The organism is Nostoc favosum CHAB5714, assembly GCF_020829495.1.
Lineage (GTDB): Bacteria > Cyanobacteriota > Cyanobacteriia > Cyanobacteriales > Nostocaceae > Nostoc > Nostoc favosum.
In genome coordinates this window covers 1-57671 of sequence record NZ_JAIVFQ010000011.1, presented here as the reverse complement: position 1 = coordinate 57671, position 57671 = coordinate 1, and the positions used below count along the sequence as shown (strand labels likewise).

The following is a 57671-nucleotide window of genomic DNA, read 5'->3' as shown; positions in this document are numbered from 1 at the left end:
GCAACTTTTGATTTATTTGGGAGAATGATTCATGCAGCAGAAATACTTTGTTAAGTATCTATCCTTGGGGCCAGTTTTGCTCTTTGTCAATTTGTCTTTTACAGCCGTCTTATTGATTTTATTTAACTACTGGTTTCCTGACCTACTTTTCCACCCACTACCATAAGTTGAAGACAGAATTTAAAAATTTGTTAGCCGTTAGTTGGCAATTAAGTAGTAACTACTAACTAAACTACTAACAAATTAATTCTTTGAAACTCGCGATCCTCAAACCAGCTTGCGAGTTTCAAAGTTTTGACAGCAGCTAAATTAATTTTTCTAAACTTATTACGCAAAAAACATCTTTAGCGACAATTATTATTAATATAAAAATGCCACCATTTTAAATTTAGAGGCGAACATAAAATATGGCACAAGCAGTAGATGCATCAAAGAATCTTCCCAGCGATCCCAGAAATCGGGAAGTTGTTTTTCCCGCATTTCGCAATCCACAACTGGGTAATCTAGAAACCCCGATTAATGCTTCTCCCTTGAGCAAGTGGTTCATTAATAACTTGCCAGCTTATCGTCCTGGTATAACTCCTTCCAGACGCGGGCTAGAAGTTGGTATGGCTCATGGTTACTGGATATTTGGCCCCTTTGCTAAATTGGGCCCACTACGGGATACAGATAATGCAAACTTAGCTGGATTATTGGCAGCCATTGGCTTGATTGTTGTTCTGACGGCGGGCTTATCTCTGTATGCCAATAGCAATCCACCCAAAGCACTTGCCAGTGTTACTGTACCCAACCCTCCGGTAGATGCTTTTAACTCTAAAGAAAGCTGGAACAACTTTGCCAGTTCTTTCTTAATTGGTGGTATCGGTGGTGCAGTAGTTGCTTACTTTTTGACTAGTAACCTGGGAGTAATTCAAGGTTTATTTGGTTAATTTAGAAATGAATAGTTAGCAGTAGAGACGCGATTAATCGCGTCTGTACAGGAGTTAGGAGTTTAAATTCATAACTTCTAACTCTTAACTCCTAACTTATTTAAACAAAACCGTTTCAATGTCATTTAAAGCAGTTTCAAAATCGTCATTAACGATTTGAATATCAAATTCATTTGCGGCTTTAATTTCTTCTTGGGCGCGGAGTAGACGACGGGCGATCGCTTCTTCAGAGTCTTGGGCACGAGAGCGTATTCGTTTCTCCAATTCATCAAAAGAAGGCGGTAAGATAAAAATGCTGAGGGCACTAGGAAAGGAAGCACGAATTTGTCTTGCCCCTTCTAGCTCAATTTCCAGCACCACCAACTTGCCAAAGTGAATTTGGTTAAGCACAGGTTCACGGGGAGTGCCATAATAATTCCCAGCAAATTCTGCCCATTCCAAAAATTCGCCTTCAGCAAGTAATTGTTCAAACTTACTGCGGCTGATAAAGTAATAATCTTTGCCATCGATTTCTCCTGGACGGGGAGAACGAGTCGTCACGGATACGGAATAATACAGTTCTGGATGACGTTTTAGGAGCGATCGCATTAAAGTGCCTTTACCGACCCCACTGGGGCCAGTTAAGACAATCAACCTGCCTAAATGTAAGCGTTCTTCGGTAGTAGCAATACTCTGGATGGGTAAAACTGGCATCATCCCCTCAATCTGTGAATCAATCAATAGATATTATTCATTAGTCTTATGTTCCTGGCCAAGTCCACTAGTACCGCTTTGCGTAATTCGTAATGACGCTCGTTCCTCGCTACCGCTACGCTAACGTAATTCGTAATTCGTAATTCGTAATTACTGTTCCGTAAGGGTTTTAGACATTTCAAATGGGTGGCTTATTTACGCCGCGCTGTACTAGTGACTAAAGAATTTGTAGCAAGGGTGACAGAAAACATGTCTAATTCACATAGTACTGCTGATGTGGTGCAAATAGAAGTGAGATTGTTATCTACTCTTAATCAATTATCTACAGTTTGATGCTCGCGGGAAATCACAAAGCGATTCGCTACCGTTTCCGGCTGAATCGCTGACAGAATTACGTGGCTGGAATCGGTGATAATTACGGCCCTAGTCCGCCGACCGTAAGTTGCATCAATCAGTTGACCCCTGTCCCGTGCATCGGTAATAATCCGCTTAATCGGGGCAGACTCTGGACTGACAATGGCAACTACTCGATTGGCAGACACAATGTTACCAAAACCGATATTGATTAACTGAATCTCCATAAAAAAATGACGCCAAACGCGGTTTGAGAAGCTTGAAGTAAACTTATTTACATGTTATCGCCAAAAAACGGGAGTCACAACGATTAAATTCAAGCCAGCCTTCGTTTTTAAATAATGTCTGCTTTTTTTTCGCTATTTATCAGCTATTTATCCTCAAAATCTTCCCATAGATATAGGCGCAATTACACTGATACAAGCTAGTACCGCAAGGCAGAAGTTAAAAATCACGCATTCACGCATTCACGCATAATTGTATTCCGAGCTTCTTGCGCCATTTAAAATGGTATGTTTATTTCCGCGCCCGTTGTACTAGTCCACTATGCTGGAAGTTTGCCTACCTTTAATAAAGGGCTATACCGCGCAAGAGGATTTCAAAGTAATAAATAGCTCTTAAATAATTCGTAATTCGTAATTAAGTTTTGTAATGGGGATTTAACCCCAACACAAAACAAAATTTTTATTGAACCGGGGGACTTAAACCCACGGAACTAGTTAAAGCTCTTATCAATAGAGTTTTTGAGTTTATTCATCAAAAATTTTTTTACTTATTTTTCTTACTTATACACCTTATCAATAAATAAATGGTGGTAAATAATCCACATCTAAAATTTGCTCAATGCTATAAGGGCAAGTTTGTGGAAAACAATTCAATCCACTTTTCTTTTTTGCTTGTCGTAGCGCATCAATGTAGACTTCTTCAAGCACCGTGAGCAGATAGTTGTAGAGGTTTTTAGATTTGGTTAATTTCCTAAGTTCCACCCGAAAATTATCAATTTCCACTTCCCAATGATTTTTACATTCAGGAAGACTCCAATGTTGATACAAAAGCAAATGTTTGAGAAGTTGCAGTAGATAACTTTCAAGCTTGTGTTTCTGTTCATTACCCAATCTTTCAATCTCCTCAATCAAATGATCCCAATCAAGATGCTCTAAATCTCGTTCTTGCAACTGTTTCAACGTAGTTTCTAGCCACAAGTGATAATCCTGTTCATAAATAATTTGAGTAAGTATTTTAGACATTATTTAATATTCTCCTAATTTACGAAGATTTGGAATTAGGTTTTATTGACCGAATAATTCGTAATTCGTAGTTCGTAATTCGTAATTAATAAATTCACTTGTTTCAAGCCCTCCGAAGTTTGGAGCCGAGGAAACCTGCTATCCAACTTCTCTCCGACTTTAGTTATGTGGTAATTACGAATTACGTTAGCGCAGCGTTAGCGAGTCATCGAGCGTCATTATTAATTACGAATTATTGTGACGTACACTTCCAGCTTGACAATCGCGTAACCAGGTTTTAACTCCTTGGGCAACAGTGCCGTTACTACTATCGCGTGGCGGAGATACTGGCTGCTGTCCTGAATAAGAACCAATTTGAGAAAACATCATCACTAAACGCCAACCAGTTTTAGTTTTAGTCAACAATATCCAGTGGAATTCCTGCAATTCTACCGCTTTCTTTCCTATGTACTGCCGCTCCAAGGTAGTAAAGAAAACCTGCTCAACTCCTAATGCAGAACTTTTAGACGCGTCTGCACTATATTCTTCAAGGTTAAGGGGCAGAGGAATAAACTCAGGTCTTCCTGCCACTAGCATATAACTGTAAACATCACTGCTTCTTTTGAGGCGGCGGGCGCGTTGACTAGCGCGATTAGTATAACTAGGCAAATCTTGCAGTAGCTGTATAGTTAATGTTTCTAAATTTTGCTCAGAACACAAAGACTTCACCCCACCGTTGACATTTTCTTTTCCTGCTAGTGCAGAGAGGTTACGGGTGAGGTTTATCGAGAACGCTGGGTAAGCAAGGCTATTTGATACTAAAACCCAGAAGCCACAAGCTAAAAGCCAACTATAATTTTTCTTTTTGAGCGAAGAGGTAAGATTGTTCTCCCCTACACCCTGCATCCTATCCCCCGGCTTCTTACTGACTTTTAGCTTCATGCCACCGTGGTTAACTCCTCAGAAATCCTCTTCCAGGCTAACTCCGGCTCAGTAGCAGTAGTAATGGGACGCCCAATCACGAGATAATCTGCACCAGCAATAATTGCTTGTGCTGGAGTGAGCGATCGCTTTTGATCGCCTTTCTCTGCCCAAGTTGGTCTAACCCCTGGACAAACAAGCAAAAAGTCATCTCCACAAGTTTGTCGCAACTGTGCTACCTCAAGAGGTGAACAAACTACCCCATCCAAACCAGATTCTTGAGCCAGCAGGGCCATTTCTAGAGCATATTCTGGCAATTCCAGAGGTATTTTTAAATCAAATGCCAACTGCCTAGCAGAAATGCTCGTTAGCAAAGTAATAGCAATTAACTTTGGTGGTTGTACACCTGCTTTTGCAGCCCCTTCCTGTGCCGCCTCAGTTGCGGCTTTCAGGGCATCTCTACCAGCAGTAGCATGAATTGTCAGTAAATCCACCCCGTATCTAGCTGCACTCCGGCAAGCACCAGCAACGGTATTGGGGATATCATCAAACTTTAAATCCAAGAAAATGCGCTTTTGCCGGGACTTTAGTTCTTCTAGGATTTTTGGGCCAGTGCTGGTAAACAACTCTAAACCGACTTTCCAGAAATTAACTTGCGGAAGTTGATCTATAAGAGCGATCGCACTTTGTTCATCTGGCACATCCAATGCCACAATAACTCGTTGTTCTGCCTGTTCACCATTCCCCATTCCCTACTCCCCATTCCCCATTTAAGGCACTAAACGCACAAACTTATTTTTCCCAACTTGTAAAACCTTACCTTGTAATTCAGCAACAGAAGCAAAAGTAGTATCAACATCGGTAATGCGATCGCCATCTAAGCGCACTCCACCCTCTTGAATTTTCCGCTTTCCTTCCCCCGTACTTTTGCATAAGCCAGTGACATTGAGAATATACGCTAACTTACTAGGAAACTGCGATACCTCAGCTAGAGAGAATTCTGGAACTGCACCTTCCTTTCCGCCGCTTTGGGCGGCTTCTTTAGCCTCTTGAGCTGCTTGTTCGCCATAGTACTGTTTGACAACTTCCCATGCTAAAAGTGTTTGGCGATCGCGGGGATTTTCTGGCAGTTGATCTAAAGGTAAATCCGTCAGCAGTTCAAAATACTGTTCCAGCAGATTATCTGGAACCCCTTGCAACTTCTGATATTTTTGCCCCGGATGTTCCGACAACCCAATATAATTACCTAAAGACTTGGACATTTTTTGCACCCCATCTGTGCCAATCAAAATCGGCATTAGCATCCCAAATTGTGGCTCTTGACCAAAATGGCGTTGCAAATCTCTGCCCACAGCAATGTTAAATTTTTGATCAGTCCCTCCCAATTCCACATCTGCCTCAACAGCAACGGAATCGAAACCTTGCATTAACGGGTATAGGAACTCATGGATAAAAATCGGATTCTCTTTTCTATAGCGATCGGCAAATCCTTCTTTCGCTAACATCTGCCCCACCGTCATCGTGGAGAGTAACTCCAAAATTTTTTCTAAGTTTAGCCCAGAGAGCCATTCGGAGTTATAACGCACCTCTAACCTTCCTGGTGTGTCAAAATCCAAGATAGGACGTACTTGGTCAAGATAAGTCTGAGCATTTTGGGCTACATCTGCTTCTGTAAGCTGACGACGCACTTCAGATTTACCTGTCGGATCGCCAATACGTGCGGTAAAATCGCCAATAATCAGAACTGCTATATGGCCTGCATCTTGAAACGCTCGCAGTTTCCGTACTGGTATGCTATGACCAAGATGAATATCAGTACCTGTAGGGTCAATACCCAATTTGATCCTCAAAGGTTGGTTTGTAGTTAACAAGCGCTTTTCTAGACTTTCACTGTTAACATCAACTGGTTGTGGGAAAACTTCTACCACACCACGACGCAGCCAAGCAAAATCTTGCGTCACACTAGAAAATCCACTGTTAGCTATGTTTTGCACACTAGAAGTTAAGTTGGTTATAAACACTTGCAATTTATCCGCTTTCTCATCTGCCAAACTACTATAATTGCAAAAAATTAACCGCCTTGCTTCGTCCAATCAATTACAGTTAAATTTACAAGTGAGGAAGTGAAATCGCCGTGTCGTCTTCTAGGACTTTTGAAGATAAACAGCCACAACGTCGGGCTTCATCAGGTTTTGAGTTTTTGAAAGGAGTCGGTCAGGTAGCTGGCGGTACTCTCCTCTCAATCACCATGCTGGCAAGTTCCATTGTAGCCGGAGGACTGGTTGGTTTAGCCATTAGTTTCCGCAATTTGCCAGATGTGAGACAGCTACGTAACTTCTTTCCCTCAGAAACAACTTACATCTATGACCTTAAGGGTAAACTTTTAACGAGTATCCACGGGGAAGCCAACCGGGAAGTCGTACCTTTGGATAGAATTTCCCCGAATTTAAAACGGGCAGTATTAGCAAGTGAAGATAGCCACTTCTACGATCACCACGGTATTAACCCCACTGGTGTTGGCCGTGCTGTAGTAGTTAACGCTGTAGCAGGTGGAGTCAAAGAGGGTGGCTCTACTGTTACTATGCAATTGGTAAAAAACCTATTTTTGTCTCACAAGCGTGCCTTTACCCGCAAATTAGCGGAGGGCGTGCTGGCAATTCGGTTAGAACAAATTCTCACTAAAGACCAAATTTTAGAAATGTACCTCAATCAAGTTTATTGGGGTCATAATAATTATGGTGTACAAACGGCAGCCCGCAGTTACTTTAATAAGTCAGCAGAATATTTAACCTTGGGTGAGTCAGCAATGATGGCGGGTTTGATCCAAGCACCAGAAGAATTCAGCCCCTTTGCGAGTATGAAGCTGGCAAAACAGACACAAAAAGAAGTGTTGGGACGGATGCTGAAATTGAACTGGATTAACCAGTCAGAGTACGACAATGCTCTCAAACAAGAAATCAAACTTGGTAGAATTAAATCCTTTCAAGGTAGTGCCTTACCTTATGTAACCAATACCGTAGCGCAGGAGTTGGCTAAAAAGTTTGGGCGTGAAACACTGCTCAAAGGTGGAATGCGGGTGCAAACTACAGTTGATGCCAACTTCCAAATCATGGCAGAGGAAACTGTCGCTAAGTGGCATAAATCATTGCTTGGGCAGGGATTATCTAAGAATCAAATCGCCTTGGTGGCAATTGATCCGCGCACACATTTTATCAAAGCACTGGTGGGTGGTGTAGATCCTAAGATCAGTGAATTCAATCGTGCAACTCAAGCTCAACGCCAGCCAGGTTCTTCTTTTAAACCGTTTGTATATTATACTGCTTTTGCTACTGGTAAGTATGGGCCAGACTCAACGGTGGTAGATTCCCCAGTCAGCTATCGAGATGGTGACGGTTGGTACTTTCCCAGAAATTATGATGGGGGTTTTAGCGGAGCTATGCCAATCCGCACAGCTTTAGCCCAGTCACGTAACATTCCTGTGATCAAGATTGGTAAGGCTGTGGGGATGAATAGAGTCATAGAAAGTTGCCGTACCTTGGGCATTATGAGTCCGATGGAACCTGTTACCTCCCTGCCTCTGGGTGCAATTGGTGTTACTCCCCTGGAAATGGCTAGTGCCTATGCTACCTTTGCTAATTATGGCTGGCAGTCCCCACCCACTGTAATTGCCCGTGTCACCGATAGTAGTGGTAACGTGTTATTAGATAACACCCCTAAACCCCAGCGAGTTTTAGACCCTTGGGCATCGGCAGCAATTATCGATGTGATGCGATCGGTAGTTACTAATGGTACAGGTAAAGGTGCTGCCATAGCTCGTCCAAGCGCTGGGAAGACGGGTACAACTTCCTCAGAAAAGGATATTTGGTATGTTGGCACTGTGCCACAACTAACAACTGCTGTCTGGGTGGGGAGGGACGACAACAGACAATTAGCTAGCCGTGCTACGGGCGGCGGTATGGTTGCTCCCATCTGGAAAGATTTTATGGAGAAGGCACTTAAGAATGTACCAGTAGAAAACTTCAAGTCACCTTCTCAGTTTTCTCGGCCCAAGTCAAATTAAAGTTAGGAGTGATAAGTTATGAGTTATGAGTTTATTGAGAACTCCTAACTCCTAACTCCTAACTTTTGTTAGACCTGTTTTTCTAGCTCGGCTTTCATCCGTTCTAAAGTGAGGTGCATTTGGTCAAACATTTGTTGCGGGGTGACACCGAACTGACCTAATTGTGTTTTCAGTTGTTCTACTGTCATTTGTGCCATGAAATCTTCTGATAGCTCGAAGCGCTTCATAAAGATGCGATACCGATCCATCATGGCTTCCATTTTCTCAATAAATAGCTTTTTGCCATCGCGGTCAAATTTGCCGTAGTTATTACCAAGCTTGATTAGAGCTTGATAATCCTCAAACAGCTGTTTTGCTTCTTGCTGAATTATCTCAGAATCGAAGAATCCCATATTGCTTATATTAAACTGAGTGTCCAGACTCAGGAGCTTAATAGTTTTACTTCTATTATTATTTTAGTCTAGGAGAGTAATCTAGTAACGAAGCTTCGGTTTTAGTACGGTATGTTACCGAAATTTCACTACTTGACTTGAGAACCTTTCCCGTGAATAAACCGACTTAATAAAGCCGCAATACTCATAGCTTTAGCCATTGATTTAGGATTGGTATTTTCACCAGATTGAATTTTCACTTCGGGAGCGTATTTCAAAGCTAGTGAATTTTGCGGGTTCAGTTTTAATGCTTGATAGATGTAAACCCTAGCCATCCCGATAAATTTCTGTCGGAGATGTACCAAACCTAATAAGGCATAATAGTCGCTGTTATTTGGCTCTAACTTGATGGCATCGCGCAATTCTTGCACGGCTAGGGGCCACTTGGCTAGCCTGACATACTCAATAGCTCGCTGGTAGTGACGTTGAGCGTAGTTTGTCAAAACTGGTTTGACATCAATTTTTTCATCTGATGTCAATTCACCTGGCTTAACTTCTACCTCCGGGAGGATGCTAACAGTTTTTTGCGTTAATAGCAGGTCTGGTTTATGCAACCGTAAGTATACTAAATTTAGTGTACTAATTTGTTGCGTCACCTGATAAAACTGCTCTAATGATTTGTATTGATTTTCTGCATAGCAGGCGATCGCTTCTTCGTAAAACAATTCTGCTTGGGGTGTAGACATTTCCATAATTTCCTGAGCTATGGCACTTTGAGAAGACAAAGGCTTCTGCTCTAAATCTCTTGATTGCGATCGCAGCATAGCGATGGCAATCAAGCGCTTCTGTTGATGTTTCAGTTGTTCATAAGCTGGATTGATTAAATGGCTAAATATTGCCGTTGCTAATTCTGGGTTTGGATTGCAGCTTTTGGCATGGCGATCGGGATGTAGCAGCTTCGCTAAAGTGTGATAGCGTTTTAAAATCTGACGCTCGTTAGCAATTACAGAAATTCCTAGCACAGCGTAAGGATCACAAAGCTGTTGAAGCCATTTTGGCGGTAGGAAGGTCTGTGACATAGTAGTAATTAAGCTGTTAAAAACTTAAAATTAGCATCAAAGCTCAATGCACAGTCATGTGAAACTTACTCAAATTTCTTCAAATACTAAATTGTGTGTGGGACTTCCCATCTAAAAGTCCCAAGGGCAAGGCAGGGTAGTTGACTGTCTGATTGTAGAAACTATGGTATTAGTATATTTATTAGAAATATGTTGACTAAGCGCAAAAGCCGAAGTGTTGCCGCTATTTTAGCTTTTTCTGGCACGCTGACAATTTCAGGATTACATAAATTTTATCTGGGACAGCCGTTGTGGGGTGTTTTGTATGTGTTGCTTTCATGGACACCGATCCCCAAAGTAGCTAGTGCCATCGAGGGAGTTTGGTATTTAGCCCAAGACGAAGAAGCTTTTGATCAAAATTTTAATCTGGGCAAGTCAGCAACAAGGAATTCCCAAAGGGTGAGTAATCAGGTAGGAGCGATCGCTGAGTCTTTGCGTGAATTGGATGCTTTACGCCAGGATGGGCTAATTTCAGAGTATGAATTTGAGCAAAAGCGCCGCCAATTGCTAGACCAGATTTCTTGAGGTAAGCGACAACATGAATAACTGGCTACCTTTGAACCCCAGGCTGCAAAAACTCCGGGCCAAGCTCCTCAACGATCCTTACTATCGCCTACAATCTGGAGAAGAAATTCAGATAGCGGCTAAATTAGGTATTCGCATTGATGCTAATCAAGCGACTGTAGATGATTGGTTACGCTTACCAGGTTTGTCAATTCACCAAGCGCGATCGCTTGTAGAACTTTCGCATTCGGGTGTTAAATTTTACTGTATTGAAGATATCGCTGCGGCTTTGGCTATACCAGCACCGCGCCTGGAACCATTAAAGCCTCTGCTGAATTTTATTTACTATGATCACGAATCTCTAGAAAGTCCGATCCATTTAGTCAATCCAAATACAGCAACAGTTGAAAATTTAGCAGAAATTCCATTTATAAATTTGTCTCTAGCGCAAGCAGTGGTGCAAAATCGGCAATCAGCCGGGCCTTACCGTAACCTGGCTGATTTCCAACGGCGGTTGGAGTTAACTGGTGATGCGATCGCTCAACTGATGTATTATTTAAGGTTTTAAGTTAAAAGTTTTAAAATATAGGGTTTCTCGTTTGTATGCAATATATTTTCACCTCTCTCCAAACCTCTCTCCTCTTAGGAGAGAGGCTTTGAATCTTACTCCCCAACGCTAGTAGGGAAGGGGTTGGGGGTTAGGTCTATATAACTCCTAACTCCTAACTCCTAACTCCTAACTCCTAACTCCTAACTATTTAAATAAACCCAATACGATCAAGAGGCCAAAAGCGAAACGCTGCTCGACCAATGACATTTTCTCTGGGTAAAAAGCCCCAATAACGAGAGTCATTACTATCGTTGCGGTTATCTCCCATAACAAAAAACTCATCTTCTGGAACTTTCACTGGTCGATATGGCTGATTTGGGGGTTCAGCGATGTAGTCTTCTGCCAAGGGTTGACCGTTGAGGTAGACTTTGCCAGAAGCAACACTAATTACCTCACCAGGCTGGCCAATAACCCGCTTGATGAAGGCTTGGTCTTTGGGATATCCTCGACGTTGTAGTTCTGCGGGTGGCTGAAAAACAATAATATCCCCGGTTATGGGAGGGTGAAAATGGTAAGAGATTTTTTCAACTACCAAGCGATCGCCTGTATGTAAGGTAGGCAGCATCGAATCAGAGGGTATATAGCGGGGTTCGGCGATAAAAGTCCTGATCAGAAATGCCAAACACAATGCGATCGCAATTAAAATCAGATTTTCTTGCCAACCACGCCATATTTTTAACGACGCACGCTCTTCTTTTGCATCACTTTCGTGAGGAACCATAAAAGTTTCTAGCCAGTTTAAGAAGTGGGACAAATACCTTGATTATTTTGACTCAAAAGGTATACTTATAAACAATATGGGTTCTGCATAAACCCACACAGATATTAAATAATACAGTTATCGCATCTACCAGAGATAAGCAAAAGTGCTGTAAATAAACTATGACCTGTCTAAGGCAATATAAGCTAATGATTAGGATTTTTAGATAGATAATTAAAAATCTTAATTCTAATTGCTGCAATTATAAGGCAAGTTATGAGATGATTTTCACTTTTGCTTCTTACTGCTAAAAAAGCAGTTACCGATTGGTAGAGCGATACAGCCAGTCGGTTTTTTCTTTGAGCATAAAATTGGTCGTTAAGTGGCAAATATGTAAGATCCATTACGAACATTAGTCCTAACGTACCAAAACTTTCGTACAGTGCGTTATACCATTTCAGTTTAATAATTAATAATGATACAAAGATACAAATACGTTGATAGGGGGATGGGATTGCCCATTGGTGTTAACTTAAGGTGAAAGGCAGTCTAGACAAAGCTTTAAAAGATTGTCTTTCTTGTCAAGAGCCTCTGGCTGGAAACGAGTTTTTAAAGCATGAGACCCAACACCTTGGTGAATCTTGGGTTTTACGTAGCTCAACCCAAGCTACGCTTAATGCATCATTTTAGCTGTGCCACGCCACTACGTGTATTTCAAAAATTACCCATATTCTTAATTTTACGTCAACTAGTTCTACTGGACTGATACTTTTGTATACATAGATACTATATAACTGCACTTTTAACAGCTTGGCTATGAAGATGTGAATAAGTTGCGTAATTATACTGTGACAGTATATATTAGATTGTATTATTAATAATATATAAATCTCTTTTACTATCAAGAAGAAGATTAACAGACAGAAACGTACTAGCAATTTAGGCTTAAGTATCAGCATCAAAAACAGAGTTAAGCTGCTGATAAAATCATTTTTGCTGAATGATTTAAAAGTATCTAGATTAACGAATAAATGCCCCTTGGCAATGAGAAACTATATTTAATCAATTTTCGTCTGTCTATTTCATAAAAAGTTCGAGGCAAGATTCTGTCAGTTAAAAATTTAACTTTTTCTTAAAAAGGAAGCAATGGCAGCAGGCAGTAAGATATATCTTATCAACAATAGAGCTAATAGTTGATTAGACTCTTTTTTGAAAGATACCCCACCCCTTGTAAGTAGTTTTGTATGTTAATCAAATAATTTACTTAGCTACAAATTATACAGCTTTCCTGCCAGAAAGTCTTGTTATAAAAACTTCAGCCCGCAAAAAATGCAAATTGTAGGCGCGACAGTTGAGCTACATCTTAATTTACAAAGCTATAAAACTTGAAACGATAATGCTGCCTTAGCGGTGAAGTGAAAGACAGAAACTAATTCAGAACTCCGATAAAGAGGATTTTGGGGTGTCATTAATTATCCGATTGCGCTCCTTTTTAGAGCTAGCGGTAAAAATGTGGAAGTTCAGACCTTGCCTTTTATAAATGGATTGACATTAAACAGTACCAAGTATTGTATAAACGTTCGTCCAAATCTAGAGCATCTAGATTTAAGTTAAAGCTGTATAGTCTATTTTCTCGATTGTGAATTTCCGTTTTTCCCAATTCCAATTTTCAGGATTACCAGAAAGCCGCTGGTATCTAAGATATCTAAAAAAATGTGCTATAACGTACCGTCATAACGTGGTGGATGGTTCGATCTTTGAAGGAGCTATGAGGTGGAAAACAATAAGTCGTTTCTGTGGCCAGAAGGAATATTAATTGCACTGCTTGCCTTATGTGGTGTTTTTAGCCTTGCTTTCATGATGCTTCTAAGGCCAAATCCTTCGGAGGCTCAGAGTAGACAGAGTATAAATGTAAAGGATGTAGCTGCAAACGTAGGAACTCAGCAGCGGATTGAGAAATTAAAGGCGGCGATGCTTACAAGTTGGCAGCAAGAAGCACAAACAAAAGGCCTATCCTACGCCATCCCATCACGTTTTCAAGGGGCAATAGTTAAAGCGGCAAAACTGACCAAGGAGGAAAAAGTAATTGCTCTCACCTTTGATGATGGGCCTTGGCCTCAGACTACAGGACAAGTACTAGATATTCTTAAATCAAATAATATTAAAGGGACGTTTTTTGTCGTCGGGCAGAACCTAAAAAATTATCCAGAGTTAGGAAAGCAAATTGTCTATCAAGGTCACGTCATTGCCAACCATACTTGGCATCACTGGTATCACTCTTTTAATCCACAAGCAGCTGCTTTTGAAATTGACCGCACAACAGACCTAATTTATCAAATTACAGGTGCTAAAACAAATCTATTCAGGCCGCCTGGTGGTATGCTCCACAATGGATTAGCTGCTTATGCTAAAGGCCAAAAATATACTGTGGTGATGTGGTCTGCTGATTCCACAGACTACAAGTTACCAACTGTACCAAAGTTGATCAATAACGTGATTAGAGATTCAAAACCTGGTGGTATTGTCCTAATGCATGATGGTGGTGGGAACCGTTCCAGAACTGTGCAAGCTTTACCCAAAATTATTAGCAACTTTAAAAAGCAAGGCTATCGCTTTGTTACTATTCCAGAACTTTTAGAAATGGAAGATGCAGACCAAAAGCTGCTTGCTAACAAAAAGTAATTATTAATTATGGGCAATTAGTCAATAGTAATTGGCTAAAAACTAAAATTATATTTTTTGCTTAGAATGCCTTATTTCTGACTGAAGTTTAGACTAGTACAACATGGCGGAAAAAAACATACCATTTCAAATGGCGCAAGAGCTTGAAATACAATTATTTTGACTTTTGACTTTTGACTTCCGCTTTGCGGTACTAGTCAGGAGTGCAAAACTAAAGAACAAATCAACTTAGTCTAAAGTCCAGTTATGAATCATTTAGTGAGATTCCCCCTTTTTAAGGGGGAATATTTTGCTCTCTACAGTAGACCTCTTGCATAAATCAAAAATAAGAACCCCACTCCGCCAAAGCTACGCTTTGTCTCCCCTCCCGAACAGCTCTTAGGGGTTGGGGGTGGGGTGTTAGGGACTTTTGCAAAAGGTCTAGTCTTTTGAGGGGTAAATTCAGCCGACTGTTTTAGGTGTCTAAACGGGAGAATGGCTTAAGGCATAGTAGGAGAACAGTTACAGTTACTAATGACTCCTTACTAAACTGAACTCAGTTGTTTTTTCAGGATCAGCTTCGGGACTATCAGCTTCAGAAGGTGGAACCAACTGCCAGAATTTCGGCAAAAATTCTTCCCAGTTTTGCAGAATTTTATTCGCCTTTGGTGAACCAGTGCGTTCCGCATGAGTTTTGATTAACTCTTGCAGTTGTTTTGTACCTGCTTCTGTAATCACCCGCTGGATTTTGACAATTTCCGGGTTGACTAACTCACGAAATGAGTCGTTTTCATCTAAGAAGTACGCCAGTCCACCAGTCATTCCAGCTGCTACGTTACGTCCTACTTTGCCGAGGACGACAATCACACCACCAGTCATGTATTCACAGCAGTGATCCCCAGCGCCTTCAATCACTGCTATGGCTTTGGAGTTTCTTACAGCAAAGCGCTCTCCTGCTAAACCGTTTGCAAATAACATGCCACCAGTAGCACCATAGAGGCACGTATTACCAACTATCACGTTTTGTGATCCGTCATAAGTAGCATCAGTTGGAGGCTTGATGATGATTTCACCACCATGCATCCCTTTACCTACGTAGTCGTTTGCCTCTCCTTTCAGTGTCAGAATTATACCAGGGAGGTTGAACGCACCAAAGCTTTGCCCAACACTGCCTGTGAAATTGAGATTAATTTGTCCTTCAAAGTCGCTGTCACCGTATTTAGAAGCGATCGCTCCGGCTAATCTTGTGCCTACTGTTCTGTCAGTATTAACAATAGGGTAAGTCTTGGTAACAGTGGACTGATCCCTAATGGCAGTCTGAATGTCGGGATCGGCAAGCATCTTGTCATCCAAAACCACGCCGTTGCTATGGACTTCTTCATGCAGCAACCAACTACGATTGTCTCTGGTATCTGGTAGCTTAAGTAAACAGTCCAGGTTGAGCGATCGCGTTTTGGTGAGTTTTGCCTCTGGGCGCAATTTCAACAAATCTGCACGTCCAATGATTTCTGACAAAGAACGGTAGCCAAGTCGTGCTAACAAACTACGCACTTCTTCGGCGATGAAGTAGAAGAAGTTAACAACCTGTTCCGGCATTCCCGTAAACCGCTTGCGGAGTTCTTCTTTTTGGGTAGCAACACCCACAGGGCAGGTATTCATGTGGCAAACTCGCGCCATGATACAGCCTTCAGCAATCATGGCGATGGAGCCGAAACCGAATTCTTCACCGCCCATCAATGCACCTATTACCACATCCCAGCCACTCTTGAGTCCGCCATCCACGCGTAAAATCACGCGATCGCGCAGGCTATTTTCCATCAAGACGCGATGCACTTCACTTAAACCCAGTTCCCACGGTGAACCAGCGTGTTTAATTGAACTTAGTGGCGATGCACCTGTACCACCATCATGTCCAGAAATCTGGATAATATCAGCATTTGCTTTGGCTACACCAGCTGCGATCGTGCCAATGCCGACTTCTGCAACTAATTTCACCGATACCTTGGCTTTGGGATTAATTTGATGCAGGTCAAAAATCAGTTGTGCTAGGTCTTCAATGGAATAGATATCGTGGTGCGGTGGTGGTGAAATCAGCGTCACACCTGGCTTCGAGCGCCTTAACATCGCAATGTATTGGCTCACCTTGGGCCCTGGCAGTTGTCCACCTTCCCCAGGCTTGGCACCTTGGGCAATTTTGATTTCAATTTGTTTGGCGTTGACTAGGTACTCTGGCGTGACCCCAAAGCGTCCCGATGCAACTTGCTTGATGGCACTATAGGCTTTATCACCATTCCGCAATCCTTTTAAATGAGGTAGGGTTGGCGAGTGACCAGACTCGTCTACATCATCTAGAACTGTATAGCGCACTGGATCTTCGCCGCCTTCTCCAGAATTTGATTTACCGCCAATGCGGTTCATGGCGATCGCTAAAGTTTCGTGAGCTTCTCTTGACAAAGCACCTAAAGACATGCCACCGGTGCAGAAGCGCTTGACAATTTCAGTTACCGACTCTACTTCTTCTAGAGAAATTGGGGTGCGATCGCCTTGGAAGTCTAGTAAGTCCCGCAAAGCTGTTACTGGTCTACCTTGGAGGTGCTTTTTATAAACTTCGTAGTGGTCATAGTTTTTGCCATCTAGAGCCTTATGCAGCGCCTTGACCATTTCTGGGCTATTCATGTGGTATTCGCCGCCAGGACGGTACTGCACAAAGCCCAGGTTTTGTAACTTATTGGCCGTCACTTCTGGGAAAGCTTTGCTGTGGAAGGAAAGCACTTCATCAGCGAGTTCGCTAACACTCAAACCACCGATACGGGAAGTCGTACCACGGAATCCCAGTTCGATTAAATCTCCACCGATGCCAATAGCTTCAAAGATTTGGGCTGCTTGATAGCTGGAGAGCAGAGAAATTCCCATCTTGGAGAGAATTTTTAGCAAACCTGACTCTACTGCTTTGCGATAGTTTCCTAAAGCTTGTTCTAGGGTGAGGGTTGGAATTTTTTGCACACCCATTAACTTTTGAGTTTTGGGATCAGACCACCAATCACGCACCGTATCTAAAGCCATATACGGAGAAACTGCACCAGCACCGTAGCCAATGAGACAAGCAAAGTGATGAGTACTCCAGCATTGAGCAGTATTGACAATTAGGGATGTTTTCATTCGCAGCCCTTCCCGAATCAGGTGATGATGTACAGCACCCACTGCTAACAGGGGAGGAATGTATGTATCTTCTGGGCTGATACCGTCATTTGCCTTATCGCTTAAGATTAAAATCTTTGCACCTGCGCGGACTGATTCAGCTGCTTGTGCTTGTAAAGATTGGACTGCGGCCTTTAATCCTTCAGGGCCGCTGGCGATCGCAAATCGGGTTGATAACTCAGCCGTGGCAAATCCTGACAGCTTAATTGCCTCTAACTCACCATCCGTTAACACTGGCGATTCAAGTTTCAATCTCCGAGCATATTCTGGCTTGGGTTCTAATAAGTTACCTCGCTCACCCAGTTCGACTTTCAGAGACATCACTAGCTTTTCCCGTAGGGGATCAATCGCTGGGTTAGTCACCTGAGCAAAGCGCTGTTTAAAATAGTCATACAGCAGGTGGGGTTTTGTTGACAGCACCGCTAAAGGAATATCATCCCCCATGCAGAAAGTCGGCTCTGAACCTGCGATCGCCATTGGATGAATCACCATTTCTACATCTTCTGTGGTGTAGCCAAAAGCAGTTTGCAACTGAAGCAATGTTTGCTTGTCAATAGGCAATTGTCCAGGGTTATTTGTCATTTGTCCTTTGCCATTGCCATTTGCTAATGACGGATGACCAATAACTAATGACTTTAATTCTTGACGGTACTGCTGCAGCCATTCTCCATAAGGGTGCTGCTTGGCGATACGCTGCTTAATCTCCCAATTCTTCAGGACTTCATGGTTTACTAAATCCACGGCAATCATTTGCCCTGGGCCGAGTCTACCTTTCTCGACAATATCGGCTTCTGGAAAGCCCACTACACCAGCTTCGGAAGCTACAACGATGTAGTCATCTTTGGTGATCACGTAGCGAGCTGGTCTTAAGCCATTACGATCTAGTGTTGCACCAACTTTTTTGCCATCACTGAATACTAAAAGTGCTGGCCCGTCCCATGCTTCTTGCAGTCCACTGTAATATTCGTAGAAATCAACAATTTCTGGATAGTTACCTAAAGAGGGCTGATTTTGGTAGGCCTCTGGAACCATAATCATTAAAGCTTCCAAGGGGCTGCGTCCAGAACACACGAGCAATTCCAGCACATTGTCTAGGGTAGCTGAGTCGCTGTTATCAATATGAACTAATGGCTTGAGTTCCTTGATGCGATCATCCCATACAGGATGATTCAGGCTAGCTTCTCGTGCCATCATCCAGTTGATGTTACCTAACAAAGTATTGATTTCGCCGTTATGACCCAAAAGCCGCATCGGTTGGGCTAGGGGCCACTTGGGCATTGTGTTGGTACTAAAGCGGCGGTGATAGACAGCAAAGGCGCTTTTGTAAGCTGGATTTTTTAAATCGTCATAAAAGCTGCCCAATACGGCAGAACGCACCATGCCTTTATAGACAATTGTGCGGCTTGACAACGAGCAGATATAAAATTCTTCTGAGATGTTGGTTGCAACTTTACTAATTCGGCGGCGAGTAATATACAACTGTCGTTCTAATTCATCGCCACTCTTGTCAACAGAACCTAACAAAACTTGTTCAATCTGGGGTTGATTTTCTCTTGCTTGTACCCCAAGTAAATCAGGTTGCACTGGCACAACTCGCCATCCCAGTACAGTGAATTTTTCTTCAGCAGCCACTTGCTCAACTGCCGCCCTAGCTTTTTGTGCTGCTTGTTGGTCTTGTGGTAGAAATATCATCCCAACAGCTATATTATTGATGGATGGTAATTCCTTCCCCCTTTGGGCAAAGTCTTGTTGGAACAACTCCCAAGGGATAGCTGTCAATACTCCTGCACCATCACCAGAGTCTTGATCAGCGCTACATCCTCCCCGATGTTCTAAGCAAGTTAAGGCAGCTAAGGCTTTTTCTACAATTTCGTGGCTGGTATGATTTTGGCGATGAGCAATAAAACCTACACCACAGGCATCTCGTTCCTCTACTAACCACTTTTGCCCCTGATAGGTATCTCTTGAGTTTATGTCCTCTATGATTTTCTGGTCTTGATTCATCGGTTTATTATTCATACCCTGTTCCTGAAGTATTGAGTTACCAATTTTGCCACTACGTTATGGGAAAAAACTTCTAAATTCAGCGATGGAAAAATATACAAACACCGAAATTTAGGGAAAAAAAATTTTAACTTCGGTTTTACTTTTTTAGTTTACCCGTGTTAAAATGCTTACGTATTTTTTATGTATTTATGCGGTGTTAGACAAGTTACCTCCGCCAAGACATCATTTTTGCCCTGACAGTTTCTTTTTTATATTGTGAAGCTAAGTATTTTCTCAATTCCCTTTTTCCAGATGCACGCTAGCTACTCATAGAGCCTATTTCGGCTCACCTGAAACAAAACTAAAACTGAACGCTCTACTCTTTTTTAAAGCCAAAGTCAAAATAATGCGTAATTGATCATGACGATCAAGGACTCCCTCTAAGGGAAGCTATGCCGTTGGCATTGGCGTTGGCGATGCCTCTCGTAGAGAAGGCTTTATGCTACGCTACCTTAATTCGTAGTTGCAATCAGTGGGGGGTTGTACCCTCCATTGTCTTGTTAACCACTAAATCTTTGATTTAGTCTGGGCTGCTGTACCCTTTTAATTACGAATTACGAATTACGAATTAGTAATTATTTAGTTATCCTGACCCAGCAATAAAATCAGCGTATTACAATATATACCCATTTGACAATTCCCAAATATCGTTGTTGTCTAGAGTTTTGCCGCTTACCAGTTGGCACATGTATTACTATTAACTAGATTTTACTGAAGTAACAACAGTAGCAACGTTCAGTCAGGATTAAATATCTTAATCCAGTTTTGATAATCAAAACTACCGTGTATAGTGTGGTTAGAATTAGTGCCAGTTAAAACACTTGATTGCAGTGGCTTTAGCGTCTAAATAAATTGATTGGCTTTTAAAAGAGATGACTAGCCAATATATAGAATAGCATATTTTTTCAAAAATAAACTCATGTTTTTTTTATATTTCCAAATAATTAGTTAGTTTATACCTTGGCTGATAGTTTTCAAAAAACCTAGTAAATTATGGTAAAAATGCCGAATTATTGCCAATCAGGGAATGGCGATCGCAAAGCCAACGCCAAGGGCGAACGCAGATTTTTCCGGGCTACTGTGTCACCAGTACTTTTAATAACACTATGCTTAACTACTACCTATGCTATCAACGCCCAGGAGTCTCCAAAAAACGCCCAATCAATACCAAGGCTTATCTCCCAGTCACCTGCACCTGCTTTAACAGGCGTAGTATCCTCTGGTAATCAAATTTCCCTCAATGGTCGCACTTTACCAGGAACTTGGTTGCAGCGCTCTGGAAAATCTGGTCAGGTGACAACCAGTATCAGTGATGGGGCATTTAGGCAATTAATTGGAGTCAATTTCTTAAACAGTAGTAACTCAGCAAGGCAACCAATACAGTGGTTTTCATCGGTGACAAAGCCATTGGTTTTAACCACCAGACTACTCGGAGCATATCGCTATCTGGATATTAGCAATTTTGCTCAAACATCTGGATGGGAAATCCGAACCAATGGCAACATTTTGGTGATTGCTACCCCAAAAGCACAAATTACAAATATTATTCAGAGCCAGGAACCTCCAGAGGCAAGTGCCCCTTTGCAACAAACTCGGATTCTTATTGATTTAGATCGTCCAACTCCCTGGCAAGTTGCACAAGGGTCAATTATTAAAAAAATTGAAACTCCATCCTCTGATCTAGACACACCAACTGCCAAACCCACTACACCGCCAAATCGAGAGTGGACAATTACCCTGGATGGAATAGCCAATCCGCTTTTGATAGAACGCTATACCCCCCAGCCACCAGCAGCAGCACCAACATTGCTGCCAAACTTGCTCAAACAATTATTACCAGTTACACCAACACAACCAATACCACCAGCCCCAGCCCCTGAACCACTGATTCAACAAGTGGAGGTGGTGAAAAACCAAACCATAATTAGTCTGAGCGTTCCCTTCGGTCTATCGCCTCAAGTTAGTACTGTAGATAACCCCAATCGCCTGATTATCGATATTCGACCCGATCCTCTAGAAGAAAAAGATATTACTTGGGCCCCAGGATTGCGCTGGCGACAGCATTATGTCAACTTAGGCACAGAACGCTTCCCGGTGGTCTGGTTAGAAGTTAATCCCCGTAAATTTGGGCTAACGCTGAAACCTATGTGGGCTAGTCCTGATGGGCTTGCGGGTACTGCTCCCTTAATTCAAACAGCACAACGTTACCTAGCAGTAGCTGGAATTAACGGTGGTTATTTTAACCGCAATAACAGATTGCCATTGGGTGCAATTCGTCGGGATGGTCAGTGGTTATCAGGCCCCATTCTCAACCGAGGTGCGATCGCTTGGAATGATTCTGGCCAATTTTACTTCGGTCGTCTCACCTTAGAAGAAACTTTAATCACGGCAAATGACCAGCGTCTACCAATTCTGTTCCTCAATAGCGGCTACGTCCAGAGTGGTATTGCTCGTTACACCCCAGCTTGGGGATCAACTTATACGCCCTTGACGGATAACGAAATTATTCTAGTGGTACAGAAAGACCAAATTACTCAACAGTTACCAGGCGGCAAAGTTGGTGAGACGGCCTTTCCCATTCCCCAGGATGGCTACCTACTAACCTTACGCGCCAACGCTGCTAGTGCTGCCTCACAGCTACCTATTGGAACCGCAGTAAGTATTTCTAGCGCCACTGCTCCGGCTGATTTTAGCCGTTATCCCCACATTATCGGAGCTGGGCCACTATTAGTCCAAAATCGTCAAATTGTCCTTGATGCCAAAAGCGAAAAATTCAGCAATGCCTTTATTGCCGAAAAGGCTATTCGTAGCGGTATTTGCACAACAGCAACAGGCACATTGATGATTACTGCTGTCCATAATCGTCCAGGCGGCTATGGGCCTAATTTGGCAGAACATGCCCAACTGATGCAACAGATGGGCTGTGTGGATGCCTTAAATTTGGATGGTGGTAGTTCTACCAGCCTTTACTTAGGAGGACAACTACTCGACCGTTCACCTAGTACCGCTGCTCGTGTTCATAATGGAATTGGTATTTTCCTGAAACCACGATAATGAGTGAGTAGGAAGTAGGGAGTAGGGAATGGGGAATAGGGAATGGGGAATAGGAAAAAAAGGCGTTGCATAAATGCGGGATGAATTGGCGTTTGAAACCATTGAAAACTCGTTCCAAATTGAGCGAAATCATCCCATGATTCAGCAACGCCGAAAAAAACTCAATTACCAACGAACGCCCTACTCCCCACTCCTTTTTTTAAAGTTTAGAGCAACCTGTAATTTTGCTTGATGAAGACTTGGTGTAGATGCAAGAGTTTTAGTAGTAATGATTTACACCGTCACGTTTGATTTTGCTATGTTTATCAAGGTGCGACAAAATTGCTGATTTCCAACGTTGCAAGATAGCGCCAGATTTTTTATCAATAGTTAAGAGTACCAACGGTTTGTTATGTCTTCAAATGAGGTAACTATGGCTCGATATCAAGAAACTACACAGACTGACACTCTACACCTACCTTCAACTATCACTTCCAGAGGCGTTGCTGCAACTGAGTTACGTCCTTGGGGTGCTTTTACAGTTTTGGAAGAAGGGCGCGGATACAAAATCAAGCGCATTGAAGTTAAGCCCGGACACCGCCTCAGTCTACAAATGCACCACCACCGCAGTGAACATTGGATTGTCGTATCTGGTACAGCTAGGGTAACTTGTGGCGAGAAAGAAGTACTACTGAGCAATAATGAGTCAACCTATGTACCCCAATGTACATCTCATCGTTTAGAGAATCCTGGCGTGATCCCCTTGGTGTTGATTGAAGTGCAAAATGGCGAATACTTGGGAGAAGATGATATTATTCGCTACCAAGATGACTATGCCCGTACCAAGGATTAAAACCAAAATAACGCTATTAAAGCTCTAATCCCAAAACTCAATACGTTTTTGTGCAAACCGTCTTTGGGAACCACTGCACCCCAGAAGTCCCTACCTAGTTAAGGTGGGGGCTGAAGCATATTAGTGTTATAAATGTAGTAATAGCGATCGCGCTCCTGCCTTTGGGAATTTGGAATTTTCAAGAAGCGAGAGTCAACCCATCTGTCTGTAAAATGAAGATGGGGTATTCAATTGCAAAAAACGAGTTCCATGATTCATCTGAGTCAAGCAGCCGCGAGTGAGATTGGGCGAATAAAGTCCAAACAGCAGCCAAATGTCTTGTTTCGATTGGCAGTAAAACCAGGTGGTTGTTCCGGGTTCTTTTATGAGATGTCCTTCGATGAAGCAATAAAAATTGGCGACCAGGTTTTCAACTTGGATGAGATTCAAGTAATCATAGATGCCGCCAGCTTAAATTACCTCAACGGTTTGAGGGTGGATTATTCAGAAGACTTAATGGGTGGTGGTTTTCGCTTCCACAACCCCCAGGCGATCGCAACCTGTGGCTGTGGTAATTCATTCTCCACAACTAGTCAATAGTCCTTAATTAGCGATCATTTGCCAATAACAAAGCAAAAATGACCAAGTAATTAAGGAAAAATTACAATTGACATAAACCCCTAAAAAACGATATAATTAGGATTTGTTAAAACTTAGACATATAAGCAGCTTTACGCGCTGTAACTCATGCCAACAATACAGCAGCTAATACGTAACGAGCGCGAACAAGCGCGTCAGAAAACCAAGTCCCCGGCTCTGAAACAATGCCCCCAACGTCGGGGAGTTTGTACCAGAGTATACACGACCACACCAAAAAAGCCTAACTCAGCTCTACGTAAAGTAGCAAGAGTCAGACTTACCTCTGGATTTGAAGTCACAGCTTATATTCCAGGTATTGGTCACAACTTACAAGAACACTCAGTTGTGATGATTCGTGGCGGTCGGGTTAAGGATCTACCAGGCGTGAGATACCACATTATCCGTGGCACCCTAGATACAGCCGGAGTCAAAGACCGCAAACAAGGCCGTTCCAAGTATGGAACCAAGCGTCCGAAAGAAGCGAAAAAATAGGATTAGGCGATTAATCGCATCCAACACGATTAATCGTCTACCTTAGAAGCGCTCAAGGACAAAAAAAGATCGGGGTTTGTGTTCTAAGAGTAGTTATGAAAGCTGCTCAAGTCTGTTAAAAAAATCAAGCAAGCTACATCTACACTAAGCGAGCAAGTGTAGAAGTTCAGAGGAGAACGCTGTAACCCACAGCAGAATTCTAATCTGGACATTAAGGTTTAGAATGTTGTCGCCTTGAGTATTTAGTTGCAGCTAGCAAGTCAATGAATTTTAGATTTTAGACTTCGACCAAGCTCAGTCGAGCGATTTGCGATTTTGGATTGGTCGAACCCACAAGGGGATGAGGCTTACAGACTTTTGATTTTTTCCAATCCTTGTGGTCGGAACATCTACCAAAAACTCTAATCCAAAATTGGCAGTCAATAAGTCAGCATTGCTGTAACAGTCGAAAACAAAATTGAGAAAGTCTGAGGGTTGAGTTCCACAACTTTTAGTTTCCGGTGTCTGATAGCATATAATTTCGTTGCCAATTCCGAATTAAAGGTGAAGTATGTCTCGTCGTGGTGTTATTCAAAGGCGCCCAGTTCCGTCTGACTCCGTATATAACAGTCGCCTTGTGAGCATGATTATCAGGCGGATCATGCGTCATGGCAAGAAATCACTTGCCGCACGAATTGTTTATGATGCATTAAAAACTATTGAAGAACGCACTGGTGCTGGTGCCTTGGAAACCTTTGAAAGAGCAGTGCGAAATGCCACGCCTTTAGTAGAAGTAAAGGCTCGGCGAGTTGGTGGAGCAACCTACCAAGTACCAATGGAAGTGCGTACAGAACGCGGTACAACCCTAGCACTGCGTTGGTTAGTGCAATATTCCCGCTCCAGACCAGGCCGGACAATGGCAAGCAAACTGGCAAATGAATTAATGGATGCAGCCAACGAAACTGGCAATGCGATTCGGAAACGTGAAGAAACGCACCGGATGGCGGAAGCTAACAAAGCATTCGCCCACTATCGTTACTAAGTAGAAAAACGATATATCGCCCTCCAGAAGCGGTATATCGTAGATTTACAAAAAGAAGACGGTTTTCCGTAAAAGTATAGAATCTTAACAAAGAGTAATATACAAGATATCATGAGGCAAAAACTATAGGAGGTAGCTGTGGCACGCACGATCCCGCTAGAGAAAGTACGCAACATTGGTATTGCGGCGCATATAGATGCGGGCAAAACAACAACAACAGAGAGAATATTATTTTACTCTGGGATAATTCATAAAATTGGCGAAGTTCATGAAGGAACTGCCGTCACAGACTGGATGGAGCAGGAGCGGGAACGGGGAATTACCATTACTGCTGCTGCTATCAGTACCAGTTGGAAAGATCATCAAATTAACATTATCGATACTCCGGGTCACGTAGACTTCACAATTGAAGTTGAGCGTTCCATGCGCGTGTTGGATGGTGTAATCGCAGTATTTTGTTCTGTGGGCGGCGTGCAACCGCAGTCTGAGACAGTGTGGCGGCAAGCAGAACGCTACAAAGTTCCTCGGATAGCTTTTATCAACAAGATGGATCGCACCGGAGCGAACTTTTATAAAGTTCACGAGCAAATCCGCGATCGCCTGCGGGCAAATGCGATCGCCATTCAACTACCAATTGGTAGCGAAAACGACTTCCAAGGAATCGTTGACCTAGTACGGCAACGTGCGTATATTTACGCCAATGACCAAGGAACCGATATCCAGGAAACCGATATCCCGGAAGAATTGCAAGCGCAGGTAGACGAATTCCGCACCAAGCTCATAGAAGCCGCAGCAGAAACCGATGATGCTCTGATGACTAAGTACTTCGAGGGCGAAGAACTTACAGAGCAGGAAATTCGGACTGCCCTGCGTAAAGGCACAATTGCGGGGACGATTGTACCAGTACTTTGCGGTTCAGCATTCAAAAACAAAGGCGTGCAGTTGATGCTGGATGCCGTTGTAGATTACCTGCCAGCGCCAAGTGAAGTACCGCCAATTCAAGGCTTACTGCCCAATGGCGATACTGTTGAGCGGCAAGCTGATGACAACGAACCCCTAGCGGCTCTGGCATTCAAGATTATGGCTGACCCTTACGGTCGCCTGACATTTGTTCGCGTTTATTCTGGTGTCCTGAAAAAGGGCAGCTACGTTCTCAACGCTAGTAAGAATAAAAAAGAACGGATTTCCCGCTTAGTTCTAATGAAGGCAGACGATCGGCAAGATGTCGATGAACTGCGAGCGGGTGATTTAGGAGCAGCTCTGGGATTGAAAGACACCTTGACAGGTGACACGCTCTGTGATGATGGATCGCCAGTAATTCTGGAATCCCTATTCATTCCTGAGCCTGTGATCTCGGTGGCGGTTGAACCCAAAACCAAGAACGATATGGACAAGCTGTCCAAGGCTCTGCAATCTCTCTCAGAAGAAGACCCCACCTTCCGTGTCCGCGTCGATCCGGAAACAAACCAGACCGTGATCGCGGGAATGGGAGAGCTACACCTAGAAATTCTAGTAGACCGGATGTTACGAGAATTCAAGGTGGAAGCGAATGTAGGTGCGCCACAAGTAGCTTACCGAGAAACAATTCGGAAAGCTGTGAACAAAGTTGAGGGCAAATTCATCCGCCAAAGTGGTGGTAAAGGTCAATACGGTCACGTTGTGATCAATTTGGAGCCTGGAGAACCCGGTAGTGGCTTTGAATTCGTTTCCAAAATTGCTGGCGGTACAGTACCTAAAGAGTACGTTGGCCCCGCAGAACAAGGGATGAAAGAAAGCTGCGAATCTGGTGTTCTAGCTGGATATCCGTTGATTGACGTTAAAGCGACGCTAATTGATGGGTCATACCACGATGTAGACTCTTCAGAAATGGCTTTCAAAATCGCTGGCTCAATGGCGATGAAAGAGGCTGTGCTGAAAGCTTCACCTGTCATCTTAGAGCCTATGATGAAAGTTGAAGTTGAAGTTCCTGAAGACTATATGGGGAACGTCATTGGCGACCTCAACACCCGCCGAGGGCAGATTGAAAGCCAAAGCACCGAAAAGGGACTCGCTAAGGTAACATCCAAAGTTCCACTGGCGAGCATGTTTGGCTACGCCACTGATATCCGGTCAAAAACGCAAGGTCGGGGTACCTTCACGATGGAGTTCAGCCACTACGAAGAGGTGCCTCGCAGCGTAGCTGAAACTATCATTGCAAAAAGCAAAGGGAACGCTTAGTTAAAATAAGGAAATGAGCATTCATGGCACGCGCAAAGTTTGAAAGGAATAAACCCCACATTAATATCGGTACAGTTGGCCACGTTGACCACGGTAAAACTACCTTGACAGCAGCCATCACGATGACCTTGGCAGCTATGGGTCAGGCTGTAGCTAAGGGCTACGACCAAATTGATAATGCCCCAGAAGAAAAGGCACGGGGTATTACTATCAATACCGCTCACGTAGAGTATGAGACTGCAAGTCGGCACTATGCTCACGTAGACTGTCCAGGACACGCTGACTATGTGAAGAACATGATCACCGGTGCTGCCCAGATGGACGGAGGTATCCTGGTAGTTGCTGCTACCGATGGGCCTATGCCCCAAACCCGCGAACACATCCTGTTGGCAAAACAGGTAGGCGTTCCCAGTCTGGTTGTCTTCTTGAACAAAGAAGATTTGATGGATGACCCAGAACTCTTGGAACTAGTAGAACTAGAACTGAGAGAACTGTTAAGCAGCTACGATTTCCCTGGCGATGATATCCCCATTATCAAAGGCTCTGGTCTGCAAGCTCTAGAAGCAATGACCAAGAATCCTAAGACCCAACGCGGTGAAAATCCGTGGGTAGACAAAATCTATGAACTGATGGATGCTGTAGATTCTTACATCCCCACTCCTGAGCGGGATGTTGATAAACCCTTCCTGATGGCTGTAGAAGACGTGTTCTCAATTACAGGTCGTGGTACTGTCGCCACCGGTCGGATTGAGCGGGGTGTAGTCAAAGTTGGCGATAACGTTGAACTAGTGGGTATCAGAGATACTCGCGCCACTACCGTAACTGGTATTGAGATGTTCAAGAAGAGTCTCGACCAAGGTATGGCTGGGGATAACGCTGGCGTACTACTCCGGGGTATCCAGAAGGCTGATATTGAACGGGGTATGGTCATCGCCAAACCTGGTTCGATTAAACCTCACAATGAATTTGAAGGTGAGGTTTATGTCTTAACAGAAAAAGAAGGTGGTCGTAAGACTCCATTTTTCGCTGGCTACCGTCCCCAGTTCTACGTGCGGACAACTGATGTAACTGGTACCATCAAAGCCTACACTTCTGATGAAGGCAAAGAAGTAGAAATGGTAATGCCAGGCGATCGCATCAAGATGACAGTAGAATTGATCAACGCGATCGCTATTGAACAAGGAATGCGCTTCGCTATCCGCGAAGGTGGCCGCACCATCGGTGCTGGTGTCGTCTCCAAAATTATCAAGTAGCACCTTTTCGCTCATAACAAAGGAGCAGAGATGGTATAGTGCCTCTCTGCTCCTTTCTCTTCCTTTTTAATTAAAGGGAGTAGGGAGTTGCGAGTAGGAAGAAGCCAAGCAATTTTGTCTCCCTTAACCCCCACTCCCCACTTTTGTACAGACGCGATTAATCGCGTCTCTCCTTCATTCCCCATTCCCCTAATTACGCAGAACCTGGAAAATTAAAGATGGCAACTCTACAGCAGCAGAAAATTAGAATTCGCTTACAAGCTTTTGACCGACGCTTATTAGACACATCTTGCGAGAAGATTGTAGACACAGCTAACCGCACCAATGCTACAGCTGTAGGCCCAATTCCTTTACCAACAAAACGCCGGATCTATTGTGTGCTGCGATCGCCTCACGTAGATAAAGATTCACGGGAACACTTTGAAACCCGTACTCATCGCCGGATTATTGATATTTACCAGCCCTCTTCTAAGACTATTGATGCCCTGATGAAATTGGATCTACCATCGGGTGTAGATATCGAAGTCAAACTTTAATTTAGTCATTAGTCATTGGTCATTAGTCATTAGCAAAGGACAAATGACAAAGGACAAAGGAAATTAGTATAAATTTTTACATAGCCCTGAAGAAATATGTCTCAGGGCTTTTATTTAGCTAGGAAACAAATGATAGAATGTAGATAAAATACGGGAAAAGCAGAGAAAAAGAAATTTTAAAGATTAAGTTTATACCAAGATAACAATGACATCATCTTCTAAAATTGCAGTTCGTGAACTACCTCTGTTCCCGTTACCCGAAGTAGTGCTGTTTCCTACCAGACCATTGTCTCTGCACATCTTTGAATTTCGCTACCGAATCATGATGAACACGATTTTGGAGAGCGATCGCAGGTTCGGTGTTTTGATGGTCGATCCTGTTAAAGGTACAATTGCAAACACTGGTTGCTGTGCGGAAATCGTTCATCACCAACGGCTGCCAGATGATCGCATTGAGATGTTGACTTTAGGGCAGCAAAGATTTCGGGTATTAGAGTATGTTCGTGAAAAGCCATACCGCGTTGGCTTAGTTGAGTGGATTGAAGACCAACCACCGGCTAAAGATTTGCGACCTTTGTCTTCTGAAGTAGAACAACTACTGCGAGATGTTGTGCGTCTATCAGCTAAATTAACCGAACAAAATATCGAACTGCCAGAAGATTTGCCTGACCTACCAACAGAGTTATCTTATTGGGTAGCCAGTAACCTTTATGGTGTCGCCGCAGAGCAGCAGTTATTGCTAGAAATGCAAGATACTGCAACTCGTCTAGAGCGGGAAGCGGAAATTTTAACCTCTACTCGGAATCACTTGGCAGCTCGCGCTGTTCTCAAAGATACATTTAATGAAAAGTGAGGAGTACAGACGCGATTAATCGCGTCTGTACTCCTCACTTTTGACTCCTAACTTCTCAAGTAACAGCGCTGATTGGCAAAACATTGTAAGCGCCAAGAATTTTTAAAATTTCTGTGTGGATAGTTAATTCTGCTAAAGCAGATTGCATTTGTGCTTCTTTGGCATCCGCTTCTAAATCCATGAAAAACAAGTATTCGCCTAGCGATCGCTTCGTCGGACGAGATTCAATCCGGCTGAGGTTAATTCCTAGTTGAGCAAATATTTGCAAGGGTTTGAGTAATGCTCCGGGTGTGTTAGCAGGCATACTGAAAGCCAGTGATGTGTGACTGGTAGGCACTTTTGATGTTTGGTATCCAGCGTTCGCTTCACCCTGACTTACTACCCAAAAACGAGTAAAGTTTTCTGGATAGTCGTTGATACCACTAGCAAGTATGGGCAGGTTGTAGAGTTGAGCTGCTCTACTAGATGCGATCGCTGCCGTTGTTGTCTCTTGCTCTAATCGCTGTAATGCTTCGGTTGTAGAATTGCTGGGAATAATCTGTACAGTCGGCAGAAACCGCTCTAACCATCCCTGACATTGTGCCAAAGCTTGTGGGTGAGAGTAAACAGTTTTAATTTTATCTAAGCTAGACGCGCAAGAAATTAACGTATGGACAATGGGTAATACCAAAGCCAACTGAATTCGCAAACTGTCTAACTGCCATAGTGTATCCAGTGTTGTAGTGACACTCCCTTCAATAGAATTTTCCACTGGCACAACAGCCAAGTGGGCTTTACCATCAGCAACGGCGTGCAGTGACTGGGAAATGGTGGGATAGGGAGATAAGGTAGCTTCAAATCCCGTACTTTTAGTTAGCCAGTTGACATAAAAAACAGCTGCTTGTTCTGCATAAGTGCCGGGAGGCCCTAAATGTGCGATCAATAAAGTCATACCTTTAGCCTTGAGTTGCGAGTTTAATACGTAAACAGAGATTATGATATTTTGGTTTTGGCAAATGTATCCAACATCTACTCTTACAAAACACTCTTATCTCTCAAATTTAGGGACTAAACAAATAGACCGAAATATGTATCCAGGAAAAGTTTTGTTGCTAAATTCCTCTGAAAATTTAAGGACAATTATATTCGTTTCTCACCTAATTACAATGCATATTATAGATTTTATGTCAAGAATGAAATTTTAATTTATATTTATTGAACTAAAGATAGTAATAAGCGTACCAACTTTCTGCTAATGATGTATAGCTGATAAGCAACAATCATTTTTATGGTTAATAAATTTTCAACTTTTCAATAATCAGATTTAATTTATTAAAAAATATTAAAATTAAGAAACAGATATTTTTATCCGCTCATGGCTACCCGGTTTACTGCCTCCCAATCGGTTGAAATCGCTGTTCCAGAGCAGCCTATTCCCATTCAGCACTACTTGCGCCAGCCTCAACGTCTAGTTAAGGCTTTGGCTGACAACAGTAGAATTGAGCAGCTTTCTGAGGAAGTATTTCGCTTGAAAATGCGTCCGTTAACTTTTATGTCATTGAGTATTCAACCTACTGTAGACATGAGAGTTTGGGCAGAATCAAATGGAATAATTAATTTGCGATCGCTAGGCTGTGAAATCCTGGGCTTCGAGTATATTAACCAGCGCTTTGCTCTTAATTTAAAAGGGCATCTATCTCCCAAAGAGTTAAGCACTGGCACTCGCCTGCAAGGAAAAGCTGATTTAGAAGTGCTGGTGGATTTGCCACCGCCATTTTCCTTCACTCCTAAGCCGATTTTAGAAGCTACTGGCAATGCTTTGCTCAAAAGCGTGCTGTTATCGGTCAAGCAACGGTTATTAAATCAACTTCTGGCGGATTATCGCTACTGGGTGATATCACAAACCAAAGATAGAGGACTTAACGGTGACAGTACTGAATTGCCAATCCTGAATGCTGAGTAATTATTTAACTAATTCGTAATTCGTAGTTCGTAATTCGTAATTTGCAGCTAGAATTCCCCTTTCCTGCGGATACGGAATCTACGTCTATAGTTGGCTAAGTTTTCATCGGGTGTCTAAATCCGCTTATGTAACTGTTTCTAATTACGAATTACGTTAGCGTAGCGGGGCGTAGCCCATTACGAATTACGAATTATTTTGATTTGGCAAGGACGAAAAGACTGACGATGTAGGGGCGAGGGCCCGTATTGTTGCAAAGCCAGCAAATGCCGCTGGCTACCATAACCCTTGTTACACTCCAGGCTGTACATAGGGTATTTTAATGCTAGACGCAGTACCAGTTCGTCACGCCAAACCTTGGCAACAATACTAGCAGAGGCAATAGCGAGCGATCGCTCGTCCCCCTTAATTAGGGTTTGTTGCGGCAATAGCAAGTCTTTGATTGACTGATTACCATCAACCAGGCAGAGTGCAGGCTGTACCTTTAACTTCAGCACAGCCCGCTTCATTGCTAACAGCGTCGCTTGCAAAATATTTATCTTGTCAATTTCGGCAGTAGAAGCAAACCCAATTTTCCAGTCTATAGCCAGCCCACAAATCTGCTGTGCTAGCTGAGTTCTACGAGAACTAGATAACTTTTTACTATCTTTGATTTTAGCTGCCATCAGTATTGGCAAAGCATGATCTGGTAGGATCACTGCTGCCGCTACCACAGGGCCAAATAGAGCGCCTCGCCCGACTTCATCCACACCTGCAACCAACCCTGGAATCCCTGACAAGGTAGAAAACTCCAGCCAATTGGATTGTTCCAAGGGCGTTGGCGACGTTTCTACCATAAAGTAAACTAATTATCCTCAATCGCTGAGGAACGACGACGGCGGCGACGGCTGGCAGTGGCGGCGCTGTTCGCATCACTTTCATCTTCGTTGGCGGAAGCTTTCGCAGACAAGCTACCCGTTAGGCTAGCAGTCAACTCAGATGGTTCAGTTGTCTCTTCTATCAAAGGTTTTGGTTCTGGCTCAATAACTTTTGGTATTGGTATCTTGCTTGGGATTATTTCAGGTGTTGCTTTTTGGACAATAGTTGATTCTGAGGTTGATTCAGTTGGAGTCGTTGGCTGTTGACCAGGCTGAATCACGTTAATAATCACAGACTTGGGATTTTTAACCTCTTGCTCTAACTTTACCAAGGGAGATATTCCCATCAAGGCAAAGATATCCTGTTCCTGGAGGCTCATTTCTACAGTTCTAATCTCCGGTGGTTCTACCACTGGTTTGACTGGCTCTGCCTTGATAATTTTAGTCCGATCTACAGTCCGGTCTACAGTGCGATCTACTACAGTGCGCTCTACTCTTTCACTCCAACCTGGTTTACCAAGGGTGGGTGAGGGGATCTCTGGTGCAACTCCTAGTTCTGATTCAACATCAAGGTCTAAGTCTGGCTCGTTGACAAAAGCCAGTGGATTGGCTACAACCCGAGCTTCATCTTTCCCGTTTAACCCATTGATGGCAATTCGACTGCGGCGAGTGCGGGTACGACGCTTATTATCATTAAGGTCTTGATAACTAGGATGATTGATCAGATTTAGGTTACTCGATTCTAGGTCGCCGTCAAATGCTTCCCCAAATCCATCATAGGTTTCTCGTGGTTCTGGGATGCGGGCAGATGGCTGACGTGGTTCTCGGTGAGGTAGGGATACAAAACGCTCACGCTCACGCTCTGGGGTTTCTGCTGGTATTGGTAATCGGTTTTCGATTTCTCCAGGCAGACGCACAATATGTCCTAAACCGCCACAGGTGGGACAAGTTTCACCAAACAATTCGTAAATGTTTTGACCTTGGCGTTTGCGGGTCAGTTCTACTAAACCCAGTTCGGTAAGTTGGGCAATCTGCGGACGAGCTTTGTCTGCTTTGAGTGCTTTGTTAAAGTGTTCGAGAACTTGCAGTTGATCGCGTCGTGATTCCATATCAATAAAATCAACAACGATCACCCCGGCGATATTCCGCAGACGCAACTGGCGAGCAATTTCTGTTGCAGCTTCGCAGTTTGTCCACAAAACTGTTTCTCTAGCTGTTGCCGATCGCGTGAAGGAACCTGAGTTAACATCAATTACGGTTAATGCCTCTGTCGGCTCAATGATGATGTAGCCTCCAGAAGGTAAATCTACTCTCGGTTTTAGGGCTTCTCGAATGGCGGCAGTGATGCGGAAGTACTCTAAAATGGGGGAGCGATCGCGGTGATGATCAATTAACAATCCCTGCGGTGTTTGACCTCCGCTCCAGTTCTGCAAGTACTGCTTCACGCGTTTCAAACCAGTACTCGAATCCACGACAATCCGATTTACATCCGCGCCGTACATATCCCGCAATACGCGCTGAATGAAGTCATCGTCCCGATTGAGTAGTGCTGGGGCACGGGTGGAATGTGCTTCCTGCTGAATGGCTTCCCATTGCTTTTGCAGCAATTCCAAATCTTCCATAATCGCTTCTTCGGGTTTGCCTTCTGCTTCTGTACGCACAAGCAAACCCATTCCCGCCGGTTTGACCAAAATTGCTAGTGCCCGCAAGCGGTTGCGCTCACTTTCACTTTTAATCCGTCGGGATAAATTTACACCTCTACCATAAGGCATCAGTACTACGTAGCGTCCGGGTAAAGTAATATTACCCGTAAGCCGGGGGCCTTTTGTCCCCGTTGGCTCTTTCATTACTTGCACCAAAACTTTCTGCTGTGGTGCTAGTAGTTCTGTAATTGCTGCTGCGGTACGCTTTAGCTTCAGTGGCCCTAAGTCGGTGACGTGAATAAAACCGTTGCGCTCCGGGTCGCCAATATTGACAAAAGCCGCATCTATCCCAGGCAATACGTTTTCTACTACTCCTAAGTAGATATCACCTATTTGGTGATGACCCGTAGCAACAACTAGTTCCTGTATTTGATCTTCAGAAAAGACAGCAGCAATTTGGTGCTGCTCCGCGATGATAATTTGTTTTGGCATTCAATTTCCTCAAAATTGGCAGCACCAATAGGTCTGGAGGTTTGTTATACCTTTGTTGCCCCTGCAACCCTCAAAAGGTGCTACTGATAATAAAAATCGCAAACCTGAGCTTCTAAATTAAATAGCTATTGGCGCTCTTAAGAGCATTTTTACGGTGGATTATTCCAGAACGGCTGCATCTTTAAGCAATTAAATCAACCGTCCGTGGTTGATTTGTGATGCAATACCCTCAATAAAGAGAGTTGTGAGTTAAAAGTTCTGAATCCTGAGTGAGTTTTTAACTCAGGAAGCTTTATTTGAGAGTAACCTACTAATGTCGTTAAGAAAAAGAAACTATTTCTATTTTCCATTCCCCGGATTTATCCTTAGGGTTATACTCAGCAACGCCACCTGCTACCCTACTTTAAGCCGCGCTTTGCGCGTCTCGTGAACGTCTGCAAATTCGGCCTAACCGACGGCAGTTGTTTAACCTACGAGAACGCCAAAGGCGAACAACTCTAGAAAAGTAGCTCACTAGCTCTTTGGCACTACTGGGGATTAAACATTCAGCAGCTGTTTAAAAAGCATGGATTTAGAGAATCTAAGCGAGCCTGCTGTTAGTTACTGATTCACAAGGTAGCTATAGAGAGAGTGTGTGTTCTTTAATCTGCCTCAGTTTGTCTGGGATAAAATCCTAGAATTTGCACTCTAATATCTTTGCTTTCGTCCCCTGAACACCAGGGTAGTGAACCAGTTAATTCAATGCAGCGCCAGAAAATTTCTCTTCAACCCATTCTAACGCAACCTTGCCAAAAATCAATTCCGACGATATGCCACGTTAGGACAACTACTAGCAAGCTGCCCTACAGGGATTATACTCCTAAAATTAGCCGATTGCGGTGGATGTGCAGGAGTTGAAATTCTCCACTAGCCACTATTCCTAGCATAAACAGGATTTGTTCAGGACGCAATAGAAAACCATCTTGGCGATAGCTACCTACATAACGGATAACAGATATAGATTCTGCAATGCTTTTGCGGGTTTCTACTAATTCCAGTTCAAACAAGCGATCGCGCAGATTTATTAACTGGCTCTTGCCTGACTTTGTTGTATGCTCGTACCACAGTTCGTCTTTTGCTTTGATGGTATCAATCCATTCTTGCCATTGTATAGGTGTTACTTCTTCGAGTGCTGCTACGGTAATTAAATATTCTGCGGTTTCTAGCAGTTGGGTAGCTGCCGGAGTTTTTAAATCTATCTGCTCCACATCATATATAGGTATGTCTGTGGGCATTTCCCGAACCAACTGTTCTCGAAAAGCATTGACTGCCACTGGTACAGTTAACTCAAAATCCGCAATTTCACCACTACTAGTAGCTCCTAGAGCCAAAGCAGTTGCTACAGAAATTCGCGGCATTGGATGAAATCCACCAGTGAAAGCGATTGGTAAGCCTGCTCGCCGCACAACTCGGTCAAACAGACGGATTAAATCCAGGTGGCTTACCAAAGCCATATTACCCTGTTTCCCAAACCAAACTCGCAGTCTTTGTACTTTAGTTGTGTTGGGGACAAACTCGCCAGCGAACTTTGGAATAGCTGGTGATTCAATCACAACGTTATGGCCAAAGTCGGTTCCACATACGCCACAGTGGGAACAACCTTCAAAAGAGCAATCGGGTACTATTGCAGCTTCTAAGGCGCGTTGCAAGTCTTCTTTGAGCCACTTTTTGTCAATTCCGGTATCAATATGATCCCAAGGGAGGGGAGTATCGAGGGAGTTGGGAGAGACGCGATTAATCGCGTCTGTACTTGGGTGAGACGCGATTAATCGCGTCTGTACAGGAGTTGGGAGTGGGGTATTTACCGCATCTTTAGATATCGTCTGATCTTGTGCGTGAAACAAATTCCATTCGCCATTTTCTACTTGGCGGTATTTCCAGTCTAGATCGGCTTGAGCGATCGCAGACCCCCAAGCGCTAAAAGCCTGATCTAAATTTTCATACCAGGAATCCATACCTGCACCCAATTCCCAGGCACGCCGGACTACTTTGCCCAAATTGCGATCGCCTCGTCCTACAAAATCTTCCATTGCCGAAATGCGAACATCGGTAAAATTTACCTTCACTCCCTTTATCCGGCGGAATTCTTGCCGCAACAGGTTTTGTTTGCGTTTAAATTCAGTGGTAGAAACTGAGTGCCATTGGAATGGCGTATGGGGCTTCGGCGTAAAGTTAGAAATCGTCAGATTAAAGTTTAGGGGTTTTCTGCCCTTGCCCCGACATTCTCGCTGTAGCCAGCTTACCGTTTCGGCAATCCCCAAAACATCAGCATCTGTCTCACCCGGCAAGCCAATCATAAAATACAACTTGATTTTATCCCAGCCTTGCTCCCAAGCGGTTTTCACCCCCCGCAACAATTCTTCATTTGTCAAACCCTTATTCACAATGTCTCGCATCCGCTGAGTTCCAGCTTCTGGAGCAAAAGTCAGTCCACCTTGCCGCGTACCTCCAAGGATATTGGCAATATTTTCATCAAATCTGTCTACCCGTTGGCTTGGTAGAGTCAGAGAAATATTTTCATTTTTTAAACGATTTTTGATTTCCATCCCCACTGCTGGTAGGGACAAATAATCAGAACAACTCAGAGATAATAGGGAAAACTCATTGTAACCAGTTGCCCGCATCCCCTGTTCGATTGCTTCTACAACCTGATTGGGTTCCACATCCCGTGCTGGTCGAGTTAGCATTCCTGGTTGACAGAAGCGACAGCCACGAGTGCAACCACGCCTAATCTCAATGGTCAAGCGGTCATGTACCGTTTCCACGTATGGAACTAACCCAATGGAATACGCGGGTATGGGAGTTGCAACCCGTCGCAAAATTCGTTTTGGTACGTCTCGGCGACGAGGATGAACCGAGCCATCCTTTGCCATGTCGTAAAACTGAGGGACATATACACCTGGTATCTGTGCTAAGTCCACTAACAAATGTTCCCGACTCAATCCTGCTTGTTTGCCTTCTTCCAATACCAAACCAATTTCTGGCAACAGTTCTTCTCCATCTCCAAGAGCGATAAAGTCGAAGAAATCGGCATAAGGCTCAGGATTAGATGTTGCTGTTTGCCCACCAGCAAAAATCAATGGAAACTGGGACTGGAGATTCGTAAATTCTCCCCCTGCAACGCCAGCTTTTTGCCGTTCTCGCCACGTCTTGGGAATTCCAGCCAAATCCAACATTTCTAGGATATTAGTTGCACCCAGTTCGTAACTGAGGCTAAAACCTAAAATGTCGAATTCTGTGAGCGATCGCTTTGACTCTACAGCAAACAATGGCGTATTAGTTTCGCGTAGTTTGGCTGCCAGGTCTTTTCCTGGGAGGTAGGCGCGATCGCACAATTGACGCGGTTGGGCATTCAGGATGTTATAGAGAATGATGTGCCCTAAATTGGATGCACCGACTTCATATACTTCTGGATAAGTTAATACCCAGCGTATTGCTGCCGTATCCCAAGCTTTGTGTACTGCTAAACGCTCATTACCCAGGTAACGTCCTGGTTTTAAAATATCCGATGTTATTAATTTTTCAACTGCAACAGCCACTGTGCTATCTTCTAGCTACCTTAATTACAGCTACTCAAACCCAACCTTAGCATTGAATTAGGTCTTCTAACATAGTTTCTCGTTGCAACTTATAACTCCTTTACATAAAGTCCACTTCCTACCCGAACCTTTGTGCTTTTACATAAAGTTATGTTGCAGCCAACTCAACTTCACCATCCAATATTTCAAACACCGTATCGAGTTGCGTTAGTTCAAAAATAATTCTAATTGACGGAGCAATAGCGCAAAGTTGGAAACCCCTTCCTAAACTAAGAGCCAGCTTGTGTATAGATAACAATGCCATCAACCCAGCGCTGTCTAACGATTCTACTGCTGCGAGGTCTACTACCAAGATAGAAATACCATTTTGTGCTAACGCTGTGGTCATATCTCGTTCAAATTCCAAGGCGTTTGTAGCATTCAAAAAGCCTTGGGGGCGAATAACTGCAATCTTGGGATAGTTAAGCACTGCTTGCATAGTTACATCCTATTGAGAATTATTGAAGCGTCAAGCTAACAATTATTTGAACATAAACTCTATTTTGTTGCATCGACCATATGTCTTAGTTCTCTTTGCTGAATCTTTATTGCTTTAGTATCTCTGTTTAAAGATTGTCATAATTCCAGGTTAAAATGTGCTTATATATACTTTTTTTTTATGCTAGTTCAAAAACAATCAACTATAGACAGCCGTAGAAACGACAAATCATCAGTAACTATGCTGAGAAAACTTGCTTAGTCTATAACTAAAGCTAATTTAGCCAAGTCTTAACGCTAAGTTAAATTTCTCACTTTAGCGTTGCTGATGGCATACGACATCCTCATAGCGAATTATTTATTTAACTAATTAAAGTGTGATCTATATGACTATCGGATCACTATTTATGCTTAGGTAAATCTAGAATAATTAATATCATATAAACTTGGGTTATTACTTATGAGAACTAAGTACGCTATTCGTAAATTAGTAGAAAAAGCTCTTGACATTAAAAAATTAACTCCTGAGATAGAAAATGAAATCAACTCAGAATTGACGGAACTGGGTTACATTTCTGACGTTGACTACGAAGCTCTGGAATTATTAATGGCAGAGATGGATGCTGGTAGAATTCAGTTGGTTCCTAACTTGGGATATTAGAATAATTCGTAATTCGTAATTCGTAATTTAGTTTTGTAACGAAATTTTATAAAAAGCTACAAAACTTGCTGATAATCTTAGCTTTCTTGACTTAGAACCGCCAGAATTAGTTAATGTTAATTGCTTTTGGGCATAAGGGAGCAGGAAAAGCAGGGGGAGAATAATAATTTCTAACTCCTGACTAATGACTAATGACTAATGACTAATGACTATTGGTATGCTTGCCAAAGTTGGTGAATAAACTGATTGAGTTGCTGCTTGGCGGCTGAGTCAGGTTCAGTTTTTGGTTCTTTTGCTAAAACTTGGCTCAAGAAGGTAATTACTTCTGTGTCTAATGCTGGGCGAAATAAATTGGCAGGCCAAAGCAAGTCAGACGCATCTCGCAAATCGGTAATTAGCGGCGATTCTTGAATGAAAGTAACCATTAATAAAGGACGCACCCAGCACAACTGGCGGGAAACTACAAATTGAATGACTTCTGCATACAGATTCCTGTCGCCATGCTCTAAAGACACAATTTGTCCTGGTTGAAGAAAATCTAGGCTAATGTCCATCATTATGCAGTTTGGGCGGGGGCAAGGATTATTTTGTAACTTCCTTAATTTTAAAAGTGAGAATGCGCTACTTTTAATGTTGCTTCTGTAACATTAGGGTAGCACTCTCACGGCAACGATGTCTTAAGACATGTGCCTCACAAGTGCCTACGCAAAACTAATACGACCAATCCTTGGCAGCAAAGGGTTTTCCTAGCATAGTATCTGAACAGAAATACTATAGAATAGGTAAATAACTGTTAAGCGATCGCTACACAGATACTTTGTAGTAGTGAATCAACAAGAAAAGAGCAAAGAGCCGTGTCAGTTGAAACCATTGAAAAGCCTTCCACAACCCGTAAGCTCGCGCCTCGGTATCGCGTTTTGCTCCATAACGACGACTACAACTCGATGGAGCATGTTGTACAGTCATTAATAGCCACTGTGCCAAGCCTTACCCAACCCCAGGCTGTGAGCATCATGATGGAAGCCCATACTAATGGGCTAGCTTTAGTTATTACTTGCGCTCTGGAACATGCTGAGTTCTATTGCGAAACATTGAAAAGTCACGGTTTAAGTAGCACGATTGAACCTGATGAATAGTCATTAGTTATTGGTCATTGGTCATTGGTCATTGGTCAAAAATTAGAGTATTGACTGGTGATTGGTGACTTATTTAGTATGAAAAAAAACCTTGTCCGTTTAGCTGAACGCCCTGCCCCTATTAGGCTGGGTTCTTTTATTTTGAGTTTATTGCTGCTATGGTTGCCATTGGCTGCACCAATATACTTTCTAGTGCATGATTCAAACTTAGAAAGTATATTGACATTGGTATTGTTATATTTAATATTTATTTTTCTCCTGAGACTATGGGGCAAATATGTCTACCAACAGCCCCAAATTCTGCGGCATTATGGCTTAGAAGTCACGCGGCAAAACGGTATGGATTTACTGCGTGGTTTGGCTATGGGGATAATTAATATTCTGATACTTTTTGGGGTAGAAAGTTTGTTGGGTTGGTTGGTGTGGCAACAACCGAAAGTTTTTTTGCTGAAAGTAATTTTAGAGGGTTTACTTGTTGGCTTGGGCATCGGTTTTGCTGAGGAATTGTTATTCCGAGGCTGGTTGCTAGATGAATTACAACGAGATTACAGTCCGCGTGTGGCATTGTGGACAGATGCAACTGCCTTTGCTACATTGCACTTTATTAAACCCTTGGAGGCAATTATTCATACACTGCCGCAATTTCCAGCTTTAGTGCTGCTGGGGTTAACGCAAGTATGGGGAAAGCGTTGGCGGAGGGGACGCTTGGGTTTACCAATTGGTTTGCATGGTGGTTTTGTATGGGGCTACTACATTATTAATGTTGGGAAATTAGTGAAATATTCTGGTCAAGTTCCTGATTGGGTAACTGGGGTGAATAATAATCCCTTGCAAGGAGTCATGGGGGTGTTGTTAATGAGTGTACTAGCTTTGTGGATACGAGGGCGAACTGAGCGATCGCCTCTCTGATAAGATAAGCACTGGCTTACATACGCACTCACCATTTGTGGAACCCACAGAAGAGCAATACTTGGTAATAAATGCCCTAGAAGCTCTAAATTTACTTGTTTGGAGATTATATGATGAAGACACAGGGTATTGGCATATTCAAACTCATAGTACTGTTTTACCCTTGGCAACGATATTACGAAACGGCGAAGTAGTGACCTTTGGATGGGAATGAAACGATGAAGCAATCTAATACCATTAAACAGCAGCAAGCGCAAAGAATATTAGAATTATTTGCGATCGCACGTCAGCGATATTTAGATGCAGGAGGAAATCCTCGACGTACCCCAAGAGGACTCAAGGGAGATGATTATATGACAGATGAGGAAAGGCAAGAAGCGTTGGTATTAGGAAGGCAAATTTTCCCACAAGAATATATTGATAATACAGCACGCAGCATCAAATATCCTCCCGTGGAAAGCTAGTTCAACTTACAGCTTATTAAGTGTATCATCAACCAAGAGTTGAGGTAGTGTTTTCTAGCGGAGAGCATTCTTGAAGTTTTACCTATTTTGTCGCTATCGCCTCCAGTGGATCAGCACTATGCGGTAATCCGTACACACCTGGAGCAAACAGGAAAACCCATCGGCCCTAATGACTTATTGATTGCTGCCCATGCCCTAGTCCTTAACCTGACGCTTGTTACAGCAAATGTCCGCGAATTTAAGCGCGTACCTGGTCTAAGCGTAGAAAATTGCCTACTTTGAGGGCATACATTGGAGTGGTCTAATATATTATTCATCGCAGTTTGTATAAATTAACCCCGATTCAAAACGCAGCCTCCACAACAGTACCCACCAAACAGGCTTTATTCAAATTAACGCCGCTCAAATTTGTACCTTCTAACTCTGCACAGAGTAAATTCGCTCCCGTCAATTTCGCCCCTGCCAAATTCGCCCCCCGCAAGTCAGCTTCTTCAAGGTTTGCTTCACTCAACAAAGCCCCTTGCAAATCGGCGCGACTCAAATCTGCACCTTTGAGATTTGCCCCAGTCAGGTTTGCACCGCGCAAGTCAGCACCTCGTAAGTCCACACCTTGCAAGTTCACATTCATTAAATTGGCACCACTCAAGAAAGCACCCACCAATGACACATCACTGAGTCTTGCTCCCATCAAGTTAGCGCCACGCAAATTGCTACCCCGCAAGTCAGCGCCTGTTAAATCTGCTTGCATCAGGTTTGCTCCCATCAAACTCGCCCGTAAGTCAGTTTCTTGGAGGTTCGCCCCCATCAAATTTGCCCCCTCCAAATGCCCACCTTCGAGTTTAGAAGCAGCGAAATTAGTGCCGACAAGGGTAGCACCAGCAAGATTAATTCGGCTTAAATCCAGTCGGGAGAGTTCCTCGTCTTCTAAATTTGCCCCTGGAAGTTGTTTGAGTTTTCCTAATCTAATGGCTTCAATATTCATGTAAAGTAACTACCAATCTCCTCACTTATCTTGCTGTGGCTATCCCATTGGGAATCAAGTATCCAGATGCCGGCGCTGACTTTGGGTGTCATCAAGGGTAAGTCAAGTCCCTGTTGTAAACCCATAACTAATAAAGCTAGGGTATCTACAAGTTTAGGGTCAAAGCGGATAGATTGTTGCTGTTTGCACTCATCTAAAGCTTGAGTAAATATCTGTTCTCGGCTTTGATTTGACGATTTTTGCTGATTGACTCGCCACTGAAAGTCTGCCAATAATGCCAAAATCCTTGACTCTAGGGGAATTTCATCTCCAGCTAAACCTGCTGGTTCCCCTGCGCCATTCCACCACTCGGTTTGGTGAGTGATAATTTGGGCAACTGCTCGCAGTCGTGGCATTGTTCGCAATACTTGCGCCCCTGGTATTAAAGGACAACTGGGTGCATCTTCTTGGTAGCGTGTCGGTATACTACCAGAATTCAGGACACTTTCTGCATTTTGTAATGGATCTATGCGATGCAACAAAGCCGCTAGCCGCAACCTTTTAATTTGCCATGCGGGAAGATCCAAAAGCTGTCCGATCGCTTCAGCAAGTACAACCACTTCCGCAGCTGCCATTGGATTGTTGACATCTGCCATATCCATCAGCTGCGCCATTCGCAAAAAGGCTTGGATTTCGTTAGAAACCAAGTTGCGATCTAGGGTTTGTTGCTGAAGGGCTGTAGGGATGGATAAATTATCTTGCCCAGTCTGGAGGTAATCTACTACACGGGAGACAACTGCACCTAAATTTTGGGATCTGTCCATTGACGGTACAATTTGTTGTTTATCGGCTGTAAGTTTTTCCGCCAGTTCTGGGTTGTACTTTCTGATGTGAGCGATCGCTATTTCAGCTGTATCTTGAACTAACTCTGGCTCAAATGTCCACAAGCCATAGAATTTGCGCTCTAAGTCTGATGTCGGTACTCCAGTGCTGCCATAATCAGCCTCCGATAACTCTTGACAAATTACCATTGCTGTGTATTTAGGCGATAAAATAATTAAGTGCCACTCCTGAGCTACTGGATCGACTGAATCTAATGCCACTAAGTCTACATTGGGTAGAAGGCTTGTAGGATGTTCAGCAAAGCCGGATTCAGAGGCAGCCATGATGGCAATTTCGCGGCTGCGCTGGGCGATGTCTGCATATCGTTCAGCTTCTTGTAGATACCATTTCCCCTGTTGAAAGGCTGTGATGACTAGGGGTGTACCGTCGTCGGTTAAGATATGGTCTTCTAGAGCATGGCACAGGGCAACTAGGGTATTTTTGTAGTAAACACCGAATCGAATTGGCCTGGTGGTGTGGCGATGGGCTGTTTCTAGCTTTTGTAGAATTGAACCTTCTAACATGGGATTGGGTAGAAAATAACCGCAGAGGGGGAGAGATTAGGGTAGGGGGCAGGCGAGAGACAAAAAGATGAAATTTGCTCTTGTCTGATTCTGCAAATTTTATCAAACAGCTGCTAACTGTTTGTCTTTTCTTTCTATTGGTGCAGAAAGTGCTGCTTCTAAGTCGGCACAACCTAGTTTTTCTTCTAAAATTTTCATGACTTCGCGTCCGAAATCGTTAGGGTTTTGTTGCCAAGCTTGCAAGCAGACTTCTCCAAAGAATGAACCAAGAGGTTCGGGATTCCAGAGGAGTTTTTTGGCTGTCCACGGCATCAAGCTCATTGGATCATACCCTGGTTTGAGGATGCCTTCTTTGAATGCGTATTCTTCTAAATGGGTATGGGGTTGCAATCCAATAAAGAAAATGGCAGGTTCAACTTTATCAGCACCAAAAATCCGTTCTAGTTCCCGGTGGTAGGCGATGGTTTGGCGGATAGTTTCGGGACGTTCGTCAATGACGTTAAAGGAGTAGTTGACGGAAACTAAATCGTTGAAACCAGCTGCTTTTAAATCGCGGCAGTTTTGCAAGACGGTTCGCAGGTTGTACCCCATCCGCATTTTCCGTACAAGTTCTTGAGAACCACTGGTAATCCCGATTTCAAAATAGTTCATCCCGGTTTTCGCCATCAACTCGCACAACTCTGGTGTCAAATTGTCGGCTCTGATATATGCTGCCCAGTGGATGTCTGTCATACCAGAATCGACGATTTTTTGCAAGAGTTCTATGGCATCGTCGATAAATTTTCTGGCTGGGATGAATTGGGCATCGGTAAACCAGAAGTTGCGAATGCCGCGATTATATAATTGGCGCATCTCAGCAACTACTTCATCTGCTGGGTTAATGCGTACTTGTTTACCTTCGACGACAGTGTAGACGCAATAACAACAGTTATGAGGACAACCACGCTTAGTTTGTACACCTATATAAAAGTCTTCTTCTTGCAGGTAAAAGTTAAATTCCGGCCAGATGCTTTCGATATAATCGTAGTTACAAGCTGTTTTTTCTAGTGGAGTGGGTTGTTCATGAATTAGCCGTTCCCGTGGTTGAGTTTCTCCCGCAATGTAACAGCGTTCATCTCGAAAATCTCTGCCACTTAAAAGTTTTTCCAGCAGGGTTTCCCCTTCACCCACAGAAATAATTGTCCCTTGAGGTAAGCTTTTACCTAACTGTTCGTAAAAGACACTAACTGCACCACCACCTACAACTACACGGGCATTAGAATTATATTTTTGGGCACGCTTTAAACCGCGTTTGATTAAGCCCTGATTGCGCCATAATTCTACATAGTAAGCGATGAAGATTCGCAAACCGCCCAATCCCCCACGTAGTTTCAATAGAGGATTCTTAGCGTAGTAAAATTCAAAAGCGTTTTGCAGTGGGTTACCACCACGCCCGCCAACTGGGGCATAGATTTGAATATCCCGCCAAGAAAATACTAGCAGTGTCGGTTTAAATTCATCGATACAGCGATCCAGAGCAGAACTGTAGTCTAAAGGTGGTACTGTTCCCAAATCAAAAATGCGCTGTTCTATATTAGGGAACTGTTTGTGGACGTGATCGCTCAGGTAGACAACCCCAATGGGAAAGATAGGGTTACAAGGAAGGCGAACGTAAAGAATTCGATTTTCCATCATGGGTGTTTTGACTTCCATCTTGCCAATCTTTGGGGAAAGCGAGATAAATTCCAGTTTTAAAGCGTGTTTTTGTTTTGGCTGCTCTTAATTTTTGACAATATTGCTTGACATGGAAGCAAATTATTGATATAATTGAATTTTTTTGTTGTTCACAGATGTAGGAATCAATAAAATTGCTTTCCATAGCAAACGCATGGCATCAAGAGAGGCTTTATGAAGACATTTTTCATATAGCTTTACGATAACATCGAGTTCATTGATTAAGCGATGATCCCAGGCTTTTAATCCTGGGATAGATGAAACACAAAAATACATTCTTGAACTAGGCTCAATCTAAGGGGATCTTCGCTATACCTACCTTAGAGTTATCTGCCCTAAAGAAGTTAAAGCTTTTTTGCCAGAGATTAAAAACTCAAAGATGTTCTTATAGTGTAAAATTGCAGACAACGCATAAATATTTACAAATTTTTTATAACCTGCGATATATCTTAAGGAAAAAATAATCTACAAAAGTTCAGTTGGTAGTCGGAGCTACAGCAACTGGGGATCAGGCAATGCTAGGCTTGGGTAGTGTAATGTAAAATTGTGGCGTAAAGCTCCTCAGCAGTTATGGCTCAAATATTAGATCCTCTACCACCTGAGCAATCGGGGAAAATTCTCTGCTGCTACATTAATGCCACGAGCAAAATACAGGTAGCTCGCATCTCCAATATTCCCAACTGGTACTTTGAAAGGGTTGTTTTCCCTGGACAACGTTTAGTCTTTGAAGCTCCGCGAAAAGGTCAAGTGGAGATTCATACGGGGATGATGGCAAGTGCAATTTTATCCGATAAAATTCCGTGCGATCGCCTAATGCTCGACGAACCCAGCGTTTATGAGTTTGATACAGACTCATCAGATGAAAAAGACCTTATTAATACCAGGTCTATAGTGCAGCAAATTAATACAAAAATCGGAGATAGTACAAAACCCTTACAAATCGTTGGTTTAGCATCGGTTGATTAAAAAAAAATTTACTAAATTTAAGGGTTGCTAATTCAGCAGCCTTTTTTGTTTATTATTTATTGGGCATTGGGAATTGGGCATTGGGCATTGGGCATTGGGAATTGGGCATCGGGCTTGGTTATTCTCCTTTTCTTCTTTGTCCTCCCCTGCTCCCCCTGCCTCCCCTGCTCCCTCATCTTCCCCATCTCCCCCATCTCATTTACAATCAATCTTATGAATCTGCCTTCATTTCTTTGGTTGTGGAAAATAGCCGCCTGGTCAATGGGGTTGTCCCTGCTGGCATATCTGATGTTAGCAGTCACCGGCGTTTGGATGTTTCGGGCGAGAACTTCGCAGCAATTCCCTTTTATTACCCCATTTCTGGGCGGAAATAGAGAGGTGCGATCGCTCCACTATACAATGGGCATCAGCATGGTAAGTTTAGTGCTACTACTGCTAGCGATCGGCATTGTTGGAACTCTCGGTCACTTTGGTTCTTTGGGTCACTCATCACATTTAGTTGCTGGATTGATAGTAGTAGCATTAGTTTTACTGTCTGCTTTCAGTGCGACGCAAATTAGCGCCAGACGACCTTGGGCTAGACCCTTACACGTCGGTGTAAATATTATTCTATTTATAGGATTTGCCTGGGTATCCCTTACTGGTTGGATTGTAGTGCAAAAATATTTACCCTAAAGAATTACGAATTACGTTAGCGTTCGCGTAGCGTCTCGTAGAGAAGCGGTAGCGAGTCATCGAGCGTCATTACGAATTACGAATTACGAATTATTAAAGTGGCATAGCTTATGTGCAAGAGGCGAGGTAAAACATAGACCTACTCTACAATGAAGAAAAGCATTGTAATTGAGCCGTGACAGCAAACTCAGCCAATATTTCAGCTTCTGTTTTTCGTCTGTCTCCTTTGATTCGGATGACGCTGCTGAGTCTATACATAGCACTCACAGTCCCATTACCCTTCTTATCGCAGGTAACAGCTGCACCAGTACCCCCAGGATTATTATGGATAGGGATTAGCATCGGCTTCGTTGCCTTGTATGCTGTATTGACTGAACGAGTAACGGTAGATGACCAGGGAATTCAGGTTACTTACCGCGCCTGGGTGCCTCGCTTTTTTCGTAAAGGCTGGTTTTTACCTTGGTCAGAGGTGAAAGAGTTAAAACCCCGCACCACAGGTCAAGGAGGAATAGTTTATTACTTTCTCAGCCAGGATGGGAAAGCTTATTTACTACCGATGCGTGTAGCTGGATTTGCCCGTTTCGTGCAAATTGTCCAAGCAAAGACGGGCATTGATACTACAGATGTTCGCCCTTTAGCGCAGCCGTGGATGTACTTGATTTTACTAGTATTCACACTGCTGTTACTATTGGTCGATGGCTGGGCGATCGCTACAGCTTTAACTACCAGACAATTAACTTAAAATTGGCATGGGGCACTGGTTATTTCTTCCCCATCTCCCCACTCCCCACTCCCTACTCCCCACTCCCCTTGAATACAGCAAAAGCCACACTCAGGCTAGAGCAAATTAACCTGTTTACGAAGCTGAAAACCCAACTTCCAGGCAATCAGCAAGGATACCCCATATTGCAAGATATTTCCTTGGAAGTATTCCAGGGCGATCGTATTGCCATTGTAGGGCCAGTAGGTGCTGGAAAAACTTCGTTATTACACCTCCTCAACCGCCTCATTGAACCCAGTAGTGGCAAAATCTATCTAGAAAACCAAGAATCTCGCCAAATTCCCGTCATCCAGCTACGCCAGATGCTTGTACTTGTATTGCAAGAATCAAAGCTGTTGGGGATGACAGTTGGGCAAGCCTTGGCTTATCCTTTAGTTTTGCGTGGTTTGTCCAAACAGACAATTGAGCAACGAGTCAGTCACTGGATAGAACAACTGCATATTCCCAGTGAATGGTTGGGGCGCACAGAGGTACAACTTTCTGCGGGACAACGACAGCTAGTAGCGATCGCTCGTGGCTTAGTCATCCAGCCTAAAATATTATTATTAGACGAGCCAACCTCTGCCCTTGATGCTGGTACCGCTTCTCATCTAATGCAAGTCTTAACCCAGTTGAGTCAAACTCATCAAACCACGATTTTGATGGTTAACCACCAACTGGAACTAGCCCAGATATTTTGCACTCGGTTATTACACTTACACCAAGGTCATTTATTGGCAAATCAAAGAGTCTCTGAAATAAACTGGGTTGAATTACGAGAAAGTTTAATTCAAGCAGAAGCTCAAGACGATTTTGGATTTTAAATTTGGATTAGTCAATCGTCATTGGGCATTGGGCATTAAGAGTGCTGAGTGCTGAGTGCTGAGTTAGGAGTTAAGAGTTAAGAGTTAAGAGTTAAGAATTGTCCCCTTGTCCCCTCATCTCCCTCATCTCCCTCATCCCCCACTCCCTACTCCCTATTCCCCACTCCCCATTCCCATTACACACTACTACTAAGCGTTGAACGTTGATTATTAAATCTCTCTCTAGCTAACTTTGTTGTTTGTGATTGTGAAATATTGGTATTCAAAATTTCCATGTTAAAACGGTATCCTACATTGCGGATAGTTTGAATCAAATTGGGTTGGCGAGGATCAAGTTCAACCTTTTTCCGCAACGATAAAACATGAGTATCAATGGTACGAGGGTTATCGATAGCGTCAGGCCAAGCACGGCGCAGCAATTCTGACCTACTCAGAGGCACTCCCCCAGCTTGTGCCAAAACGTACAGCAAACTGAATTCTTGGGGCGTTAAGTCAATGAACTCCCCCTGAAAACGGACACGGCGCTGAACTAAATCGATTTGCAAAGTGCCATAATCCAAGTAAGCTGGTGCAGTAGGTGTGCGCTTCCGGCGAATTAGTGCCTCTACCCGTGCCAAAAACTCTTGCATTCCAAAAGGTTTGCTCAAATAATCATCTGCACCCGCCTTTAAACCTGCGACGATATCACTTTCACTATTACGGGCAGATAGCATTAAGATTAGAGGCTGCTGCTGACGATGCAACCAACGACAAAACTCAATGCCATCACCATCAGGCAGGTCTGCATCTAAAACTACCAGTGTTGGTTGATGGCTTAAAAATACTTCCCTTGCTTGATAAATGCTGGCAGCTTGATGCACACGGTATTCCAGTTGTTGCAAGTGCCAACCCAGCAACGACCTCAGATGGGGATTCCCCTCAATGATTTCTATACAAACCGAACCCACAGTGGCAAGACCCCTTAGCGTCGATGACTTTCAAAGTAACAAGCCCATCTCTAAGGTTTTGTAGCCTTTGTTACTTCAATAGCTATTAACTTTACATTTCCTCATAAAAATAGTGGCAATATCTTTGAATTTATGCCTTGCCGAAGGCAATTAGAAATATTATTAAATTTTTATTAAATTTATCGAAAGTGTTGTTAGACTTATGAAAAGTTCTTCTAGCTTAACATTCTGCTTTTAGATGGATATCATCTTGCCAAAAACTATAGCCTAAGCAGCTAGCTTTTACCACAACAGTTTTTTAGTCTGATAATAAAAGTGGATTCTATCTTGCAGAAATTAGCTTCTAGACCCACGAATATAAGTAGTCAGACAGAATTAATTACACAATGTCATTACGAATGGAGCGAAGCGGAATGAAGCAATCCCAGCCCTTGCGATTGCTTCGCTTCGCTCGCAATGACTGTAAATATTTTTGTCCTACTACTTATCACCAATACAATTGGGCTGTTGAGTATGAAAATCATAAAAATAACTTAGCAGATAACTAGAATCGATGTTTTCTGGAATAGGATTAAAGTAGCTTGTAGCTGCTAGGAGGGTACTGCCCAAAGTAGATGTGTTGACTTTGAGTTAATGCCAAAGTGAAATTACAGTTCACATTTGAGCGTAAATCATTTACAATTCTCATTCCAAAGAGTTTAATACAGCAGTTATGCTCCAAGACACACAAAGTATCCGCTATTACCAAAGACTCACCGACGCCTTCGTCGAGTTATGGAATCGCGGTTATCGCACGGATGATATGCGGATGTATTTGGATGGATATCTAGCCGCATTACGACATGGCAACATTCTTGAACCTATCCTGATTCATCGCTTAGAAGAGGAAGCCAGCCGCTACTTGTACGATGGATCAAATTTTGCAGTGCCGCAACCACAGCCACTACGCGATTACTACTAAGTACTATTTACCTAGTCGTTGATAGTAACCGTTAATTACCGCAGATGAGCATAGCATATTATCTGTATTGGTCAACTGATACTGTGGTGTGAGATTTTGGAGATATTGTATTGATAAAACGCATCCCCTCAGCCTTATATTGGTCTTGCCAATGCGACTGAGGGGATTGTTGACTATCTATGAAATCAAACCGCAACGCGCAACGCGAGAGTCATTAGTCATTAGTCATTAGTCATTAGTCATTTGTCATTAGTCATTAGTCATTTGTCATTTGTCATTTGTCATTAGTCCAAGAGATACTACGCCCACTCTTTGACGTGGTTTGAATTAGTCCTAATCTATTAGTTTTTTTCGCCCACAAGGGGCGAGGTATGTACCAAAAACTCTTTACTTATATCTTGCACTAGTCCCAGAAACCGCCATAGGTTAGAAACCTATGGCTAACAGCTAAAGTCCTCTCAAGAGGACTAAACCCTATTAGTGGCATGGATATTAGTCCACTTGAGTGGACTTGGACAAAAAGCCTGTGAAATTTATTTCTTGACAGGAGATTGGGCAGGTGCAAGATATAAATTTATCAATCCCAACACAGGTATTTTTTCACAAACCCATTAAAAAAAACCCTTGAAAGGGGAGATACTATTTCTCTGACCTTTCAAGGATGTTAAAAATGGCAAATTGCCTTGATTGCGAAGCGCAAATTTAGCAGCATACCTTCTGGTTGGCGTAAAGAAATATTACGACGAGGCTAGTGCTACTTCTACCTTTTCCTGCAATTCACCTTTTTGGTACAGTTCAATCAAAATGTCAGAACCGCCAACGAATTCACCATCGATATACACTTGGGGAATTGTCGGCCAGTTAGAGTATTCTTTAATTCCCTGGCGGATTTCAGAGTCTGATAGAACGTCAATTGTCTCGAAGGGAACTCCCAAAGTATTGAGAATCTGCACAACGTTGTTGGAGAAACCACATTGGGGCATTAACTTATTTCCCTTCATGAAAACCAAAATCTTGTTCTGTTGTAGCAAGTTATCAATTTTCTCTTTGAGTTCTGGTGTCATGGTATTTGTGTTTCCTATGTTACATTCAACGATGACGAGTGAGAAGTTAAAAATTTATAACTCCTAACCCCTAATTCCTAACTCTATGTTTATGAAGCTGGTGTTGCTTGCCAAGATTCAGGAGTATATGTTTTTACTGCCAAAGCATGAATTGCTTCAGTTGACATAGCTTGCCCCAAAGCACCATAAACTAACTGGTGCTGTTGCACTAGTCCCTTACCTGCAAAGTGCGATGAAACTACTGTTACCTGATAATGGTCACCGCCACCAGTCAAGTCTTGCACCTGAACCTGGGCGTCTGGCAGTTCCGCCTTGATCATTGCCTCAACCTGCTGCGGACTAATCATCGCTATTCCTGAAAAAACTTACTTTTCTATTATTAACAGATATGGAGCTATGCCTGTGCCAAGTTCAGGTTTTGGCAAGGCTAGAAATAAACGCACCTCTGAGGTGGATTTTTGAGGACGATCGCTCAAAGGTACGGCAGATAATCCTATCGTAGCACTGGGACGTTCTAAAGCTGCTGCTCAGAGAGATTGAGAGCAGGGGAAAAACAGACAAGAAAAATTTAATTTATTTTTTTGGAGATGAGGAAGATGAACTACCACCTTCTCTAGGATAGGCAGAATCAACAAAACCCAATTCAAACAACTGTTTATAGGCTTTCTTGCCTAAATCCCGCGTCGGATTTTGACTCTTAATTATTTGAATCAACAACGGTACAGCTAATTCTGGCTGATTTTGTGCCCGATGTACCAATGCTAGCTGAAAGGTGGCTTCATCTCGCTTTTGGGCTGTTAATAGAGCTTTTTGACGCTGAGAATCAGAAACTCTGTTGTCAATTCCCGAAAAGCTAGAGTTTAACTCTTGATAAAAATTAGATAGCTGATTATAAACTTGACGTGCTTCTTGCAGTTTCTTGGCAGCTAAGGGGTAGTTTTGAGCAGAAACGGCTTGTTCTGCCTCTTTGACGAGGCGATCGCCACCTTCAATGCTCAAAAGGCTGTTACTTTGGGTTATGGGGCGCAGGTTATTAGGATCGTTAGGGTCAATGGGTTTTGGACTAGTAGTGCCTGGTGACTGTGATACCTGAGCATTCACAGGTGATAGCAGGCTGAGGACTGCTATGACTGATAAAAAAGTACGGTGCATCAAGGTAACAGCGGCAGCAGTGTTCATGGGGTCAAGTAGTGCAACGACTATACAGAAAAGTTATGGAAACTTCGGGTATCTTAACTCTGTTTTGGTCTTCGACAAAGCAAAGCCGCATCCTAAGTTTCTTTGATTTAGACTGAAAATCGGTTTAATAGAGTTCCCAACTGTCCGTCCTTACGGCTATCGACTTTTTTCCCTAATAATTATCTCAGGTTAGGTTTGATATTTGACAGTGCAGTTTTCTCAAAGCAAGATTAAATAATTCGTAATTCGTAATTCGTAATTCGTAATTAAGTTTTGTAATGGGGATTTAACCCCAACACAAAACAAAATTTTTATTGAACCGGGGGACTTAAACCCACGGAACTAGTTAAAACTTTAGTAAGCCAGATGACAAATAGCACGCTTCCCAGTCTCAACTAGCATAGACGCAAAGAGAATTCAGAAGCTTCAGCCTTCCTTAAATCAGAACTTCTGCTTCCCTGCCATCAATTTTTATTTTTGACATGTGAGTATACCGCAGTTATTTTTTTAGTTTTTGGAGTTTAATATAGCTTGATTTTGTGTGAAAAATCTGAATATCTCTCAATAAATATTCTGATTAAGGCAGTATATATTAATGTTAAATTACTGATGCTTGCAAAAATGGAACTAGTGCAGGAGCTTAGAAGTAAAAAATGTCTAATAGTCTTTCTCGTCGTCAAATTGCCGGAGTGACTGGCGGTTTCGTTGTCGCAAATATAATTACTAGCTTAATTGTAAATGGTCGGGCACAAGCACAGACCGGGAATTTGGATAATCTTTTTGTATCTGGAAATGTTGGTATTGGAACAACAAATCCTTTTCGGAAACTAGACGTAAGAGGCACTGAAATTCATAGTGGTGGTGCTGGTGGTGGTTTTTCTTTTGGTAATCGGGAAACTCCTGAGTTTGTAGAAACTCCAAATGCTGGGCAACGATGGGTTTGGTATGCATTGGGTGGCATAGCTCGCCTCTGGTCTGGAGGAGATAAAGTCACTGTTGATACAACTGGGATTATTCGTGCGACTCAGTTTTTCACCTCTTCATCAAGGGAAGTGAAAGAAAATATTGCTGAACTTTCCAGTCGGGAGGCGATTGAGACATTAGAAGACCTCCAACCCGTTAAGTTTAGTTACAAAGCGGATAGTGAAAAAAATCTACATACTGGATTTATTGCGGAAGATGTTCCGAACATGGTGGCAACTTTTGACAAAAAGGCAGTAAGTTCAATGGATATTGTAGCTGTACTAACTAAAGTAGTGAAAGAGCAGCAGAAGACCATAGCAACATTAGTTGAGAAAGTAAAGATGCTAGAAGCTCGAAGCACTTAAAAGGGTAAAACTAGAGGGTACGTTTGACAAGATCAAGAATTAGTAATTTCTGCAAATGCGCGATTAGAAATTTTTGTTTCTTGATAGGTTAATTGTTGCAGTGCCTTTGCTAAATCAGTTGTGATGCTTTTAGCATCTTGTTTTATACAACCACTCATGTAATCGGTTACTCTAATTGGGGAGCCAATGTCAATACTCACATCTGTACCCCAATTTGGATAAGGTTGGCTGTAATTAATGCCTATGGGTATAATTTTCACTCCCAGCCCCGAATGACTAGATTCAGCACTCAAAGCAAGACGAGCAATTCCTGGCTTCAACTGGTGAACTTGGCCATCACGAAAAATGTTACCTTCTGGAAAAATGACCAGGGTTTTTTTCTGCTGAAGTAGCTCAACTCCATGTCGCAGCGTGCGGATTGACGGATGCTTAGAATTTACAGCAAACCCCCCCAAACGTCGGACAAACCAGCCTTGTAAACCTTGGCATTCGTCAATAGTCACCATAAACCGCAAGTCTTGTTCTCTCCGACAATCAGCCGTAGCGTAGGGTACGAGCAATGCATCCCAACGCGCCCGATGAGTAGGCGCGAAGATCACAGGCCCAGTTCTAGGGATATTTTTTTGTCCGGTTATGCTAATTTGCCCAAAGAATAATGGTAATAGGCAGTGACGCCCTAATAAATATGCCAGAGGACTTAACCAAGGAGAAACCCTTGAGGTAGTATCAGCCACCTGATGATTTGCTGGTGTCTGCTGGCAGGTATCGGATGAAGAGTAAAATTCCATGATGACGGATGCAGCTGATTGACGGGTAAAATTTAACGAAAAGTCTGATTAGTTACACCGTAGATTCTCTTGCGTAACTTGTATGGTACTAGATGGACAGTTTTACCTCTGTCCGTTAGTTTACCTTACGCCGCCTAGTAGCAAACCAAGCCTGTAATTGTTCACGACAAGCTGACTCTAGAACGCCTCCAATTACCTGTAAGCGGTGATTAGAAGCAGCGCTATCGGGTATGTTAATAACTGTACGAATTGCGCCAGTTTTTGTATCGTCTACTCCATATACAAGTAGTCCTAGACGCGCTTGGACGATAGCACCTGCACACATCGGGCAAGGTTCGAGATTTACGTAGAGGGTGCATTCATTAAGATGCCAGTTTTGTAAAGTTGTTCCAGCTCTTTTGAGAGCGAGAATTTCTGCATGAGCGGTGGGGTCTTTGTCGCGCTCTTTTCTGTTTTCTCCTTGTGCTAGCAATTTGCCTGTTGAATCAATGATAACAGCACCTACAGGGACTTCACCTGCATCACCTGCTGCTTTTGCTAATTCTAGGGCATAACTCATCCATTGTTGATGTATAACATAATCTGTGTATTTAGTTAGCATATACTTATTATTAATATAAAAATTTTAAAATTATCCTTGCCTTTGGACGAGCAAGACACCGATCCTACGAGAAAGAAAAAGTATATAGCGGTTCTCGGTTGAGTAAGTACAAAACTCCACCCCCAAGCCCTTCCCCGCTCTTCGAGAGAGGGCTAAGATATACCTTGTATGATTAGAAAACGCTATATAGCCCACAGCCTAGAAGTCTTGTCATTACTTACATTTGACAATATCCGCTTCGTTGTTATCCCGCCTTGGAATAAATTCCAAGGCTAATAGCTAAAGTCCTCTTAAGAGGACTAAACAAGAATTTCAGTCCACTTGAGTGGACTTTAGCTATTAGCCTAGAACTTAAGTTCTAGGCGGGATGTGCGTCACTGCGATACTTTAACTGTTACAAAAATGGGGGTAATCACAAGGACTAGAAATCTGAAGCTAAATAGCAGCTTGGGCTAAAAGGCGATCAAGTTGACTTTGTGTGTCTAGTTGATAAAGATCATCGCAGCCGCCAATGTGCTGGTTATTGATAAAAATTTGCGGTACAGTACGACGGCCGTTAGCGCGTTCTGCCATTTTAGCTCTGGCTGCTTCGTCGCCGTCGATTTTATATTCGGTAAAATTTACACCTTTCCACCACAGGAGTATTTTGGCACGAATGCAGTAAGGACAAGTTGCCCATGTGTAAAGTTCGACGTTGGCTTTGACTCGCTCTGGATGGCGATTTAAAAAGGGATTAAGAAAGTCTAGCATGTTTTATTAAGCAAAGTTTTAACTACGTCTTTAGCCTAGATCATTAAACCTCTTGCATAAATCAAAAATAAAGAACCCCACCCCGCATTTGCTCACGCAAACGCTCCCCTCCCAAAGAGCGGGGCTACCGTGTACACACAAGTCGAATTTCTTCTTAAATCCCAAAGATTACCTACTTAATCGCAGTGATGGTTAGGGTGGGGTAAAACTAAAGCTAAAACCTTAGTAAATCAGGTTTCAAGTGAGGTTTTGAGAATTTATGCAATAAATATATTGAATTCGGGTGGTCGTTTATTGAATTCGGGTGGTCATTTATTGAATTCGG

The 57671-nt window shown here is 43.0% G+C and carries 55 protein-coding genes; 28 read left to right on the top strand and 27 right to left on the bottom strand.

Translation table 11 applies throughout. The features are described 5' to 3' along the window. The first annotated feature begins 31 nt into the window (after nucleotides 1-31). Together LC586_RS10545 and LC586_RS10540 are read left to right on the top strand one after the other, a co-directional pair. A complete protein-coding gene (locus tag LC586_RS10545; protein WP_229484489.1) occupies nucleotides 32-166 on the top strand; it encodes a Photosystem I reaction center subunit IX in 135 nt (44 codons plus the stop codon). Nucleotides 167-407: 241 nt separating this feature from the next. After that, complete coding sequence (locus tag LC586_RS10540) at nucleotides 408-929, top strand: photosystem I reaction center protein subunit XI (protein WP_229484488.1); 522 nt, start codon at nucleotides 408-410, stop codon at nucleotides 927-929. Nucleotides 930-1025: 96 nt separating this feature from the next. Here LC586_RS10540 and gmk read toward each other — a convergent pair whose 3' ends face one another. The 6 genes from gmk to tyrS all read right to left on the bottom strand — a co-directional run bounded on the left by gmk (nucleotide 1026) and on the right by tyrS (nucleotide 6117). Next, a complete protein-coding gene (gene gmk / locus LC586_RS10535) occupies nucleotides 1026-1625 on the bottom strand; it encodes a guanylate kinase (protein ID WP_229484557.1) in 600 nt (199 codons plus the stop codon). 311 nt (nucleotides 1626-1936) lie between these two features. Then, entirely contained in the window at nucleotides 1937-2203 is a 267-nt protein-coding gene (remA, locus tag LC586_RS10530) for an extracellular matrix/biofilm regulator RemA (RefSeq protein WP_100899850.1), read from the bottom strand. A 570-nt stretch (nucleotides 2204-2773) separates the two neighbouring features. Next, nucleotides 2774-3223 (bottom strand): DUF29 domain-containing protein, encoded by a 450-nt coding sequence (locus LC586_RS10525; protein ID WP_225892422.1) that lies wholly within the window; start codon nucleotides 3221-3223, stop codon nucleotides 2774-2776. Nucleotides 3224-3448: 225 nt separating this feature from the next. Next, on the bottom strand, nucleotides 3449-4144 hold the full coding sequence (locus tag LC586_RS10520) for a hypothetical protein (protein WP_306423240.1): 696 nt from the start codon (nucleotides 4142-4144) through the stop codon (nucleotides 3449-3451). After that, nucleotides 4141-4872, bottom strand: coding sequence for an orotidine-5'-phosphate decarboxylase (gene pyrF, locus LC586_RS10515; protein ID WP_229484487.1), 732 nt, complete (start codon nucleotides 4870-4872; stop codon nucleotides 4141-4143). The genes LC586_RS10520 and pyrF overlap by 4 nt, the downstream gene beginning before the upstream one ends. A 21-nt stretch (nucleotides 4873-4893) precedes the next feature. Next, nucleotides 4894-6117, bottom strand: coding sequence for a tyrosine--tRNA ligase (gene tyrS, locus LC586_RS10510; RefSeq protein ID WP_438822886.1), 1224 nt, complete (start codon nucleotides 6115-6117; stop codon nucleotides 4894-4896). A gap of 140 nt (nucleotides 6118-6257) precedes the next feature. On the opposite strand from tyrS, the gene LC586_RS10505 reads away from it, so the two are divergent. Further along, complete coding sequence (locus LC586_RS10505; protein ID WP_229484486.1) at nucleotides 6258-8183, top strand: transglycosylase domain-containing protein; 1926 nt, start codon at nucleotides 6258-6260, stop codon at nucleotides 8181-8183. Nucleotides 8184-8251: 68 nt separating this feature from the next. On the opposite strand, the gene LC586_RS10500 is transcribed toward LC586_RS10505, so the two are convergent. Together LC586_RS10500 and LC586_RS10495 are read right to left on the bottom strand one after the other, a co-directional pair. Then, nucleotides 8252-8575, bottom strand: coding sequence for a DUF1825 family protein (locus tag LC586_RS10500; RefSeq protein ID WP_229484485.1), 324 nt, complete (start codon nucleotides 8573-8575; stop codon nucleotides 8252-8254). A 128-nt stretch (nucleotides 8576-8703) separates the two neighbouring features. Beyond that, entirely contained in the window at nucleotides 8704-9633 is a 930-nt protein-coding gene (locus tag LC586_RS10495) for a J domain-containing protein (protein ID WP_229484484.1), read from the bottom strand. 189 nt (nucleotides 9634-9822) lie between these two features. On the opposite strand from LC586_RS10495, the gene LC586_RS10490 reads away from it, so the two are divergent. Then, nucleotides 9823-10197 carry an NINE protein gene (locus LC586_RS10490; protein ID WP_229484483.1) on the top strand — a complete coding sequence of 125 codons (375 nt, stop codon included), beginning with the start codon at nucleotides 9823-9825 and terminating at the stop codon, nucleotides 10195-10197. Between the two features lie 13 nt (nucleotides 10198-10210). Continuing rightward, the gene (locus LC586_RS10485) at nucleotides 10211-10744 is read left to right on the top strand and encodes a ComEA family DNA-binding protein (protein WP_229484482.1); all 534 of its coding nucleotides are present in this window, start codon (nucleotides 10211-10213) and stop codon (nucleotides 10742-10744) included. Nucleotides 10745-10934: 190 nt separating this feature from the next. On the opposite strand, the gene lepB is transcribed toward LC586_RS10485, so the two are convergent. After that, nucleotides 10935-11507: a signal peptidase I gene (gene lepB / locus LC586_RS10480; protein ID WP_229484481.1), complete on the bottom strand. Its 573-nt coding sequence runs from the start codon at nucleotides 11505-11507 to the stop codon at nucleotides 10935-10937. 1752 nt (nucleotides 11508-13259) lie between these two features. Between lepB and LC586_RS10475 the strand changes: the two genes are divergently transcribed. Then, the gene (locus LC586_RS10475; protein ID WP_229484480.1) at nucleotides 13260-14168 is read left to right on the top strand and encodes a polysaccharide deacetylase family protein; all 909 of its coding nucleotides are present in this window, start codon (nucleotides 13260-13262) and stop codon (nucleotides 14166-14168) included. A 510-nt stretch (nucleotides 14169-14678) separates the two neighbouring features. On the opposite strand, the gene LC586_RS10470 is transcribed toward LC586_RS10475, so the two are convergent. Beyond that, a complete protein-coding gene (locus LC586_RS10470) occupies nucleotides 14679-19364 on the bottom strand; it encodes a glutamate synthase-related protein (protein WP_229484479.1) in 4686 nt (1561 codons plus the stop codon). A 1020-nt stretch (nucleotides 19365-20384) separates the two neighbouring features. Here LC586_RS10470 and LC586_RS10465 point away from each other — a divergent pair. The 9 genes from LC586_RS10465 to LC586_RS10425 all read left to right on the top strand — a co-directional run bounded on the left by LC586_RS10465 (nucleotide 20385) and on the right by LC586_RS10425 (nucleotide 30267). Continuing rightward, on the top strand, nucleotides 20385-22445 hold the full coding sequence (locus LC586_RS10465; protein ID WP_438822885.1) for a phosphodiester glycosidase family protein: 2061 nt from the start codon (nucleotides 20385-20387) through the stop codon (nucleotides 22443-22445). 412 nt (nucleotides 22446-22857) lie between these two features. Beyond that, nucleotides 22858-23277: a cupin domain-containing protein gene (locus LC586_RS10460; protein ID WP_012410234.1), complete on the top strand. Its 420-nt coding sequence runs from the start codon at nucleotides 22858-22860 to the stop codon at nucleotides 23275-23277. A gap of 249 nt (nucleotides 23278-23526) precedes the next feature. Beyond that, on the top strand, nucleotides 23527-23856 hold the full coding sequence (locus LC586_RS10455; protein WP_229484554.1) for a HesB/IscA family protein: 330 nt from the start codon (nucleotides 23527-23529) through the stop codon (nucleotides 23854-23856). Between the two features lie 147 nt (nucleotides 23857-24003). Continuing rightward, nucleotides 24004-24387 (top strand): 30S ribosomal protein S12, encoded by a 384-nt coding sequence (rpsL, locus tag LC586_RS10450; RefSeq protein ID WP_012410236.1) that lies wholly within the window; start codon nucleotides 24004-24006, stop codon nucleotides 24385-24387. Nucleotides 24388-24937: 550 nt separating this feature from the next. Further along, nucleotides 24938-25408, top strand: a complete 471-nt coding sequence (rpsG, locus tag LC586_RS10445; RefSeq protein WP_069070112.1) for a 30S ribosomal protein S7 — start codon at nucleotides 24938-24940, stop codon at nucleotides 25406-25408. Between the two features lie 138 nt (nucleotides 25409-25546). Next, nucleotides 25547-27625 (top strand): elongation factor G, encoded by a 2079-nt coding sequence (gene fusA, locus LC586_RS10440; RefSeq protein WP_229484477.1) that lies wholly within the window; start codon nucleotides 25547-25549, stop codon nucleotides 27623-27625. Between the two features lie 23 nt (nucleotides 27626-27648). Continuing rightward, nucleotides 27649-28878: an elongation factor Tu gene (gene tuf / locus LC586_RS10435; RefSeq protein WP_100899834.1), complete on the top strand. Its 1230-nt coding sequence runs from the start codon at nucleotides 27649-27651 to the stop codon at nucleotides 28876-28878. 218 nt (nucleotides 28879-29096) lie between these two features. Then, on the top strand, nucleotides 29097-29414 hold the full coding sequence (gene rpsJ, locus LC586_RS10430; protein WP_017320518.1) for a 30S ribosomal protein S10: 318 nt from the start codon (nucleotides 29097-29099) through the stop codon (nucleotides 29412-29414). Nucleotides 29415-29619: 205 nt separating this feature from the next. Continuing rightward, nucleotides 29620-30267 carry an LON peptidase substrate-binding domain-containing protein gene (locus LC586_RS10425; protein WP_229484476.1) on the top strand — a complete coding sequence of 216 codons (648 nt, stop codon included), beginning with the start codon at nucleotides 29620-29622 and terminating at the stop codon, nucleotides 30265-30267. A gap of 55 nt (nucleotides 30268-30322) precedes the next feature. Here the strand turns inward: LC586_RS10425 and pheA are convergent, their stop codons facing one another. Further along, the gene (gene pheA, locus LC586_RS10420) at nucleotides 30323-31198 is read right to left on the bottom strand and encodes a prephenate dehydratase (RefSeq protein WP_229484475.1); all 876 of its coding nucleotides are present in this window, start codon (nucleotides 31196-31198) and stop codon (nucleotides 30323-30325) included. A gap of 423 nt (nucleotides 31199-31621) precedes the next feature. Between pheA and LC586_RS10415 the strand changes: the two genes are divergently transcribed. After that, on the top strand, nucleotides 31622-32209 hold the full coding sequence (locus LC586_RS10415; protein ID WP_229484474.1) for a DUF1997 domain-containing protein: 588 nt from the start codon (nucleotides 31622-31624) through the stop codon (nucleotides 32207-32209). 176 nt (nucleotides 32210-32385) lie between these two features. On the opposite strand, the gene LC586_RS10410 is transcribed toward LC586_RS10415, so the two are convergent. From LC586_RS10410 to LC586_RS10395, 4 genes are all read right to left on the bottom strand, one after another. Continuing rightward, the gene (locus LC586_RS10410; protein WP_229484473.1) at nucleotides 32386-33042 is read right to left on the bottom strand and encodes a ribonuclease HII; all 657 of its coding nucleotides are present in this window, start codon (nucleotides 33040-33042) and stop codon (nucleotides 32386-32388) included. Nucleotides 33043-33050: 8 nt separating this feature from the next. Next, nucleotides 33051-35198, bottom strand: a complete 2148-nt coding sequence (gene rne, locus LC586_RS10405; RefSeq protein ID WP_229484472.1) for a ribonuclease E — start codon at nucleotides 35196-35198, stop codon at nucleotides 33051-33053. Between the two features lie 851 nt (nucleotides 35199-36049). Continuing rightward, a complete protein-coding gene (locus tag LC586_RS10400) occupies nucleotides 36050-38776 on the bottom strand; it encodes a TIGR03960 family B12-binding radical SAM protein (protein ID WP_229484471.1) in 2727 nt (908 codons plus the stop codon). 148 nt (nucleotides 38777-38924) lie between these two features. Beyond that, nucleotides 38925-39254 carry an STAS domain-containing protein gene (locus tag LC586_RS10395; RefSeq protein WP_229484470.1) on the bottom strand — a complete coding sequence of 110 codons (330 nt, stop codon included), beginning with the start codon at nucleotides 39252-39254 and terminating at the stop codon, nucleotides 38925-38927. A 459-nt stretch (nucleotides 39255-39713) separates the two neighbouring features. On the opposite strand from LC586_RS10395, the gene LC586_RS10390 reads away from it, so the two are divergent. Next, the gene (locus tag LC586_RS10390) at nucleotides 39714-39914 is read left to right on the top strand and encodes a hypothetical protein (protein ID WP_229468126.1); all 201 of its coding nucleotides are present in this window, start codon (nucleotides 39714-39716) and stop codon (nucleotides 39912-39914) included. Nucleotides 39915-40123: 209 nt separating this feature from the next. On the opposite strand, the gene LC586_RS10385 is transcribed toward LC586_RS10390, so the two are convergent. Further along, the gene (locus LC586_RS10385) at nucleotides 40124-40468 is read right to left on the bottom strand and encodes a hypothetical protein (protein ID WP_229484553.1); all 345 of its coding nucleotides are present in this window, start codon (nucleotides 40466-40468) and stop codon (nucleotides 40124-40126) included. A gap of 300 nt (nucleotides 40469-40768) precedes the next feature. On the opposite strand from LC586_RS10385, the gene clpS reads away from it, so the two are divergent. From clpS to LC586_RS10360, 5 genes are all read left to right on the top strand, one after another. After that, entirely contained in the window at nucleotides 40769-41050 is a 282-nt protein-coding gene (gene clpS, locus LC586_RS10380; protein WP_100899825.1) for an ATP-dependent Clp protease adapter ClpS, read from the top strand. Nucleotides 41051-41128: 78 nt separating this feature from the next. Further along, nucleotides 41129-41959: a CPBP family intramembrane glutamic endopeptidase gene (locus tag LC586_RS10375; protein ID WP_229484469.1), complete on the top strand. Its 831-nt coding sequence runs from the start codon at nucleotides 41129-41131 to the stop codon at nucleotides 41957-41959. A 37-nt stretch (nucleotides 41960-41996) separates the two neighbouring features. Continuing rightward, complete coding sequence (locus tag LC586_RS10370; RefSeq protein ID WP_229484468.1) at nucleotides 41997-42173, top strand: hypothetical protein; 177 nt, start codon at nucleotides 41997-41999, stop codon at nucleotides 42171-42173. Between the two features lie 4 nt (nucleotides 42174-42177). After that, the gene (locus LC586_RS10365; protein WP_229451114.1) at nucleotides 42178-42423 is read left to right on the top strand and encodes a hypothetical protein; all 246 of its coding nucleotides are present in this window, start codon (nucleotides 42178-42180) and stop codon (nucleotides 42421-42423) included. Between the two features lie 66 nt (nucleotides 42424-42489). After that, a complete protein-coding gene (locus tag LC586_RS10360; RefSeq protein WP_309143370.1) occupies nucleotides 42490-42705 on the top strand; it encodes a PIN domain-containing protein in 216 nt (71 codons plus the stop codon). A gap of 61 nt (nucleotides 42706-42766) precedes the next feature. On the opposite strand, the gene LC586_RS10355 is transcribed toward LC586_RS10360, so the two are convergent. From LC586_RS10355 to LC586_RS10345, 3 genes are all read right to left on the bottom strand, one after another. Further along, a complete protein-coding gene (locus LC586_RS10355) occupies nucleotides 42767-43405 on the bottom strand; it encodes a pentapeptide repeat-containing protein (RefSeq protein ID WP_229484466.1) in 639 nt (212 codons plus the stop codon). Then, nucleotides 43402-44790, bottom strand: coding sequence for a DICT sensory domain-containing protein (locus LC586_RS10350; RefSeq protein WP_229484465.1), 1389 nt, complete (start codon nucleotides 44788-44790; stop codon nucleotides 43402-43404). The genes LC586_RS10355 and LC586_RS10350 overlap by 4 nt, the downstream gene beginning before the upstream one ends. A gap of 102 nt (nucleotides 44791-44892) precedes the next feature. Further along, a complete protein-coding gene (locus LC586_RS10345; RefSeq protein WP_229484464.1) occupies nucleotides 44893-46482 on the bottom strand; it encodes a photosystem II high light acclimation radical SAM protein in 1590 nt (529 codons plus the stop codon). A gap of 591 nt (nucleotides 46483-47073) precedes the next feature. Between LC586_RS10345 and LC586_RS10340 the strand changes: the two genes are divergently transcribed. Next, entirely contained in the window at nucleotides 47074-47469 is a 396-nt protein-coding gene (locus tag LC586_RS10340; protein ID WP_229484463.1) for a DUF1830 domain-containing protein, read from the top strand. A 56-nt stretch (nucleotides 47470-47525) separates the two neighbouring features. Here LC586_RS10340 and LC586_RS10335 read toward each other — a convergent pair whose 3' ends face one another. Further along, complete coding sequence (locus LC586_RS10335) at nucleotides 47526-47654, bottom strand: histidine kinase (protein WP_229484462.1); 129 nt, start codon at nucleotides 47652-47654, stop codon at nucleotides 47526-47528. 28 nt (nucleotides 47655-47682) lie between these two features. Between LC586_RS10335 and LC586_RS10330 the strand changes: the two genes are divergently transcribed. From LC586_RS10330 to LC586_RS10320, 3 genes are all read left to right on the top strand, one after another. Further along, the gene (locus LC586_RS10330; RefSeq protein ID WP_229484461.1) at nucleotides 47683-48144 is read left to right on the top strand and encodes a DUF4079 domain-containing protein; all 462 of its coding nucleotides are present in this window, start codon (nucleotides 47683-47685) and stop codon (nucleotides 48142-48144) included. Nucleotides 48145-48319: 175 nt separating this feature from the next. Next, nucleotides 48320-48886, top strand: a complete 567-nt coding sequence (locus LC586_RS10325) for a hypothetical protein (protein WP_229484460.1) — start codon at nucleotides 48320-48322, stop codon at nucleotides 48884-48886. A gap of 68 nt (nucleotides 48887-48954) precedes the next feature. Continuing rightward, nucleotides 48955-49728: an ABC transporter ATP-binding protein gene (locus LC586_RS10320; protein WP_229484552.1), complete on the top strand. Its 774-nt coding sequence runs from the start codon at nucleotides 48955-48957 to the stop codon at nucleotides 49726-49728. A 176-nt stretch (nucleotides 49729-49904) separates the two neighbouring features. Here LC586_RS10320 and LC586_RS10315 read toward each other — a convergent pair whose 3' ends face one another. Continuing rightward, the gene (locus LC586_RS10315) at nucleotides 49905-50675 is read right to left on the bottom strand and encodes a response regulator transcription factor (RefSeq protein ID WP_229484459.1); all 771 of its coding nucleotides are present in this window, start codon (nucleotides 50673-50675) and stop codon (nucleotides 49905-49907) included. Between the two features lie 712 nt (nucleotides 50676-51387). Between LC586_RS10315 and LC586_RS10310 the strand changes: the two genes are divergently transcribed. Next, the gene (locus LC586_RS10310) at nucleotides 51388-51636 is read left to right on the top strand and encodes a DUF6761 family protein (protein ID WP_229484458.1); all 249 of its coding nucleotides are present in this window, start codon (nucleotides 51388-51390) and stop codon (nucleotides 51634-51636) included. A gap of 737 nt (nucleotides 51637-52373) precedes the next feature. Here the strand turns inward: LC586_RS10310 and grxD are convergent. From grxD to LC586_RS10295, 3 genes are all read right to left on the bottom strand, one after another. Then, nucleotides 52374-52700 carry a Grx4 family monothiol glutaredoxin gene (gene grxD / locus LC586_RS10305; RefSeq protein ID WP_229484457.1) on the bottom strand — a complete coding sequence of 109 codons (327 nt, stop codon included), beginning with the start codon at nucleotides 52698-52700 and terminating at the stop codon, nucleotides 52374-52376. Nucleotides 52701-52789: 89 nt separating this feature from the next. Next, entirely contained in the window at nucleotides 52790-53047 is a 258-nt protein-coding gene (locus LC586_RS10300) for a BolA family protein (RefSeq protein WP_100899811.1), read from the bottom strand. Between the two features lie 226 nt (nucleotides 53048-53273). Next, the gene (locus LC586_RS10295; protein ID WP_229484456.1) at nucleotides 53274-53879 is read right to left on the bottom strand and encodes a hypothetical protein; all 606 of its coding nucleotides are present in this window, start codon (nucleotides 53877-53879) and stop codon (nucleotides 53274-53276) included. Nucleotides 53880-54532: 653 nt separating this feature from the next. On the opposite strand from LC586_RS10295, the gene LC586_RS10290 reads away from it, so the two are divergent. Further along, the gene (locus LC586_RS10290) at nucleotides 54533-55207 is read left to right on the top strand and encodes a tail fiber domain-containing protein (RefSeq protein ID WP_229484455.1); all 675 of its coding nucleotides are present in this window, start codon (nucleotides 54533-54535) and stop codon (nucleotides 55205-55207) included. Between the two features lie 32 nt (nucleotides 55208-55239). Here LC586_RS10290 and LC586_RS10285 read toward each other — a convergent pair whose 3' ends face one another. The 3 genes from LC586_RS10285 to grxC form a co-directional block, all read right to left on the bottom strand. Continuing rightward, nucleotides 55240-55995: a lysophospholipid acyltransferase family protein gene (locus tag LC586_RS10285; RefSeq protein ID WP_229484454.1), complete on the bottom strand. Its 756-nt coding sequence runs from the start codon at nucleotides 55993-55995 to the stop codon at nucleotides 55240-55242. A 115-nt stretch (nucleotides 55996-56110) separates the two neighbouring features. After that, nucleotides 56111-56596: a tRNA adenosine(34) deaminase TadA gene (gene tadA, locus LC586_RS10280; RefSeq protein WP_229484453.1), complete on the bottom strand. Its 486-nt coding sequence runs from the start codon at nucleotides 56594-56596 to the stop codon at nucleotides 56111-56113. Between the two features lie 435 nt (nucleotides 56597-57031). Then, the gene (grxC, locus tag LC586_RS10275; protein WP_229484452.1) at nucleotides 57032-57346 is read right to left on the bottom strand and encodes a glutaredoxin 3; all 315 of its coding nucleotides are present in this window, start codon (nucleotides 57344-57346) and stop codon (nucleotides 57032-57034) included. Between the last annotated feature and the right edge of the window lie 325 nt (nucleotides 57347-57671).

Bases quoted from the DNA above. Each gene is read 5' to 3' on its own strand.
- LC586_RS10545 (WP_229484489.1), top strand. From the start codon at position 32: ATGCAGCAGAAATACTTTGTTAAGTATCTATCCTTGGGGCCAGTTTTG.
- LC586_RS10540 (WP_229484488.1), top strand. From the start codon at position 408: ATGGCACAAGCAGTAGATGCATCAAAGAATCTTCCCAGCGATCCCAGA.
- gmk (WP_229484557.1), bottom strand. From the start codon at position 1,625: ATGATGCCAGTTTTACCCATCCAGAGTATTGCTACTACCGAAGAACGC.
- remA (WP_100899850.1), bottom strand. From the start codon at position 2,203: ATGGAGATTCAGTTAATCAATATCGGTTTTGGTAACATTGTGTCTGCC.
- LC586_RS10525 (WP_225892422.1), bottom strand. From the start codon at position 3,223: ATGTCTAAAATACTTACTCAAATTATTTATGAACAGGATTATCACTTG.
- LC586_RS10520 (WP_306423240.1), bottom strand. From the start codon at position 4,144: ATGAAGCTAAAAGTCAGTAAGAAGCCGGGGGATAGGATGCAGGGTGTA.
- pyrF (WP_229484487.1), bottom strand. From the start codon at position 4,872: ATGGGGAATGGTGAACAGGCAGAACAACGAGTTATTGTGGCATTGGAT.
- LC586_RS10500 (WP_229484485.1), bottom strand. From the start codon at position 8,575: ATGGGATTCTTCGATTCTGAGATAATTCAGCAAGAAGCAAAACAGCTG.
- LC586_RS10495 (WP_229484484.1), bottom strand. From the start codon at position 9,633: ATGTCACAGACCTTCCTACCGCCAAAATGGCTTCAACAGCTTTGTGAT.
- LC586_RS10490 (WP_229484483.1), top strand. From the start codon at position 9,823: ATGTTGACTAAGCGCAAAAGCCGAAGTGTTGCCGCTATTTTAGCTTTT.
- LC586_RS10485 (WP_229484482.1), top strand. From the start codon at position 10,211: ATGAATAACTGGCTACCTTTGAACCCCAGGCTGCAAAAACTCCGGGCC.
- lepB (WP_229484481.1), bottom strand. From the start codon at position 11,507: ATGGTTCCTCACGAAAGTGATGCAAAAGAAGAGCGTGCGTCGTTAAAA.
- LC586_RS10470 (WP_229484479.1), bottom strand. From the start codon at position 19,364: ATGAATAATAAACCGATGAATCAAGACCAGAAAATCATAGAGGACATA.
- LC586_RS10465 (WP_438822885.1), top strand. From the start codon at position 20,385: ATGGTAAAAATGCCGAATTATTGCCAATCAGGGAATGGCGATCGCAAA.
- LC586_RS10460 (WP_012410234.1), top strand. From the start codon at position 22,858: ATGGCTCGATATCAAGAAACTACACAGACTGACACTCTACACCTACCT.
- LC586_RS10455 (WP_229484554.1), top strand. From the start codon at position 23,527: ATGATTCATCTGAGTCAAGCAGCCGCGAGTGAGATTGGGCGAATAAAG.
- rpsL (WP_012410236.1), top strand. From the start codon at position 24,004: ATGCCAACAATACAGCAGCTAATACGTAACGAGCGCGAACAAGCGCGT.
- rpsG (WP_069070112.1), top strand. From the start codon at position 24,938: ATGTCTCGTCGTGGTGTTATTCAAAGGCGCCCAGTTCCGTCTGACTCC.
- tuf (WP_100899834.1), top strand. From the start codon at position 27,649: ATGGCACGCGCAAAGTTTGAAAGGAATAAACCCCACATTAATATCGGT.
- rpsJ (WP_017320518.1), top strand. From the start codon at position 29,097: ATGGCAACTCTACAGCAGCAGAAAATTAGAATTCGCTTACAAGCTTTT.
- LC586_RS10425 (WP_229484476.1), top strand. From the start codon at position 29,620: ATGACATCATCTTCTAAAATTGCAGTTCGTGAACTACCTCTGTTCCCG.
- pheA (WP_229484475.1), bottom strand. From the start codon at position 31,198: ATGACTTTATTGATCGCACATTTAGGGCCTCCCGGCACTTATGCAGAA.
- LC586_RS10415 (WP_229484474.1), top strand. From the start codon at position 31,622: ATGGCTACCCGGTTTACTGCCTCCCAATCGGTTGAAATCGCTGTTCCA.
- LC586_RS10410 (WP_229484473.1), bottom strand. From the start codon at position 33,042: ATGGTAGAAACGTCGCCAACGCCCTTGGAACAATCCAATTGGCTGGAG.
- rne (WP_229484472.1), bottom strand. From the start codon at position 35,198: ATGCCAAAACAAATTATCATCGCGGAGCAGCACCAAATTGCTGCTGTC.
- LC586_RS10395 (WP_229484470.1), bottom strand. From the start codon at position 39,254: ATGCAAGCAGTGCTTAACTATCCCAAGATTGCAGTTATTCGCCCCCAA.
- LC586_RS10390 (WP_229468126.1), top strand. From the start codon at position 39,714: ATGAGAACTAAGTACGCTATTCGTAAATTAGTAGAAAAAGCTCTTGAC.
- LC586_RS10385 (WP_229484553.1), bottom strand. From the start codon at position 40,468: ATGGACATTAGCCTAGATTTTCTTCAACCAGGACAAATTGTGTCTTTA.
- LC586_RS10375 (WP_229484469.1), top strand. From the start codon at position 41,129: ATGAAAAAAAACCTTGTCCGTTTAGCTGAACGCCCTGCCCCTATTAGG.
- LC586_RS10365 (WP_229451114.1), top strand. From the start codon at position 42,178: ATGAAGCAATCTAATACCATTAAACAGCAGCAAGCGCAAAGAATATTA.
- LC586_RS10355 (WP_229484466.1), bottom strand. From the start codon at position 43,405: ATGAATATTGAAGCCATTAGATTAGGAAAACTCAAACAACTTCCAGGG.
- LC586_RS10350 (WP_229484465.1), bottom strand. From the start codon at position 44,790: ATGTTAGAAGGTTCAATTCTACAAAAGCTAGAAACAGCCCATCGCCAC.
- LC586_RS10345 (WP_229484464.1), bottom strand. From the start codon at position 46,482: ATGGAAGTCAAAACACCCATGATGGAAAATCGAATTCTTTACGTTCGC.
- LC586_RS10340 (WP_229484463.1), top strand. From the start codon at position 47,074: ATGGCTCAAATATTAGATCCTCTACCACCTGAGCAATCGGGGAAAATT.
- LC586_RS10335 (WP_229484462.1), bottom strand. From the start codon at position 47,654: ATGGGGAAGATGAGGGAGCAGGGGAGGCAGGGGGAGCAGGGGAGGACA.
- LC586_RS10330 (WP_229484461.1), top strand. From the start codon at position 47,683: ATGAATCTGCCTTCATTTCTTTGGTTGTGGAAAATAGCCGCCTGGTCA.
- LC586_RS10310 (WP_229484458.1), top strand. From the start codon at position 51,388: ATGCTCCAAGACACACAAAGTATCCGCTATTACCAAAGACTCACCGAC.
- grxD (WP_229484457.1), bottom strand. From the start codon at position 52,700: ATGACACCAGAACTCAAAGAGAAAATTGATAACTTGCTACAACAGAAC.
- LC586_RS10300 (WP_100899811.1), bottom strand. From the start codon at position 53,047: ATGATTAGTCCGCAGCAGGTTGAGGCAATGATCAAGGCGGAACTGCCA.
- LC586_RS10295 (WP_229484456.1), bottom strand. From the start codon at position 53,879: ATGAACACTGCTGCCGCTGTTACCTTGATGCACCGTACTTTTTTATCA.
- LC586_RS10290 (WP_229484455.1), top strand. From the start codon at position 54,533: ATGTCTAATAGTCTTTCTCGTCGTCAAATTGCCGGAGTGACTGGCGGT.
- LC586_RS10285 (WP_229484454.1), bottom strand. From the start codon at position 55,995: ATGGAATTTTACTCTTCATCCGATACCTGCCAGCAGACACCAGCAAAT.
- tadA (WP_229484453.1), bottom strand. From the start codon at position 56,596: ATGCTAACTAAATACACAGATTATGTTATACATCAACAATGGATGAGT.
- grxC (WP_229484452.1), bottom strand. From the start codon at position 57,346: ATGCTAGACTTTCTTAATCCCTTTTTAAATCGCCATCCAGAGCGAGTC.